Origin of the sequence: Corallococcus aberystwythensis, from assembly GCF_003612165.1 — a bacterium.
In the GTDB taxonomy this organism is placed as follows: domain Bacteria; phylum Myxococcota; class Myxococcia; order Myxococcales; family Myxococcaceae; genus Corallococcus; species Corallococcus aberystwythensis.
Window position 1 is genome coordinate 1 of sequence record NZ_RAWK01000050.1, and the last position, 43,600, is coordinate 43,600.

General features: G+C 71.2%; 37 protein-coding genes. 25 read left to right on the forward strand and 12 right to left on the reverse strand.

What is annotated here, in order from left to right; genetic code table 11:
* From D7W81_RS10475 to pcnB, 4 genes are all read left to right on the forward strand, one after another.
* On the forward strand, positions 1-399 hold a 399-nt coding region (locus D7W81_RS10475; RefSeq protein ID WP_147445424.1), incomplete at its 5' end, for an MFS transporter.
* Positions 400-409: 10 nt separating this feature from the next.
* On the forward strand, positions 410-1,444 hold the full coding sequence (gene plsX / locus D7W81_RS10480) for a phosphate acyltransferase PlsX (protein WP_120555235.1): 1,035 nt from the start codon (positions 410-412) through the stop codon (positions 1,442-1,444).
* Positions 1,441-2,487, forward strand: a complete 1,047-nt coding sequence (locus D7W81_RS10485; protein WP_120555206.1) for a phosphatase domain-containing protein — start codon at positions 1,441-1,443, stop codon at positions 2,485-2,487. Before plsX ends, D7W81_RS10485 begins: the two co-directional genes overlap by 4 nt.
* 381 nt (positions 2,488-2,868) lie before the next feature.
* Positions 2,869-4,602 (forward strand): polynucleotide adenylyltransferase PcnB, encoded by a 1,734-nt coding sequence (gene pcnB, locus D7W81_RS10490; protein WP_120555207.1) that lies wholly within the window; start codon positions 2,869-2,871, stop codon positions 4,600-4,602.
* A 67-nt stretch (positions 4,603-4,669) separates the two neighbouring features.
* Here pcnB and dinB read toward each other — a convergent pair whose 3' ends face one another.
* A complete protein-coding gene (gene dinB, locus D7W81_RS10495) occupies positions 4,670-5,875 on the reverse strand; it encodes a DNA polymerase IV (RefSeq protein WP_120555208.1) in 1,206 nt (401 codons plus the stop codon).
* A gap of 41 nt (positions 5,876-5,916) precedes the next feature.
* Between dinB and D7W81_RS10500 the strand changes: the two genes are divergently transcribed.
* Positions 5,917-6,330, forward strand: coding sequence for a secondary thiamine-phosphate synthase enzyme YjbQ (locus D7W81_RS10500; protein WP_120555209.1), 414 nt, complete (start codon positions 5,917-5,919; stop codon positions 6,328-6,330).
* Here D7W81_RS10500 and D7W81_RS10505 read toward each other — a convergent pair.
* A complete protein-coding gene (locus D7W81_RS10505) occupies positions 6,327-7,268 on the reverse strand; it encodes an RluA family pseudouridine synthase (RefSeq protein ID WP_120555210.1) in 942 nt (313 codons plus the stop codon). The two genes, D7W81_RS10500 and D7W81_RS10505, sit on opposite strands and share 4 nt — an antisense overlap.
* Entirely contained in the window at positions 7,265-8,383 is a 1,119-nt protein-coding gene (locus tag D7W81_RS10510; protein WP_120555211.1) for a serine/threonine-protein kinase, read from the reverse strand. The genes D7W81_RS10505 and D7W81_RS10510 overlap by 4 nt, the downstream gene beginning before the upstream one ends.
* A gap of 128 nt (positions 8,384-8,511) precedes the next feature.
* On the opposite strand from D7W81_RS10510, the gene D7W81_RS10515 reads away from it, so the two are divergent.
* Entirely contained in the window at positions 8,512-9,384 is an 873-nt protein-coding gene (locus D7W81_RS10515; RefSeq protein WP_120555212.1) for a serine/threonine-protein kinase, read from the forward strand.
* 67 nt (positions 9,385-9,451) lie between these two features.
* The gene (locus D7W81_RS10520; protein WP_120555213.1) at positions 9,452-11,329 is read left to right on the forward strand and encodes a serine/threonine-protein kinase; all 1,878 of its coding nucleotides are present in this window, start codon (positions 9,452-9,454) and stop codon (positions 11,327-11,329) included.
* A gap of 7 nt (positions 11,330-11,336) precedes the next feature.
* Here the strand turns inward: D7W81_RS10520 and D7W81_RS10525 are convergent, their stop codons facing one another.
* Together D7W81_RS10525 and D7W81_RS10530 are read right to left on the reverse strand one after the other, a co-directional pair.
* Positions 11,337-13,019, reverse strand: a complete 1,683-nt coding sequence (locus D7W81_RS10525; protein WP_147445425.1) for a putative metal-binding motif-containing protein — start codon at positions 13,017-13,019, stop codon at positions 11,337-11,339.
* Positions 13,016-13,840, reverse strand: a complete 825-nt coding sequence (locus D7W81_RS10530; protein WP_120555215.1) for a tetratricopeptide repeat protein — start codon at positions 13,838-13,840, stop codon at positions 13,016-13,018. The genes D7W81_RS10525 and D7W81_RS10530 overlap by 4 nt, the downstream gene beginning before the upstream one ends.
* A 138-nt stretch (positions 13,841-13,978) precedes the next feature.
* Between D7W81_RS10530 and uppS the strand changes: the two genes are divergently transcribed.
* The 10 genes from uppS to D7W81_RS10580 all read left to right on the forward strand — a co-directional run bounded on the left by uppS (position 13,979) and on the right by D7W81_RS10580 (position 24,059).
* A complete protein-coding gene (gene uppS, locus D7W81_RS10535; RefSeq protein ID WP_120555216.1) occupies positions 13,979-14,776 on the forward strand; it encodes a polyprenyl diphosphate synthase in 798 nt (265 codons plus the stop codon).
* Positions 14,773-15,600 (forward strand): phosphatidate cytidylyltransferase, encoded by an 828-nt coding sequence (locus tag D7W81_RS10540; protein ID WP_120555217.1) that lies wholly within the window; start codon positions 14,773-14,775, stop codon positions 15,598-15,600. Before uppS ends, D7W81_RS10540 begins: the two co-directional genes overlap by 4 nt.
* An 84-nt stretch (positions 15,601-15,684) precedes the next feature.
* Complete coding sequence (gene rseP / locus D7W81_RS10545) at positions 15,685-17,316, forward strand: RIP metalloprotease RseP (RefSeq protein ID WP_120555218.1); 1,632 nt, start codon at positions 15,685-15,687, stop codon at positions 17,314-17,316.
* A 10-nt stretch (positions 17,317-17,326) separates the two neighbouring features.
* Complete coding sequence (locus D7W81_RS10550; protein WP_120555236.1) at positions 17,327-17,806, forward strand: septal ring lytic transglycosylase RlpA family protein; 480 nt, start codon at positions 17,327-17,329, stop codon at positions 17,804-17,806.
* 22 nt (positions 17,807-17,828) lie between these two features.
* Positions 17,829-18,572, forward strand: coding sequence for a tRNA (adenosine(37)-N6)-threonylcarbamoyltransferase complex dimerization subunit type 1 TsaB (gene tsaB / locus D7W81_RS10555; protein WP_120555219.1), 744 nt, complete (start codon positions 17,829-17,831; stop codon positions 18,570-18,572).
* 67 nt (positions 18,573-18,639) lie between these two features.
* Positions 18,640-19,671: an aspartate-semialdehyde dehydrogenase gene (locus D7W81_RS10560; protein WP_120555220.1), complete on the forward strand. Its 1,032-nt coding sequence runs from the start codon at positions 18,640-18,642 to the stop codon at positions 19,669-19,671.
* A gap of 126 nt (positions 19,672-19,797) precedes the next feature.
* Positions 19,798-20,832, forward strand: coding sequence for an MXAN_2561 family MXYO-CTERM-anchored protein (locus tag D7W81_RS42965; RefSeq protein WP_208721254.1), 1,035 nt, complete (start codon positions 19,798-19,800; stop codon positions 20,830-20,832).
* Positions 20,829-21,548, forward strand: coding sequence for an MXAN_2562 family outer membrane beta-barrel protein (locus D7W81_RS10570; RefSeq protein ID WP_120555221.1), 720 nt, complete (start codon positions 20,829-20,831; stop codon positions 21,546-21,548). The genes D7W81_RS42965 and D7W81_RS10570 overlap by 4 nt, the downstream gene beginning before the upstream one ends.
* A gap of 11 nt (positions 21,549-21,559) precedes the next feature.
* Positions 21,560-23,368, forward strand: a complete 1,809-nt coding sequence (locus D7W81_RS10575; protein WP_120555222.1) for a PKD domain-containing protein — start codon at positions 21,560-21,562, stop codon at positions 23,366-23,368.
* A 25-nt stretch (positions 23,369-23,393) separates the two neighbouring features.
* Positions 23,394-24,059, forward strand: coding sequence for a molybdenum cofactor biosynthesis protein (locus D7W81_RS10580; protein ID WP_120555223.1), 666 nt, complete (start codon positions 23,394-23,396; stop codon positions 24,057-24,059).
* On the opposite strand, the gene D7W81_RS10585 is transcribed toward D7W81_RS10580, so the two are convergent.
* The 4 genes from D7W81_RS10585 to D7W81_RS10600 form a co-directional block, all read right to left on the reverse strand.
* The gene (locus D7W81_RS10585; RefSeq protein WP_120555237.1) at positions 24,060-24,740 is read right to left on the reverse strand and encodes a hypothetical protein; all 681 of its coding nucleotides are present in this window, start codon (positions 24,738-24,740) and stop codon (positions 24,060-24,062) included. It lies immediately after the preceding gene.
* 85 nt (positions 24,741-24,825) lie between these two features.
* On the reverse strand, positions 24,826-28,623 hold the full coding sequence (locus tag D7W81_RS10590) for an ATP-binding protein (RefSeq protein ID WP_120555224.1): 3,798 nt from the start codon (positions 28,621-28,623) through the stop codon (positions 24,826-24,828).
* 161 nt (positions 28,624-28,784) lie between these two features.
* Positions 28,785-30,056: a M50 family metallopeptidase gene (locus D7W81_RS10595; RefSeq protein ID WP_120555225.1), complete on the reverse strand. Its 1,272-nt coding sequence runs from the start codon at positions 30,054-30,056 to the stop codon at positions 28,785-28,787.
* Between the two features lie 19 nt (positions 30,057-30,075).
* Positions 30,076-30,498 carry an NUDIX domain-containing protein gene (locus D7W81_RS10600; RefSeq protein WP_120529920.1) on the reverse strand — a complete coding sequence of 141 codons (423 nt, stop codon included), beginning with the start codon at positions 30,496-30,498 and terminating at the stop codon, positions 30,076-30,078.
* 73 nt (positions 30,499-30,571) lie between these two features.
* On the opposite strand from D7W81_RS10600, the gene D7W81_RS10605 reads away from it, so the two are divergent.
* Together D7W81_RS10605 and acs are read left to right on the forward strand one after the other, a co-directional pair.
* Positions 30,572-31,054 carry a hypothetical protein gene (locus D7W81_RS10605; protein WP_244227120.1) on the forward strand — a complete coding sequence of 161 codons (483 nt, stop codon included), beginning with the start codon at positions 30,572-30,574 and terminating at the stop codon, positions 31,052-31,054.
* A gap of 63 nt (positions 31,055-31,117) precedes the next feature.
* Positions 31,118-33,070 carry an acetate--CoA ligase gene (gene acs, locus D7W81_RS10610; RefSeq protein WP_120555227.1) on the forward strand — a complete coding sequence of 651 codons (1,953 nt, stop codon included), beginning with the start codon at positions 31,118-31,120 and terminating at the stop codon, positions 33,068-33,070.
* A 16-nt stretch (positions 33,071-33,086) separates the two neighbouring features.
* Here the strand turns inward: acs and D7W81_RS42310 are convergent, their stop codons facing one another.
* Positions 33,087-33,242 carry a hypothetical protein gene (locus D7W81_RS42310; protein WP_158617143.1) on the reverse strand — a complete coding sequence of 52 codons (156 nt, stop codon included), beginning with the start codon at positions 33,240-33,242 and terminating at the stop codon, positions 33,087-33,089.
* 230 nt (positions 33,243-33,472) lie between these two features.
* On the opposite strand from D7W81_RS42310, the gene D7W81_RS10615 reads away from it, so the two are divergent.
* The 4 genes from D7W81_RS10615 to dusA all read left to right on the forward strand — a co-directional run bounded on the left by D7W81_RS10615 (position 33,473) and on the right by dusA (position 38,023).
* Positions 33,473-35,194, forward strand: coding sequence for a dipeptidase (locus tag D7W81_RS10615; protein ID WP_120555228.1), 1,722 nt, complete (start codon positions 33,473-33,475; stop codon positions 35,192-35,194).
* Positions 35,195-35,333: 139 nt separating this feature from the next.
* A complete protein-coding gene (locus D7W81_RS10620) occupies positions 35,334-36,308 on the forward strand; it encodes a squalene/phytoene synthase family protein (RefSeq protein WP_120555229.1) in 975 nt (324 codons plus the stop codon).
* Between the two features lie 84 nt (positions 36,309-36,392).
* Positions 36,393-36,929, forward strand: a complete 537-nt coding sequence (locus D7W81_RS10625; protein ID WP_120555230.1) for a hypothetical protein — start codon at positions 36,393-36,395, stop codon at positions 36,927-36,929.
* 92 nt (positions 36,930-37,021) lie between these two features.
* The gene (dusA, locus tag D7W81_RS10630) at positions 37,022-38,023 is read left to right on the forward strand and encodes a tRNA dihydrouridine(20/20a) synthase DusA (protein ID WP_120555231.1); all 1,002 of its coding nucleotides are present in this window, start codon (positions 37,022-37,024) and stop codon (positions 38,021-38,023) included.
* 1 nt (position 38,024) lies between these two features.
* Here dusA and D7W81_RS10635 read toward each other — a convergent pair whose 3' ends face one another.
* Entirely contained in the window at positions 38,025-39,083 is a 1,059-nt protein-coding gene (locus D7W81_RS10635; RefSeq protein ID WP_120555232.1) for a ribonuclease T2 family protein, read from the reverse strand.
* 173 nt (positions 39,084-39,256) lie between these two features.
* On the opposite strand from D7W81_RS10635, the gene D7W81_RS10640 reads away from it, so the two are divergent.
* Positions 39,257-39,658, forward strand: a complete 402-nt coding sequence (locus D7W81_RS10640; protein ID WP_120555233.1) for a cupin domain-containing protein — start codon at positions 39,257-39,259, stop codon at positions 39,656-39,658.
* A gap of 23 nt (positions 39,659-39,681) precedes the next feature.
* Here D7W81_RS10640 and D7W81_RS10645 read toward each other — a convergent pair whose 3' ends face one another.
* The gene (locus D7W81_RS10645) at positions 39,682-41,469 is read right to left on the reverse strand and encodes a hydroxysqualene dehydroxylase (RefSeq protein ID WP_158621542.1); all 1,788 of its coding nucleotides are present in this window, start codon (positions 41,467-41,469) and stop codon (positions 39,682-39,684) included.
* Between the two features lie 469 nt (positions 41,470-41,938).
* On the opposite strand from D7W81_RS10645, the gene D7W81_RS10650 reads away from it, so the two are divergent.
* Positions 41,939-43,600: chemotaxis protein CheA (locus D7W81_RS10650; RefSeq protein ID WP_167508045.1), on the forward strand; the 1,662-nt coding region annotated here is incomplete at its 3' end.

Genomic DNA, 43,600 nt, shown 5'->3' on the forward strand with positions numbered 1-43,600 from the left:
GCGCGGACCCCACCGCCAACAGGCCCATCACCGGGAAGAGCCACCCGTACGACGGCGGCGGGGCTGGCGCTCCTGCCCGTGGCGCCGTCGTACGGGTGGCTCTTCCCGGTGATGGGCCTGTTGGCGGTGGGGTCCGCGCTGGTGACGCCGTGCCTGTCCGCGCTGGTGTCCCTGCACGCGCCGGCCGAGCGGCAGGGGGCGGTGCTGGGGGCTTACCAGGCGTCCGGTTCCCTGGGACGCATCATCGGCCCCGCGCTGGGCGGGCTGCTCTTCACCCGGCTGGGCCCGACGGCCCCCTACGGGACGGGGGCGGTACTGGTGGCGCTGGGTGGACTTTTGGCACTGTCGCTGGTGACACAGGTGCGATTGTCCGGAGCGGGCGCGGAGCAAAGCTCATAGGATGGGGACCATGGTGGGCAAGCCGCAGCACATCACCATCGCGTTCGACGTGATGGGGAGCGATCACGGTCCGCTGGAGGTGGTGCGAGGCGCCGCCCAGCTCTCGCTGGAGTCTCCGCACATCCACGCGCTGCTCGTGGGGGACCGGCCGGTCATCGACGAGGCCCTGGCGAGCATCAAGCACAACGGGGAGCGCATCTCCGTGCACCACGCGGGCGACTTCGTGGGCATGGACGAGAAGCCCGGCGAGGCGCTGGCGCGCAAGCCCGAGTCCTCCGTGGCGGTGGCCGCCCGGCTGGTGGCGGAGGGTGAAGCGCATGCGCTCGTCTCCGCGGGCAACACGGGCGCGGGCGTGCTGGCGTGCAAGCGCCACTTCCAGCTGATTCCCGGCGTGCGCCGCGCGGCCCTGGCCACGGTGTACCCCACGCGGGGCGTGCGCGGCGCGAAGCAGGACCCCTTCAGCCTCATCCTCGACGTGGGCGCCACGGTGGAGGCCACCGCGGAGGACCTGGTGGCGTTCGCCGTCATGGGCAGCGCCTACGCGCGCATCATCTCCCGCAACGAGCGGCCCAAGGTGGCGCTGCTGTCGAATGGTGTCGAGCCGCAGAAGGGCCCGCCCCGCGTGGTGGAGGCGCACCAGCGGCTGTCGCAGATGTCGGGGCTCAACTTCACGGGCAACGTGGAGGGCATCGACATTCCGCGCGGCACGGTGGACGTCATCGTCACGGACGGCTTCGTGGGCAACGTGTGCCTGAAGATGCTGGAGGGCGTGCACGACACGGTGATGGAGCTGGCCCAGTACGCCTACAAGGAGAGCCTGCGCTGGCGCGCGGGCCTGGCCATGCTGTCCTCCGGCATCGAGCGGCTCAAGGACATCACCGACTGGGAGCAGTACGGCGGCGCGCCCATCCTCGGGTTCGACCGCATCTTCATCAAGGCGCACGGCCGCTCCAAGGCGCGCGCCATCGCGAACGCGGGCAAGGTGGCCGCGAAGGCGGTGGCGAACGAGCTGGGCACCGCCATCCAGGAGGGCCTGGCGAAGTGAGCCTGCCGGACCGCATCGACCCGCGTCCTCCTCGCCGCATCTACCGGTGGGACCTGGACAAGACGTACCTCCAGACGGACTTCGAGTCGTTGCGCGACCTGTTCCGCACCGCCTTCCAGAAGGCCCATGAGAAGGTCGCCATCCCGGGCGCGTCCGCCCTCATCCGCGAGCTGGCGGAGCAGGGGGACTCGCGGCTGTGCATCGTGTCCGGCAGCCCCAAGCAGATGCGCGCGGTGCTGGAGGAGAAGCTCAAGCTGGACGGCATCCAGTGGGACGAGTTCGTCCTCAAGGACAACGTCAGCAACCTGCTGCGCGGGCGCTTCAGGGCCCTGCGCGGACAGGTGGGCTACAAGCTGCCCGTCATCCTGGAGAGCCGCATCCACGCGCCGGTGGAGGCCGAAGAGGTCCTCTTCGGCGACGACGCGGAAGCGGACGCGTTCATCTACTCGCTCTACGCGGACCTCATCGCGGGCCGGGTGGACGAGCGCGTGCTGGCCCAGGTACTGGAGGCGGGCGGGGTGTACCCGGACGACGCCGCGCGGGTGCACGAGGCGTGGAAGAAGATCCCCATCGCGGACCCGGTGCGGCGCATCTTCATCCACCTGGACCGGCTGACGCCGCCCGCGCACTTCACGGCCTACGGCCCGCGCGTGGTGCCCATCTTCAACTACTTCCAGGCGGCGCTGGTGCTGCTGGCGGACGGCCACCTCACGGCGCCGCAGGTGCTTAAAATCGCCGTGGAGATGGTGCAGACGGCGGGGCACAACATCATCACGCTGTCGAACTCGTTCCAGGACCTCTTGCGGCGCGGACTGCCGCTGCAGCAGGCGGCCATCGCGCTGTCCCAGGCGATGGAGGGGCCCAACGCGCTGCTCAAGGCGATGCGCCCCGTGCCGGACATCCTGGCCGCGTTCAGCAAGCGCCTGGCCGCGCTGGGCACGCAGCCGCCCCCACCCCGGGTGCAGGCGGTGGACTACGTGTCGCTCATCTCCCACGCGCTGCCCCGGACCCACAAGGGTCGCTCCACGAAGCCGCCTCCCTGAGGCCTGGCTCTCCCCCCAGGCTCGGGTGCCTGCCCGCCTGCCCCAGGGCCCCTCCAGCGGCCGGGGCACGCGGGTTCTGGCCCGGGCCCGGGTGTTATCCAGTGGAAGCGCCGCGCCCCCGGGCACCCGGCGCACGGAGGGCGGGCAGGGGGCCACGCCGAACCCCCGCCGTCCCTGAAGAATGTCCTTAAGCACGGCCCCCATGGGTGGGAGGATGCGTGCTAGACGGCTGCCCTACCGAGGCGAATGACGCGAGACCCGACCCATCCCCCGCCCCCTGGCGGAACGCTGCCAGCCGCGCCCGGAGACGACGCGCGCGGAGAGGCCTCCTTCGAGGCGGCAGCGGCCGAGGCATCCGGGTCCGCGCACGAGGTACTTTCCATGTCTTCCCCCCTGGACCTGACAGGCCCCGAGGAGCGCACCGAGCGCACCGAGGCCCAGGCGCCCGCGGACTCCGCCGAGCGCCCCAGCGAGCACGAAACCCCTACCCGGGCCTCCCAGGCCCCCGACGAGCCCTCCGATTCCGTGGACGCGGGTGAGGACGACGGGTTCGACGACGATGACGACATCGAGGACGCCAGTCCCGAGGTCAGCGACGAAATCCTGCGCGCCACCGAGGCCCTGAAGGCCGCGGAGGCGGAGGACGCCCAGGCCGCCGCCGAGGCCGGTGACGAAGCCGAGGAGCCCGAGGCCGTCATCCTGGAGCCGGAGCCCGAGCCCGCCGCGAACGAGCCGGAGCTGCAGGCGCCCACCACCACGCGCACGGGCGAGCCGGCGGAAATCGACCCGGACGAGATGGATCCGGACGCGCTCAAGGTCGTGCTGCGGCTGCACCAGCACGGGCACCAGGCGTACCTGGTGGGCGGCTGCGTGCGCGACCTGCTCCTGGGCAAGAAGCCCAAGGACTTCGACGTGGCCACCAGCGCCCACCCGGGCGAGGTGCGCGCCATCTTCCGCAACTGCCGGCTCATCGGAAGGCGCTTCCGGCTGGCGCACGTCTACTTCAAGGGCGGGAAGATCGTGGAGGTGTCCACCTTCCGCGCGAACCCGACGGAGCTGGAGCCGGCGGCCGCCGCCGCGGCGGCGGGTGCGCCGGGCTCGGAAGACGGGCAGGGCGGCGAGGACCTGCTGATTACGCACGACAACGTCTTCGGCACCGCGCAGCAGGACGCGCGCCGCCGCGACTTCACCATCAACGGCCTGTTCTACGACGCGGCCGAAGGCCGGGTCATCGACTACGTGCGCGGCCGGCGCGACCTGGATGAGCGCTTCATCCGGACGATTGGCGACCCGGAAATCCGCATGCGCGAGGACCCGGTGCGCATCCTGCGCGCGGTGCGCTTCGCGGCGAAGCTGGACCTGGACATCGAGTCGCGCACGTACGCGGCGATGGAGGGCGCGGTGGAGGACCTGCCGCGCTGCGCCCCCGCGCGCCTCCTGGAAGAGACGTTCCGGCTCATCCGAGGCGGCGTGTCCGCCCCGGCGCTGAAGCTGCTGGCGGCGCTGGACGCGCTGAAGATCCTCCTGCCGCCCGTGGACGAGTACCTGCGCGAGCACGGCAAGGAAGGGGAGAAGACCTTCTACGCCTTCGCGCAGGCGCTGGATAAGCGCGTGTCTTCGGGCGAGGTGCTGGACGACGCCATCCTGCTGGCGGCGCTGCTGGTGCCCATCAGCCGTGCACAGCCGCCGGTGGAGGAGTCGCAGGACGAGGGCCGCGCGTCGGTGTCGCGCGTCATCGAGGACCTGCTCGCGGGCTTCGTGGAGTCCGCGCGGCTGCCGCGCCGCATCGCCGAGCGCTGCCGCATGCTGCTCCTGATGCAGCGCACGCTGACCGGGGAGCGCCGCCGCAAGACGGGCGCCTTCCGCCGCCACCCGCTCTTCAACGAGGCGCTGGCCGTCTTCACGATGACGGTGGAGGCCACGGGCGAGGGACGCGAGGCGCTGGAGGCCTGGCATTCCGGAGAGGTGCCGCCGCCGCGCGCCGGAGCCAGCAGCGGTGGAGACGCGGAAGGCCCCCGCCGCAAGCGCCGCCGCCGCCGCCGCCGTCGTGGCAACGGGAGCGGAGAGGGCGGCGGTTCGGGCGCCTCCTCCGGTTCCGACGCGGGCGAGGGGTAGTTTCCCCCAGCGCCTCGTGGTGCAGCCAAAGGGCTGGAGCGCTCAGGTGCTCCGGCCCTTGTCGTATTCAGCGCTTCGGCTTGTCCACCGGCTTCTCGGAGCGCGGGTCGTCGTTGTCCGACGCCTCCGCCCCCGCGATGTCCGCCATGGTGATGGCCTTGCTGCCGAAGCGCGCCGCGATGCGGTCCATGGCCTCGTTCAGCTTCGACGACTTCGGCGCCGCCGCCGGGAACAGGCCCAGCTGCGCCTCGTCCTCGTCCAGCTGCACGCTCACGCCCGTGAGCCGGAACGCCTTGCCCTCGTGCGCGCGCTCCAGGAGCTCCAGCGCCGCGCGGTAGATGACCTGCCCGTCGTCCGTCGCTTCGCGCAGCGTGGTGCGCCGGGTGATGAGCGTGAAGTCCGCGAACTTCAGCTTGAGCTGCACCACGCGCCCCTTCAGCGCCGCGCGCCGCAGCCGCCGGGCCACCCGCAGGGCCTGCGCGTGCACGTGCGGCTTGAGCACCTCCAGGCCCGTCAGGTCCTCCTCGAAGGTGTCCTCCGCGCCCACGCTCTTGGCCGCCCGGTCCGGCACCACGTCCCGCGCGTCGATGCCGTGCGACAGCTCCCACAGGTGCTTCGCGCTCGCCGCGCCGAAGCGCTCCTCCAGCCACGCCACGTCCCGCGTCGCCACGTCACCAATCGTGGTGAGCCCGGCGCGCTTCATCGCCTCTTCCGTCTTGGGCCCCACGCCCCACAGCCGCGACACCGGCAGCCCCGCCAGGAAGGCCACCGTCTCCTCCGGGCGCACCTCTCGCTGGCCGTTGGGCTTCGCCAGGTCGGAGGCAATCTTCGCCACGAACTTCGCCGTGGCGATGCCCGCGGACGCCGGCAGGTTCAACTCGTGGGCAATCTCCTTGCGGATCCGCTTCGCGATGTCCGCCGCCGCGCCGAACAGCCCCACCGACGCGGTGACGTCCAGGAACGCCTCGTCCAGGGACAGGGGTTCAATCAGCGGCGTGTACCGCTCGAAGATGGCGAACACGTGCTCGCTGGCCTCCGCGTACGCGGAGAAGCGGGGCTTCACCACGATGGCGTGCGGCGCCTGTTTCATCGCGCGCGCCATGGGCATCGCGCTGCGCACGCCGAAGGGGCGCACCTCGTAGGACGCGGCCACCACCACGCCTCGCTGTGCATGCCCGCCAACGATGACGGGCTTGCCCCGGAGGGACGGGTTGTCGCGCTGCTCGACGGACGCATAGAAGGCGTCCATGTCCACGTGGAGGATGGCTCGCATGGCGTGAGTCACTCTAGTGGCCCCCTCTGACAGTGCGAGCCATGAAGACCCTCACCGAATACCTGTGGTTCGAGACGAAGGCCCGGCGCGAGCTGGTGCGCCTCACGGACACCGTGGCCGCCCTGGTGAAGAAGAGCGGCATCCAGGAGGGCATGGTGCTGGTGTCCGCCATGCACATCACCGCGGGCATCTTCGTCAACGACGACGAGCCCGGCCTTCATGAGGACATCTGGGACTGGCTCCAGCACCTGGCGCCCTCCGGCCCCGACTACCGTCACCACCGCACCGGCGAGGACAACGGAGACGCGCATCTGAAGTCCATGCTCGTCCACCATCAGGTGTTGATTCCCGTCACCGCCGGCAAGCTCGACCTGGGCCCCTGGCAGCAGTGCTTCTACGCGGAGTTCGACGGCCAGCGCCGCAAGCGCGTCATCGTCAAGGTGATGGGCGACTAGCCGGCCACGGGCCACGGCAGGCCGTGCCGCGAAAGCTCCGCCACCAGGTCCGGCGGCAGCGGGCTCTCCACCTTCACGGGCTCCTTCGTCACCGGGTGCGGCACGGTGAGCGAGTAGGCGTGCAGGAAGAACCGCCCCAGCTCCGGCGCCTCGCGGCCTCCGTAGAGCGCGTCCCCCACGATGGGGGCGCCCACGCCCGCCAGGTGCGCGCGCACCTGGTGCAGCACGCCGGTGAGGATCTTCACCTCCACCAGGCTGTAGTCCCCGGACCGGGCCAGCACCCGGAAGTGGGACAGCGCCTCGCGCGCGTCCTCGGCGCCGTAGGGGGCGGGCTCCACGCGGTCCGGGTGGCGTGGGTGGTGGCGCAGCGGCACCTCCACCTCGCCCTCGTCCGCCAGCGGGCCCGTCACCAGGGCGACGTAGCGCTTGTCCACGGCGCGGTTGCTGAAGGCTTCACGCACCGCGGTCCAGGCCTCGCGCGTGCGGGCCGCCGCGACCACTCCGGACGTCTCCACGTCCAGCCGGTGGCACAGGCCGCCCTCGCGCGGGTCCTGGGACGCCTGCGCGACCTCCGGGTAGCGGGCCACCAGGGCGTTGGCCACCGTGCCCGTCTCACCGGGTTGCAGCGGGTGCGACGGCCGGCCGGCGGGCTTGTCCACGAAGAGCAGGGCGGCGTCCTCGTGCAGGACGACGAGCGGGAAGTCCGTGTCGGGCACGGCCTCGCGCGGGGCCTCCTCCACCGTCACGGTGACCTTCTGGCCTTCCGTGACGGTGAGCCCCTTCTTCGCGGGGCGGCCATCCACGCGCACCTGGCCCTCCTCGAAGAGGCGCTTCATGCGCGCGCGGGACAGGCCCAGGGCCTCACCCACGAACAGGTCCACCCGCTGGCCCGCCTTGGCGGCGTCCACGGTGAGGGTGTGCGTCGTCGTCGTGCTCACTCGGAGAGGGCCTCGTACACTTCCTCGGCCGTCTGGAACCGGTCGTCCGGCTCCTTGCGGATGAGGCGATGGGCCACCCGCGCCAGCTGCGGGTCGCCATGCAGGTTGAGCGCGAGCAGCGGCGGCGGTTCCGTCTCCAGCACCTGGCGCCACAGCTCGTGCGGCGTTTTCGCGTCGAACGGCGGACGCCCGCTCAGCAGCTCGTACAGGATGACGCCCAGGCTGTACAGGTCCGAGCGCCCATCCAGTGGCTCTCCCAGGATCTGCTCCGGGGCCATGTACCGGTAGGTGCCCACGAGCTTGCCGTCCGCGGTGATGCCCGCGTCGTCCGCGAGGAACTTGGCCAGGCCGAAGTCCATCAGCCGCACCTGCCGGTCGTCGTCCACCATGATGTTGGACGGCTTCAGGTCGCGGTGCACCAGCCCGTGGCCGTGGATGTACGCCAGTGCCTCGCACACCTGGAGCATGGCGTCCTTCAGCTTGCCCATGCGCTCCGGGCGGTTGAGGTCCGCCACCTTCGGCGCCGCGGGGCGCGAGGGCTGCGGCGCCGCGCGAGGGGCGGCCCGGCGCGGGTCCACCACGAGCATCCCGTCCGAATCCGAGTCGTCGTCGCCAGCGCCGTGGAAGCTGGCCAGGTCCTCGCTGGGCGCTTCCTCCGCGAAGGCGTTGAGGTCGAAGGTGCCGTCGTCCTCGACGTCGTCGTCCTCTTCCTCGTCCGGGCTGTCGACGCTGCCGAAGTCGTCGTCCTCGGTGCGGCGGATGGCGAGCGGGCCGCGCGAGGCAGGCGTGGGCGTGTGCAGGTCGTTGAAGCTGACGTCCAGGTAGTGGCGCAGCGTGAGCCCTTCGATGAGTTCCATGGCCAGGTACGGCTGGCCCGCGTGGACGCCGGCCTCGAAGACCTTCACCACGTTGGGGTGGGACAGGTCCGCCAGCGTCTCGAATTCGCGCGCGAGTCTCCGGGCCGCGCGGTCGTCCAGCGACGGGCCGCCCGTCGACAGGAGCTTCAGCGCGACCTCGTCGTTGCTGCGGCGGTCCAGGGCCCGATAGACGGTTCCGGCTCCGCCGCTGCCGAGCGTCTCCAGTACGCGGTAGGGACCAATGGCCTTGGGAGGCATGGGAGCGCGGATCCTACGGAGCACGTCACGTCAGGGTCAAACACGCAGACAGCGCTCGAGAGTCAGCGGACGCCCGGCCCCTAGGGGTGTTTCACTTTTCCAGTGAGGCGTGTGAAGTCTCACGGACCATGCAAATCGGGAAGTATCGGCTCATCCGGAAGCTTGTCGAGGGCGAGGTGGTGGAGACCTTCCTGGCGGAGGCGGCGGACTCCGGGCGCGCGTGGGAGGTCCAGCGCGTCCTTCCTGCAATCCGGGTGAGGGAGGAGCTCGTGGAGGCGTCCCTGGCCGACGCCGAGCGCGCTTCGCGTCTGGACCACCCGAACGTGCAGCGGGTCGTCGACTTCGGACATGTGGACGGGACCCTGTTCCGGGTGATGGAGCCCGGGGGTGGGCCCACGCTGCGCCAGCTCATCCAGGTGTCCACGGAGCAGGGGGCGCCGCTGCCGCCAGGCGTGTGCGCGGCCATCGTGGGCTTCGCCGCCAGGGGGCTGGCGTACGTGCACACGTCGTTGGAGTGGGTGCACGGCGACGTGAAGCCTGGGACCGTCCGGGTGTCCCGGGAGGGCGTCGTGAAGGTGGTGGACTTCGGCATCGCGAAGCTGAGAGTGCACGACCTCCGCACGCGGCTGACGCCGGTGGACGCCCTGGCGTACCGGCCGCCGGAGCAGTTCCAGGGGCAGGCCCCGGACGTGAGCGGTGACGTGTACGGGTTGGGGATGGTGCTCTACGAATTGCTCACGGGCTTGCGTCCCTTCGCCGCGACGGACCTCGTGGGCACCCTTGAGGCCATCCGTTCCGCTTCCTACGTGCCCGCGGTGGCGAGGAGGCCGGACCTGCCGGAGGCGATGCAGCGCATCCTGGAGCGGGCGCTCGCGAAGGACCCGGCGGAACGCTACCCGGATTGCCAATCGCTTCAGGCGGACCTGGAGCGCTTCACCCTGTCCCTGGGCGAACCGGTAGGCCTGGACGCGCTGGCCCGGTGGGTGGCACGGGTGGCGTGAGCGGGTGGACGCCCACGGTGGGGCGGGGATTTCCCTTTCCCGCGAACCATGGGAAAGCTCTGGGTCCATGCAATTGGGGAAGTACCAGCTGGTGCGGAAGATCGCCTCGGGGGGCATGGCGGAGGTGTTCCTCGCGAAGGCGGCGGGACCCCGGGGATTCGAGAAGACGCTGGTGCTCAAGCGCATCCTCCCGCACCTGGCGGAGGACGAGGCGTTCGTGGAGATGTTCCTGGGCGAGGCGCAGCTGGCCGCCCGGCTGGACCACCCGAACGTGGTGCAGATCTTCGACTTCGGCGAGGTGGACGGCAGCTACTTCCTGGCGATGGAGTTCATCGACGGGCCCACGCTGCGCCGGCTCATCAAGCGCTCCATGGAGCTCAAGCAGCCGTTGCCCCTGGGCGTGTGCGCGAAGATGGTGGCCGCCGCGGCGGAGGGCCTGGCGTTCGCGCACGAGCTGGCGGACCCGGAGACGGGGGCGCCGCTGGGGCTGGTGCACCGGGACATCTCTCCGGAGAACGTCCTGGTATCGAGGCAGGGCGCGGTGAAGGTGGTGGACTTCGGCATCGCGAAGGTGGCGGGGCAGGGGCACCGCACGGCGACCGGGGTGGTGAAGGGGAAGGTCGCGTACATGCCGCCGGAGCAGCTCCAGGCGAAAGGCATGGATGGGCGCGTGGACGTGTACGCGCTGGGAATCGTGCTCTACGAACTGCTCACCGGGAAGCGTCCGTTCGAGGCGACGACGGACGTGAGCATGATGCAGGCCATCCTCTTCGAACCGTTCGTGCCCGCGGTGCAGCGCAGGCCGGACCTGCCGGAGGCGATGCAGCGGATTTTGGAGAAGGCGCTCGCGAAGGACCGGGAGCAGCGCTACCCGGACTGCCGCGCGTTCCAGTCGGATCTGGAGCGCTTCGTGCTGTCACTGGGCGAACCGGTGGGCGCGTACCAGATTGCCCGGCTGGTGGCGCAGGTGATGGAAGGGGTGGAGGCGACGCCCATGGCGCCCACGCCCGCGAAGGGGCGGGAGACGGCGGAGTTGGTCAGGGCGGACAAGGGGACTCCCGCGAAGGAGCAGGGCAGGGGGCCGGTGACGACGCCCATGCCCGGCCGTGTGGTGGGCACGGCGTGGGAGCCGGTGTCCTCACGAGTGTCGATGGAGGCGCCCGCGGCGACGACATCGGGGAACGACGTGCCCTCGAGCCGGTTCGACGCGGCGACGGATCCCGCGACGCCGTCGGCGGGCAGCCTGTTGCCGGAGTCCCGGTCCGAGCGGTCCACCTGGTTCAAACCGGTGGATGTTTCGGAGTCCGGCAAGCCTGTCACGACACCGCGTGCCGGCCGGAGGATGGCGGCTGGTGCGGTGGCATTCGTGAGCCTGGCGGGGCTCGTGGGGGGACTGGCGCTCCTGGGCCGGGGTGAGAAGGTCCCTATTGCTCCGAGTGCGCCCACGCCGATGGTCCAGAACGACGCCGGACCCGGGAAGTCCCCGGAACGGGTGGTGGCGATACCGGTCGAGTCCGTCTCGGTGGACAGTGGCACGTCGGTCGTCGTGGCCCAGGTGACGCCCGATTCGGGGACCTCCGAGGAGACGCGCGATGCGGGGCAGGTGACGCAGGTGGTGGATCCTCCCGTGCCGCCGCCTCCACGCCCCTCGGTTGTCGTGAAGCCCGTGACGGCCAGCACGGGAACGTCGACGACCCGCCGCACGTCCCCCTCGGGTCGTCGAGAGTTGCCCAAGGGCAAGGTGGAGTTCCGCGTCCGTCCGTTCGGCACGGTGTACCTGGACGGCAAGAACCTGGGGCAGACGCCCTTCGCCGCCGTGGAGGCGACGGAGGGCTCGCATCAGGTGCGCGTCGTGAACAAGGACCTGGGCAAGGACGTCACGCGCGCCTTCGATGTGAAGGCGGGCCAGGACAACGTCTTCAAGCTCAACCTCGCGGCGGAGTGACGGCGCTTCAAAGTCCGAAGTGGAAGAGCGCGCCCTCGTCGCCCACGGCCCAGATGTCGGTGGGGGAGGTTCCGTCCATGGACCGCAGGGCCCGGCCGTTCGTTCCGACGAAATCCTGACGCCAGGCGGTCCCGCCGTCGGGCTGCAACCCATAGAAGTGGATCCGCCCCTGCTGGGACACCGAGTAGACGGCATTGCGTGAGAAGGAGATCACGCTGGTGAGGTCGTCCAGCGGCCCCGTCCCCGAAGGAGGGGCGGGCAGCGGATGCCAGCCGTTCGAATCCCGCTCCAGGGCCAGCCCGTTGTCCCCCACGGCGTGGGCCCGCTGGGCATCGAGGACGTGGACGTCGCGCAGGAAGCCTTGCCCCTGGAGCGCGCCCAGGCGCTCGGAGTGCCAGCCGCCCTGGGCCGGATCGTAGCGGAAGGCTCGCGGCACCCAGCCCGCGCCGCCATCCAATGCCTCCGCGCCCACGGCGACGAGCGTGTCCTCCGTGCCGTGGCTGTCGATGGCTTGCAGGTTCGCGGGCACCAGCGCCATCAACTCAGGCTCCGTGCTGAACGAGGGCCAGCGGTAGATTGCGCCCCGGCTCGTGACGCCATAGGCGATGGCGGGCCCTCCATCCCGGTTCGCCACGCCCGTGACGCCGGTGAAGCCGGGATGCTTCACGCTCGCGCTCGAGGCCAGGTAGCAGGGCTGTCCCGGCCGGCGCGCCATCATCCCGTAGTCGCGGTCCACCGAGAGGAGCTGTCCCGTGACGTCGGCCCACGCGGCTGGGAAGCCGAAGGCACCCCCGGTGCATTGGCCAAGCACGGGGACCACGGCTCCCCCGTCCAGGGTGAACATGTCCGGGTTCGAACCGCTGAGGAACCAGGCACCGCCCGAAGCGTACGCGGCCACGGCGGACAGGTCCTCGGTCCCGACACCCCCGACGCTGTTCCACGCGAGGCGACTGCAACCCGGACCGTTGTCCGCCAGGCCGTCACAGTCATTGTCCAGCCGGTCGCAGACTTCGGACAGGCCGTTCGCCACGTCGCGCGAGCTTTCGTCGCAGTCCTCGGAGGTCGTGACCGCGCCGGGGACGGGCGCGGTGCAGTGCACGCCCACGTCACGGCCCGCCTTGCCATCCAGGTCCTCGTCCACGAACCAGCGGAAGCCCTCGTGGCGCGCGGCATCCAAGTCGTTACAGTCCGTGCCTCGGGTCCCCACGTCGACATAGCCATCCCCGTCCCGGTCCAGGGCGCTGAACTCGACCTTCCGAAGCGGGAGCGTTCCCTTCTCGGCCGCGATGCCGCTGACGTGATCGGACACGTTGATCTCGTCACATGCGCGCTCGAAGGCCGTCGCGCTCAGGACCAGGTCCTCCCCCTGGGCCTCCGACAGGGTGATGCCCAGCCGGTTCGTCCAGTCCTGTCCCGAACCCGCGACGTCCTCGATGAGCAGGGAGCCCAGCGTCTGGTTCGCCGCATCGCGGACCGATACCCGGACACAGCCGGGACGGAAGCCCCCCGCCGTCAGCTCCACGGTCAGGCCCCGGTCGCAGGTGGCGCCGCCCTCCAGCCGGAGGCTCCGGTCGTGATCTCCAGGTCCGCCTTCGGCGCAGTAGCGCTCCACCAGGACCGACTCGGTATCAGGCACGGTGCAGCCCACGGCCATGCAGGCCGACAGCGCCGCCCACCTCCACGTCTTCACGGGGACTCCGTCGACGTGGTGGACCCGCCGCCCAGGAAGTACGTCACGACCGCGCCCGTGGCCGCCGCGACCGCCGTGCTGAAGAGGACGTTCGCCACGACCGCCTGGCCCCGCGCGTCGTCCAGGTGCCCGCTCACGTCCGCGGACAGGTCCGCTTCGCGCGCGGAGCTCACGTTGCCGCGCGACTGAAGCCCGAACACAGAACCCACGCCGCCCGCCACCACGCCCGTTCCCAGTAGCACCCAGGACACCGTCGGCACACGGCGCATCCCGCGCTCACGGGCATCCGCCTTCAGGTCCACGCCCGGAGCCGGCGCTGCGGCGACCGTGGGCGGGCTCAACGGGGCCGGCGTCTCCACCACCGGAGGCCGCACCGGCGCATCCGCCGGCTTCTCCGCCGCCGCGCGCTCCTTCCGCACCGCGCTCCGCACCGACTCGAAATCCCCCTCCACCTTCGGTGACACCTTCGCCGGCAGCTTCGCCTCCGGCGCCAGCACCAGACCCGCCCGGAACGAAGCCAGCGCCTCGTCGCGCCGTCCCATGTCCGCCAGGATGACGCCCTCGTAGATTGCGGCCTTGCTGCGCTCCTCATCGGAACGGGCCAGCCGCCGCGCCCGGGTCACCGCCGCCAGCGCCTGCTCGGACTCCAGGTCCTCATAGAGCCGGGCCGCCTCCGCCATCGCCGCGTCGAAGTACGTGCCCGTAGGCCGGGAGGCCGTCGTCCCCGCCGCCTGCCCGAAGGCCGGACCCACCCCGAACACGCAGAACCCGAGCAGCCCACCGAGCAACCGGAAGGAGGGCAGGGCACGATGAGTTTTCATGGAAGCCCACTTTAACCGGGCTCCTGTCCCCTCATGAACCGTTCACCCCCTTCAGACGACCGCCCACCCGTGGAGGGGGACCGAGGGGCCACGCGCCCGTGGACGCGACGCGGCGCCGCCGCTAGGGTGCGCGGCTCCATGGATCGCCCTCTTACCGTGTTGCCCACCTCCCTCGAGGTCCAGGTCAAGGCCCGGCCGCTCCCGCGCCACGTGGGCATCATCATGGACGGCAACGGTCGCTGGGCAGAGCTCCGCGGCCAGCCCCGCCTGGAAGGCCACCGCGAGGGCAGCGTCAGCGTCCGGGAAGTCACCCGCTGCGCCCGACGCATCGGCGTGCAGGCCCTCACGCTCTACGCCTTCTCCTCCCAGAACTGGGCCCGCCCGGCCGAAGAGGTCGCCGGGCTGATGGACCTGCTGCGCGAGTACCTGGAGTCCGAGCGCGCGGAGATCCTGGACAACGGCATCCGCCTCAACGCCATTGGCGAGGTGGACAAGCTGCCCCGCTACGTCCGCGAGCCCCTGGAGCGCCTCCGGGCCGACTCCGCCCACAACACGGGCATGGTGCTCACGCTGGCGCTGTCCTACGGAGGCCGCGAGGAGCTGCTTCGCGCCGCTCGCGACCTGGCCCAGGCCGCCGCCCGCGGCGAGCTGGACCCCGCGCACCTGGACGCCGAGGACCTGGAGTCCCGGCTGTGGACCGCCGGACTGCCGCCGGTGGACCTCATCGTCCGCACCAGCGGCGAGCAGCGCATCTCCAACTTCCTGCTCTGGCAACTGGCGTACGCCGAGCTGTGCTTCACCGACGCCCTGTGGCCTGACTTCCGCACCGAGGAGTTCCTGCGCTGCCTGTCTCAGTACCAGGGCCGCGAGAGGCGCTTCGGTCTGACGTCCGCCCAGGTCAACCGGGACGACACCCCCCAGCGGGCCAAGGCGTGAACGAGAAGAACAAGAACCTCCTCATCCGGGTCGTCACGGGCCTCACCCTCCTGCCGCTGGTGCTCCTGCTGCTGTTCCTGGGCGGGTACTACAGCGCCATCCTCCTGGGTGCCGCCGCGGCCGTGTGCGCCGGGGAGTACTACCTCATCACCCAGAAGCGCCTGGGCGCCGCCGCCTGGGTGGGCATGGCCTTCGCCTTCGTGATGCCGCTGCTCCCCCTGCGGGACGCCGCGCGCACGGGCGAGGCGGCCTTCTGGCTCACGTCCGTCTTCTTCTTCTTCGCGTGGATCTACAACCTGTTCCGGGGCGCGCTCGCGGAGGCCCCCACCCGGGCCGCGCACCTCGTCACGGGCTTCCTCTACGGCTCCATCGGCCTCACCGCGCTGTCCGCGCTGCGCCTCTTGCCGGAAGGGCACGCGTGGGTCATCTGCGCGCTGACCATCACCTGGGCCAACGACACGCTGGCGTACTTCGCGGGGCGCTTCCTCGGGAAGCACAAGCTCTACCCCGCGGTGAGCCCGAACAAGACGTGGGAGGGCTTCTTCGGCGGCATGGTCGGCTCCGTGCTGGGCATGTTCGTCGCCAAGCTCGGCTTCTTCCCCTTCCTCACCGTGTGGGACTGTGTGGTGCTGGGCATCGCCGGTGGCCTGTTGGGCCCCGTGGGTGACCTGTGCGAGTCCATGCTCAAGCGCGCCTACGGCGTGAAGGACTCCGGAAAGCTCATTCCCGGACACGGCGGCGTGCTGGATCGCATCGACGCGCTCATCTTCAACGCGCCGCTGGTGTTCGTCTATGTGCAGTTCGTGAGGCACCTGCTGCCGTAAGTGCCTGATTTCGCGCCTGCCCGCCCGCCTTGCGGCGTGCGTTGTGCGTTGTCCGTCCCGGGGGGCGCGATTACTCTTCCGCCCATGCTCCAGAACCTCGGGTTCTTCATCCTCCTGCTGGGCGTGCTCGTCACTGTGCATGAGCTTGGCCACTTCCTCGTGGCCAAGGCCTGTGGGGTGAAGGTCCTCAAGTTCTCCATCGGGTTCGGCCCCAAGATAATCGGCTTCACCAAGGGCGAGACGGAGTACCAGGTGGCGCTCCTGCCCCTGGGCGGCTTCGTGAAGATGGCCGGGGACCTGCCTCACGAGGAGCTCCCCCCGGAAGAGGCCGCGCGCGGCTTCCTGGCGCAGCCGCCCTGGAAGCGCGGGCTCATCGTCCTCGCGGGCCCGGCCTTCAACCTGCTGTTCCCCATCTTCGTCTACTTCTTCGTCTTCCTGGGCCCCCAGGAGACGCTGTCCACGCGCGTGGGCATGGTGTCGCCGGACATGGCCGCCGCCGCCGCGGGCATCCGCCCCGGAGACCGCATCCTGTCCGTGGAGGGCGAGCCGGTCCGCACCTTCGACGACATGCGCGAAGCGTTCGTCGGCAAGTTCAACCGCCCCGTCCCCATCACCCTGGAGCGCGACGGGCAGCAGCGCGTGGTGGAGGTGACGCCGGAGAAGAGCTCGGAGGTGTCCCCGGTGGACACCGTCGAGCGCGGGATGATTGGCGTGAGCCCCTACCCGCAGCCGCCGGTGGTGGGCGTGCCGGCGACGTCGCCTTCGGCCACCGCGGGCCTGAAGAGCTTTGACCGCGTGCTGTCCGTCAACGGCGTGCACGTGCAGGACGAGGCCGCCCTCTACCGGGAAGTGGCCAAGGTGCCGGAAGGCACTCCCATGAAGCTGAGCGTGGCGCGCCTGGCCCCCGTGGCCGTGGGCGGCGTCACCGGCCGGCTGCCGGAAGTGGTGGAGGTGTCCCTGCCGCGTCAGCCTGGCGAGGGCGCGGCGGCGCTGGGCGCGGAGGCCGCGGACCTCTACGTGGCGAGCGTGGCCGCCGGCAGCGTGGCGGAAGGGGCCGGCATCGTGCCGGGTGACCGCATCGTGGCCATCAACGGCACGCCGCTGAAGTCCTTCAACAAGCTGGCGACGGTGCTCAACGGCCTGCAGGCCCAGCCCTTCACGCTGACGTGGCGTGGAGCCCAGGGCGAGCGCACGCAGCAGCTGGCGCAGGCGCCGCTCAAGACGCGCGACGACTACGGCCAGACCACCGCCCCGCTGGTGTTCGGCGTGCGCCCGTGGAGCTTCAGCAGCGCGGACCTGCCGCCGGTGGAGAAGGTGACCATCGACCTGGGCCCGGCGCAGGCGTTCAAGGAAGCCGCGCTCATCGTCCCGAAGATTGTCGGGCAGATGGTGCAGGTGCTGGGCGGGCTGTTCGTGGGCAAGGTGTCGCCCAGCACGATTGGCGGCCCCATCATGATGTACCAGCTGGCCGCGAAGAGCGCCGAGCAGGGCCTGGACAGCTTCCTCAACCTGATGGCGATCATCTCCATCAACCTGGGCGTGATGAACCTCTTGCCCATCCCGGTGCTGGACGGCTTCCACCTGCTGTCCGCGGCGTGGGAGGGCATCCGCCGCCGCCCCATCCCCGTGCGCGTGCGCGAGGTGGCGAACATGGTGGGCCTGGCGCTGCTCATCCTGCTGATGCTCCTGGCCGTGACCAACGACGTGACCCGCTAACGAGGTGATGATGCACGGACGGACCGCGCTCCTGCTGCTGGGGATGGGATTGTTTGCTGGCTGCGCGTCTCGCGCGGCGAAGCCCCAGCCGCCGGAGACCTCTTCTGGGGGTGACGAGCCGAAGGTGACGCGCCGGGAGAAGATGCCGCGCAACTACCTGGGAGAGGGCATCGCGTCCTTCTACGGCCCCGGCCTCCACGGACGGCCCACCGCCAGCGGGGAGAAGTTCAACCAGAACGCCCTCACCGCCGCGCACCGCACGGAGCGCTTCGGCTCCTGCTTGAAGGTGATGAACATGGAGAACGGCCGCCAGGTGGAGGTGCGCGTCAACGACCGCGGCCCCTTCGTGGACGGCCGCATCATCGACGTGTCGAAGGCCGCGGCGAAGCAGCTGGGCATGCTGGACAAGGGCCTGGCGCGCGTGCGGCTGTTCCGGTGCGGCGACCGCGTGTCGCAGGTGCCGGTGGAGTTCTGGGCCGCTCCGGCCTGAGTGAAGTGAACCGAAAGAAGGGATGTCGCCTGTGTTGCTCGCGCTGGACACCTCCACGCTGACGCTGTCGCTCGCCCTGGTGGAACGCCAGGGGGAGGACGTGCGCGCGGTGGAGCACGTGGTGGTGCCACCGCCGGACAAGCAGAGCGAGGCGCTGCCCGGCGTCGTCGGGGACCTGCTCCAGCGTCACGGCCTGAAGCTCAAGGACCTGGAGGGGCTGGCGGTGGGCCTGGGCCCGGGGTCCTTCACCGGCCTGCGCATCGGCCTGGCCACGGTGAAGGCGCTGGCGTACGCCACGGGGCTCAAGGTGGCCGGCGCGTCCTCGCTGGCGGCGGTGGCGCTGGAGGGGCCGGAGGGCGTGCCGCTGTTCTGCCTCGCTGTCGCGCGCAAGGACGACCTGTACCTGGGCGCCTACCGCCGCGTGGGCCACACCGTGGAGGCGCTGGCGCCGGAGACGGCCATGTCTCCGGAGGAGGTGGCGCAGCGCATGGCCGCCGAACCGGAGGCCGTGGCGCTGGGCCCGGCGCTCGCGGACTACCGGCAGGCGCTGGAGAAGCACGGCGTCGCGCCGCACCGGCTCTTGTCCGGTCCGGCCTTCCCGTCCGCGGTGGAAGTCGGGCGGCTGGCCAGACTGCCGGAGGCGTACTCCCAGCAGGCGCTGTTCGCCCTGGAGCCGCACTACGTCCGCGCGTCCGAACCGGAGCGCAATCCGAAGTTCCCGCCGCTGCCGGGCCCCGTGCCCACGGCGCGGCTGAAGGAAGACTGAAGCCGAAGCCTCGAGCACGCTTCGTCGTGCTCGCGCGGGCGGAGGCGGTGACGTAAAGGAGCCCGTCATGAGAGAGAACCTTCGGATTGCCGTGGTGGGCGCCACGGGCGTGGTGGGCCGCGAGGTGCTGGCCAACCTGTACGCGCGCGATGTGCCGATGGAGCAGGTGCGGGCCTTCGGCTCGGAGCGCTCCAAGGGCCTGGAGGTGGAGTACGGCGAGGACACGCTGGAGGTGGAGCAGGCCTCGGCGGACGCCTTCCGGGGCATCCACGTCGTGCTGCTGGCCACGCCCGCGGAGGCCTCCCGCACGCTGGCCCCGGCCGCGCAGGCCGCGGGTGCGTGGGTGGTGGACGCAAGCTCCGCCTTCCGGAGCGACGGCAACGTGCCGCTCATCCTCCCGGGCTTCAACACGGAGGCCCTGGGGCCGGGCTTCAGCTTCAAGGGCCGCGTGGTGAGCCTGCCCGGCATCGTCACCAGCGCCACCGTGCACCTGGTGGAGCCGCTGCGCCGTGCGTTCGGCGTGGTGCGCGCGCAGGTGACGGCGCTGATGGGAGCCTCCAGCGGGGGCGTGCGCGGCATCTCCGAACTGGAGAAGCAGACCGCGGACCTGCTGTCCGGCCGCGAGCCGGAGCCGCAGGTCTTCCCGCACCGCGTGGGCTTCAACCTGGTGCCCCAGGTGGGCGGCTTCATGGTGAACAGCCCGTGGACGGAAGAGGAGGGCGGCTGGACGCTGGAGGCCGCGCGCCTGTTCTCCGCCCTGGGCGAGACGCCCGTCCTGGCCGGCACCGCCGTGCAGGTGCCCACCTTCCACGGCCATGGCCTCACGGTGAACGTGCAGCTGAAGAAGCCGGGCCCGGTGGAGCAGGTGCGGGCCGCCCTGAAGACGTCCCCGTCCCTCAAGGTGCTGGATGCCCCCGGCGAGCGCATCTACCCCATGCCCATGCTGGTGATGAGCGACCCGGCCGTCCACGTGGGCCGGGTGCGCGCCTTCCCCCAGGCCCCGGAGTGGGTGACGCTCTTCGCGTCGGTGGACAACGCCGGCCGGGCCGCCGCCCACCTGGTGGACGCGGGCCTCAAGCTGGCGGAACGCCCCGCCTGACAATTTGGCAAAGCCCCCGGGGGCCCCTTGCCTGTTTGGCGCGCGAACCCGGGGTTTTCCTTGGGAAACAGGCCGTCCGGACGGGGGTTGTGGGTGGCCCCGCCCTTGCTAGCCTCCCGCACATCCATGCGCCTCCCCTTCATTGGAGTCCTGCTCTTCGCGTCCACGGCCGTGGCCCAGACGGGGCCCACGGTGACGTTCGCGACCGCGGCCACCGGCTCGACGAACCTGACGGTCACCGTGCCCAAGAGTGAGTGCGACAACGCGCGCCGCTTCACCTGGCAGCGCGGTGGCGGCGCCATCTGCGGCGGCTCGCTCTTCATCTACGCGACCACGGGCACCTGCGGCTCGGAGCCCGCCGCCACCGACCTGCGGCTGGAGACCTTCACCAACTCCAGCACGACGACCAGCGGCACGGTGAACTTCAGCGTGGCGCAGCTGCTGGCCGCGCGGAACACCGGCACGGATGGGGGCACCGGGACCACGTGCGATACCCAGACGGGGGAGATCTCCTTCAACCTGTGCGCGTCCGCACGGCAGGTGGGCGGCCTCTATGGCACTGAATGCCAGACGGCCTACGCCAACGTCGGCACGCCGGCCTTCGTGCTGAAGTACGACCCGCAGCCGCCAGCGAAGCCCAGCATCGCCACCGTCATCGTCCGGGACTCGGCGCTGTCGGTGCAGGTGGATGGCGCGGAGGCGGACTCCACCGTCGCGGTGGAGGCGGCGGCGGTGGCCCTGGCGGATGGGGGCACGGGGACGGAGGATGCCGGCACGGACGTGGATGCGGGCACGGACCTGGATGCCGGCACGGACGACGGCGGGCTGGGGCTGGTGGGGGCGCTGGCGGTGGAGGGCACCGTGGGGCCCGTAACGCGCGTCACCAAGGCGGCCGGCGAAGGCAACGTCGTCGTCACCGGCCTCACGAATGGCGTGACGTACCGGCTCCAGGCGACCATCATCGACGCCGCGGGCAACGAGAGCGCGCAATCCGCCGCGGTGGAGGCGACGCCCGTGAAGAGCAATGGTTTGTTCGATGCCTATAAAGAAGCCCAAGGCCAGGAGCGCGGCGGGTGTGCCGCGGCCGGTGGCGGCATCGCGGGTGGCGCGGTGTTGGCCGCGCTGGGCATCTGGCTGTCGTCTCGGAGGAAGGTGTCATGAGCAGCAGGGCTGTGGGCCTGGGAGTCGCGGCGCTTCTCTTGGCGGTACCGGCGGTGGCGCAGGAGGTGACCATCCCCACGCGCTCTCCGCGCACCGGCGCGGTCATCTTCCGTGGGGGCGGCTACAAGCCGCGCATCGACACCGAGAAGGCCCTCAACGGCGCGACGCCGTACAAGGACACCTTCGGTGACGCATCGCTCCTGCTCGTCGAGCTGGAGATCCAGCGCTTCTTCTACCAGGGCATCGGCACGGCGGGCCTGGGCCTGTCCGCGGGTTATGGGGAGAAGTACGCCGACGCGAAGCTCGAGGACGGCTCGGCGGCGGCGGACAAGGCGGCGCTGAAGGTGCTGCCCATCCAGCTCAACGGCTTCTACAAGTTCGACTACGCCGCCTTCCGCTGGGGCATCCCGCTGGTGCCGTACGCCAAGCTGGGGCTCGTCTACTCCCCCTGGTGGATGACCAAGGGCAGCGAGACGGAAATCGTGGAGGGCAGCAAGGCCAGCGGTGGCAAGTGGGGCTGGGCGGGCACCGCCGGCGTGTCGTTCCTCCTGGACGTGCTGGAGCCGCGCTTCGCGCGCGACTTCGACTCCGACCTGGGCGTGAACCACTCGTACCTCTTCGCCGAGTACACCCATGCGGATGTGAACAACTTCGGCGGCAAGGGCCTGGTCCTGAGCAGCCGCCGCTGGATGTTCGGTCTGGCGTTGGACTACTAACCGAAAGGCCCATGGCCTCCCGTCCCCGCGCGCTCCCATCCCCGCTTCGGCTGTTCCTCCTGCTGGCCGCGGTGGGGCTGGGACTTTCCGGCTGCCGGGGCCTGAGGCCGGACCTGGGGCCGGAGCGCACGCTGGAGGCGGGGGTGCCGGAGACCTTCGGCTCCACCGCCCCGAAGGCGCCCACCCTCACCTGGGACTTCGGGGACGGCACACCGCCGCGCACGGCCCCGGGCGCAAGCCACGCCTGGGACAGCGCCGGCCGCTACACGGTGCGGGCGCTGGACGGGGACAAGGAGCTGGCCCGGGTGGTCCTCACCGTGGTGCCGCGCCCGGTGCTCCGCGCGGTGCCCCAGGACGCGCAGACGGTGCTGTGGGTGCCCCGCCTTCGCGGCAACGTGGAGGGGCTGGTGGACTTCTACGAGCGGCTGGTGGGCCGGGGCAACGCGCGCCAGACGCTGGGGGAGACGCCGCTCGTGCCGCTGCTCCTGCGCAGCCTGGCGGGAGGCCCATCGGAGGTGGACCCCGAGGAGGGCTTCGGCTTCTTCCTCCTGCCGGACTTCGACGGCGTGGTGGCGCTCTTGGGCGTGACGGACTCGCGGGCGGCGCTCGCGGCCGTGGCGCGCGAGCTGCGCGACGCCGGCCACCAGGTGCTGCCCCGCGAGGACGGCAGCGCGCGCGTGGATCCGGTGGACGGTGGCCGGTCCATGCTGCTGTTCGCGGACCGGGGCTACGTGTACCTCGCGGTGCCGGACTCGCCGGACGCCCCGGAGTCCGGGGAGACGGTGAAGGCGCTGGCGGTGGACGAGTCCCCGGACGTGGAGCGGGTGCGCCGCCGGGTGGAGACGCTGACCGGCCCGGGCCTCTCCGAGAACGCGCTCTTGGGCGAGTTGCGCGGCAAGGTGCGCGACGGCAGCGTGTTCCTCTTCTCCGCGCCGCCGGTGCCGGAGGCGGAGAAGGAGGACATGCCGGTGCGTGGCTTCTTCGGCGCGCTCGCGGTGCAGGCGGATCAGGCGGAGCTGGATGGCTTCCTGTCGTCGTCCCGGCCGCTGCTGGGCGGCACGCGGGGCCCGGCCTCCCAGCTGCTGGGGCGCGCGGCGGTGGGCCCGGTGGCGGCGGCGCAGCTGTCGGTGCCCCCGGAGGAGCTGGCGCGGCTGGTGTTCGGCTCGCCGGAGTCGCCCCGGCGGCAGCGGACGCTGGAGCGCTGGCGCAAGCAGGGGCTGGACGCGGAGCCGCTCTTGAAGGCGCTGCGCGGCGACGTGGCCATGCTCGTCTACTTCGACGCGGCGGCCTTCTTCCGGGCCTTCATCCGGGACCGGCGCCCCGCGCCCAAGGGCACGGTGGTGATGGAGGCGGGCCTCACGGCCGTGCAGCCCGTGCTCCAGCTCATCCAGAAGCAGCTGCAGGACAACGCGCTCGTCTTCCAGAAGGAGGCGCAGGGCAACACCACGCGCTTCCGCACGCGGCTCATGGAGCAGCCGGTGTCGCTCACGCTCACCCCGGAGCGCGCCACGCTGGAGGCGGGCGAGGTGCTCACCGGCCGCGAGACGGGCGACGTGGGCACGACGCTGCGCACGCGCTTCGGCGCGGAGGCGTTCGGCCCGGGCCACCTGTCGCTGATGGTGGACATGGGGCGGCTGCGGGCGGACCTCGCCGGCGTGCGCTCGGTGCCGGGCCTCGGGACGGGGGAGCTCATGGCGAGCCAGGTCCTCGTGACGGCGCTGCTGGAGCGGCTCACCCCGTTCGAGTACGGGTTCCTCGACTTCTCCCCCGTGGACGGCGGCGGGCGGCTCCAGGGCCGCGTCGTGCTGCGCGAACGCTAGGGACTCGCCAGGAGGCTTCAAGGCCATGTCCGTCACGGTGCTGTACTTCGCCGCGGCCCGCGAGCGCGCGGGCCTGTCGCGCGAATCGCTGGAGGTGCCCCCGGGGGCGCGTGTCTCGGACGTGCTCGCGCTGCTGGCCGCGAAGCACCCGCCGCTGGCGCCGCTGCTGCCGCACCTGCGCGTGGCGGTGCAGCAGCAGTTCGTGGGGCTGGACACGCCGGTGTCGCAGGACGCGGAGCTGGCGCTGATTCCGCCCGTGGCCGGCGGGGCGCCTCGGGGCCTCTTCTGCGTGGTGGCCCGGCCGCTCCAGCTCTCGGAGGTCGTGGACGCGGTGGCCTCCGAAGGGGCGGGCGGGCTGGTGACGTTCTCCGGCGCCGTGCGCGACCAGACGAAGGGCCGGCGCGTGCTGCGGCTGGAGTACGAGGCCTACGCGCCCATGGCGGAGGCGAAGCTCGCGGAGATTGGCGACGAGGTGGCCCGGACATGGCCGGGCACGCGGCTGGCCATCATGCACCGCGTGGGGACGCTCGTGCCGGGGGAGCTGGCCGTCGTCATCGCCGCGGCCTCCGCGCACCGCAAGGAGGCCTTCCGGGGCTGCGAGTACGCCATCGAGCGGCTCAAGCAGGACGTGCCCATCTGGAAGAAGGAGTTCTTCGAGGACGGCGAGGTCTGGGTGGGGCTGGGGCCCTGACTAGCGCACGCCAAAGCTCGCGGGGACGTTGACGCGCGCGCCGCCGTCCTGCTTCTGCGCGGCGCGCTCCGCCTCCGTCAGCGGCTTGAGCGGCTGGTCCAACCCCATCTCCTTGCGCCGCGCCTCCTCCTTCTCGTGGGCGACCTGCAGCGCTCTCGCGTTGTTCGCGGCGAGGCGCGCCGGGTCCGGCCCCATGGTGAGGAAGGCGACGGGCGCGCTCAGGAAGAGGATGGCCACGGTGATGAGCCAGGCCACGTCGCGCACGCGGAAGCGGCCCGCGCGCTCCTTCACCACCGACGGCTGCACCAGCAGCCGCAGCTCGCCCTCCATCAGGCGCAGCGTCATGCCCTCCCGCAGCTCCACCGCCGCGCGGCCGGGCGTGCCCGTCAGCTCCTCCGGGCCCACCGGCTGGAAGCTGTCGCCCTTGAGGCTCTTCTCCACGCGCGCCGACGGCGGCACGTGGATGCGCCAGCCCTTCGGCGTGCGCTCGGCCAGGAGGAAGGGCTCCTCCGGCAGCGTGAAGCCGTAGAGGGGCAGGGGGGCCGTCTCGTCGGGCGCGGCGTGCACCTGGGCCAGCTCAGGGCCGTAGCTCCAGGCCTCCGCCAGGGAGGTGCCCCAATACAGCTCGCAGAAGAGTCCACCGTCCGCCACGGGGGCGGAGGGCGCGGAAGGCGTGGCCATGTGGGGCCGGAGCATAAAGCCTTCACGGCCGCCCGGCCCGGCTTCGTGGGGCCTGACGTCCCCTGGACGACGGGCGGCCTGCTCCTCAGGCGCCCGTCAGGTCCTTGAGCAGCGTCTCCAGCGTCTCGAAGTGCAGCGGCTTCACCAGGTGCGCGTCGAAGCCGGCGGCCTTGCTGCGCTGGCGGTCGGACTCCTGGCCGTACCCCGTCACCGCCACCAGCTTCATGGGACGGGGCTCCTCCTGCTGGCGCAGCAGCCGGGCCAGCTCGTAGCCGTCCATCACCGGCAGGCCGATGTCCAGGAGCGCGATTTCGGGGCGGAACGCCTTCGCCGCCTCCAGGCCCGTGGGGCCGTCGTAGGCCACGCGCGTCGTGCACCCCAGGAACTCCAGGGACTCGGAGAGCACGTCCGCCGCGTCCCGGTTGTCATCCACGATGAGCACGCGCGCGCTCACGGAGGTGGGCTCCGGCGGCACCAGCGCGCCGGGCTGCGGCGTGGGCAGCGCGGCGGGGACCTCCGCCTCCAGCGCGGGCAGGCGCACGGTGAAGGTGCTGCCCAGGCCCCGGCCCTGGCTGTGCGCGCTGATGGTGCCCTCGTGCAGCGTCACCAGGCTGCGCGCGATGGCGAGCCCCAGCCCCAGTCCTCCCTGGGAGCGGTCCAGGGCCTGGTGCTCCTGCACGAAGAGGTCGAACACGCGGGGCAGGATGTCCGGCGCGATGCCCACGCCGGTGTCGCGCACGCTCACCACCAGCTCCTGGTCCTCGCGCGTGCCCGTGATGGCGAGGAAGCCGCCCGGCTCCGTGTACTTGGCGGCGTTGGTGAGCAGGTTGGCGAACACCTGCGCCAGGCGCGTGGGGTCGCCGTTCAGGTCCGAGCCGCGCTCGGGCAGCTCCACCTCCAGCGTGTGCTGGCGCTGATCAATGAGCGGGCTCACCTGCTCGATGGCCTTCGCCACCACGTCGGTGAGCGTGACGCGCTCGCGCTTGAGGGTCACCTTGCCCCGGGTGACGCGGCTGACGTCCAGCAGGTCATCCACCATGCGCACCAGGTGCGTCACCTGCCGCTCGATGAGCGTGCGCTCGCGCTCCGCGCCGGTGTCGCCGCGCAGGCGCATCAGCTGGAGCGCGGTGAGGATGGGGGCCAGGGGGTTGCGCAGCTCATGGCCGAGCATCGCGAGGAACTCGTCCTTCGCGCGGTTGGCGGACTCCGCCTCACGCCGCGCGGTGGCCAGCTCCGTCACCTCGAAGACCACGGCGATGATGCTGTCCACCTGGCCCTGCGCGTTGCTCATGGGCTGGTAGACGAAGTCGAAGAACATCTCCTGCGCGGCCTGCGGACCGTGCTGGAAGACGGCGCGCATCGAGCGGCCGATGTACGGCTCGCCCGTCGTGTAGACGCCGTCCAGCAGCTCGTAGAAGCCCTGGTAGGCCAGGTCCGGCATGGCCTCGCGGACGGGCTTGCCCACCACGTTCCGGTTCGCGATGAGCCGGAGGTAGTTCTGGTTGGCGAACTCGAAGACGTGCTCCGGGCCGCGCAGGATGGCGATGCCCACGGGCGCGTGCTGGAAGATGCGCGCCAGCCGCTCGCCGTGCGCGGCCTCCAGCTTGCGGATCCGGGAACGGGTGAGCTGCGCGGTGACGCGCGAGAGCAGGTCTCGCGTGGAGAAGGGCTTCACCAGGTAGTCATCCGCGCCCGCGGTCAGCCCCTCCTCCTGGGCCTCCTCCCCCGCGCGGGCGGACAGGAGGATGACGGGCACCGTGCGGGTGCGCTCGTCGGCGCGCAGGGCCTGGAGCAGCCCGAAGCCGTCCAGTCCGGGCATCATCACGTCGGACAGGATGAGGTCCGGAGGGCGCGCGAGCGCGGCCTGGAGCGCGGCCTCGCCGTCCGCCACCATCTCCACCGTCCAGTGGGCGCCGAGCAGCCGGCCCACGTACTCGCGCATGTCCGCGTTGTCGTCCGCGAGCAGCACGCGCCCGCGCTCCTCCAATCCCAGCGCGTCCACGCCGGCGGGCTCCGGAGGCCCGCTGTCCTCGTCGGGCGTGGAAGGCACCTCCTTGAGCCACCCCAGGGCGTCGCGCACGTAGGGGTCCGCGCTCGCGGGCAGCGAGCGCTGGCTCGGCATGGACGTCACGTGCTCCCGCGGCAGGTGCGCGAAGCCCGTGGGGATGCACACGGTGAAGGTGGTGCCGCGCTCCAGCTCGCTCTGGACCGTGAGCGTTCCGCCGTGCAGCCGCACCAGCTCGTGCACCAGCGCCAGGCCGATGCCGGACCCTTCGTGGGAGCGCGCGCGGGCGCCGTGCACGCGGTGGAAGCGCTCGAAGAGGCGCGGCAGCTCGTGCGCGGGGATGCCGGTGCCCGTGTCGGTGACGCGCAGCTCGATGTGCCCGTCCCGCAGGGCCTGCGCCACGGTGATGGTGCCGGTGAAGGTGAACTTCAGCGCGTTGGAGACGAGGTTGAGGACGATCTTCTCCCACATCTCGTGGTCCACCCAGGCCGGCTCCGGAAGGGGCGGGCAGTCCACGTCGAGCACCAGCCCCGCGCGCTCGATGGCGGAGCGGAAGGCGCTGGCGAGCCCGGCGGTGAGCGCGGCCAGGTCGGTGGGCTCGTAGGTGGCGCGCACGCGGCCGGCCTCGATGCGCGCGAAGTCCAGCAGCGTGTTGACCAGCTTGCGCAGGCGCACGCCGTTGCGGTGCACCGTCTCCAGCGCGTCGCCCTGGAGCGCGCGCTCGGGGCTGGCGAGCGCGTCCTCGGTGGGGCCCAGCAGCAGCGTGAGCGGCGTGCGCAGCTCGTGGCTGATGTTGCTGAAGAAGGCCGTCTTCGCGCGGTCGAGCGCGGCGAGGGCCTCCGCGCGCTGCCGCTCTTCTTGATAGGCGCGCGCGTTGGCGACCGTGGCGGCGACGTGCTCGGCGGTGGCCTGGAAGAAGGCGTGGTAGGGCGCGTCCAGCAGCCGCCGGGGGCTGACGCCGCCCACGAGGAAGCCGGACGGCCGCGACTGGCCGGGCCGCGTCAGGGGGCGCACCACGGCGAGCGCTGGCGGCGTGTTCCAGCGGCCTCCGGGCAGGGCGGAGAGGCGCGGGCCCAGGTCCTTCACGACGATGGCGCCACCGGTGCGCGCGGCCTCGGCGAAGGGCCAGTCGGTGCCGGACTCGGCGGAGAGGGATTGCTGCGTGGGCAGCGCGGCCAGGACGGTGTCGGACAGACGGGTGCCGCCCGCGAGGCGCGCGGTGACGCCGTCCGCGTCCAGCAGGTAGAGCAGGCTGAAGGGCAGGTCCAGGTCGTTGCCCTCGAGCACCTCCAGGCTGGCGTGGCACGCCTGCTCCGGGGACTTCGCATCCGCGGAGCGGGCCGCCAGGTCGCGCAGCATCCGCAGCTGCCGGTCGTGCTGCACCTCCTGCGTCGTCTCGCGCACGGTGACGAGCACGCCGCCCACGCCGCCCTCTTCGTCGGGGATGGGGCTGTACGAGAACGTGTGGAACGTCTCCTCGATGAACCCGCGGCTGGTGAGGAACAGCGCCAGGTTCTCGCTCCAGGTGGCGGGGCCTCCGTTCAGCACGCTCCGCGCCATGGGGCCGATGACGTCCCAGATGTCCGGCCAGATTCTTTCGCCCGGCGCGCCCATGGAGGCCGGGTGCTTGTGGCCGAGCACCGGCCGGTACGCGTCGTTGTAGATCTGGATCATCTCCGGGCCCCACCACATGAGCATGGGGAACCGGTTGTGGAGCACGACGCCCACCATCGTCTTCAGGCTGATGGGCCAGTCGCGTGAAGGACCCAGCGGCGTGCGGGACCAGTCCAGCGAACGCACCAGCTCACCCATCTCATCGCCGCCCGCGAAGTGACGCTCATCGGAAGAGGAGAGGGTCGGGGGCAGGGGCTGGGGCATGCAGGAGCTCTAGGTCGGTTCGAGGTGGAAACGGGTCCTGGCTTCTAGTGGCGCACACGCGGCCGTGCAATCAACGAGGTTGAACGCAACCATGCGGCACCTGCCATCCAGCAGGCGCTCGGTTCCAGGCTGGATGCCAGCAGGGCAGGCGGGCGGCCGTCTCAGGGAGGCGAGGGCGCCACGACGCGCGCGGCGCCCGCGTCCGGAGCCAGCAGGGGCACGGCGGTCCCGGACGTGCCCGCGTCCGGAGCGAGAGGCGCGGTGGCGGTCCCGGACGTGCCCGCGTCCGTGACCGGAGGTGCGGCAACGGCCACGGGAGCGCCCGCATCCGGAGCGACGGGGGCTACCGTCGCGAGGGGTTCGCCCGCCGGAGCCTTCGTCCCGATGTTTGGCGCCTCCTGCGACGGCAGCGCGCGGCGGATCTCCGCGCCCGCGGTGGCCAGGATGCCAATGGACAGGAAGAGGAACCCGGCCGTCTGCGCCACCGTCTCCACGCGCGGCGGGATGCGCCGGCCGCTCACCGCCTCGATGGCGAGCAGCAGCATCCGGCCTCCGTCCAGTCCCGGCACCGGCACCAGCGTCAGCATCGCCAGCGCCACGGAGGCCGCCACCAGCGCGCGCACCAGCGCATCCACCCCGGACGCGGTGGAAGACGCCACGTCGGAGGACTCCTGGCGCATCAGCGCGCCCGGCCCGGCGCGGCCCGCGGCATGGGGCCCGCGCACCATCGCCCCCAGCGTGGACAGCGCCTCGGACGCCACGCGTCCGGTGTGCACCAGCGACTGGGTGAAGGCCTCGCCGGGCGCGTGCGTGCGGAACACGTACTGCTGGCTCACGCCAATGCGCCCCGCGCCGCGCTCGTCCGCCCGGGGCCGCACCGTCACCGTGCGCGGCTCGCCGTGCCGGTCCACCGACAGCGCCAGCTGCCCGCCCACGCCGTCCGCCACGCGCGTGACGAAGTCCGACCAGCTCTCCAGCGGCTTGCCGTCCACGCCCACCAGCCGGTCTCCGGGAAGCAGCTGCGCCCGCGCCGCCTCGGAACCCGGCACCACCGTGCCCACCGTCAGCGGCACCACCACGTGCGTCCCGGACGAATACAGCGCGAACAACAACCCCAGCGCGACCGCGTAGTTCGCCAGCGGCCCCGCCAGGATGATGGCCATCCGCTTGAGGGGCCCCAGGTTTCCGAAGCCCGACGTGTCCTCCTCCGCGGAGCGGTGCGGGTTCATCCCCTGCAGGTTCGCGGACGCGCCCAGCGGCACCGCGCCCAGCACGAACTGCGTCCCGCCCAGCCGGAACGACAGCAGCGGCGGGCCGAAGCCCACGGTGAAGCGCGGCACCCGCACGCCCAACAGGCGCGCGGCCACCAGGTGCCCCAGCTCATGCACGATGAGCAGCGCCCCGAGCGCCAGGAGGACGAACAGGTAGTGCATCCGCGAAGGCCCGTACCGCCTACAGCTTGCGGCGCTTCCCGGTGCGCTTGTACGTCAGGTAGTCCGACAGGATGGTGCCGTGGTCGAAGCACAGGTCCTTGGGCAGCGCGTCCACGGTGAACGTCTTCGCCTCCGCCGCGTCGTCCGCGCCCACCGGCTCGCCCGTCGCCTTCGCGATGAACACCGTCGAAATCGTGTGCAGGCGCGGGTCCCGCTTCGGATCCGAGTAGCTGAAGAACTGCTCCTCCAGCGTCACGTCCAGGCCCGTCTCCTCCTTGGCCTCGCGGATGGCCGCCTTGTCCAGGGGCTCGCCCTCGTCCACGAAGCCGCCTGGCAGCGCCCAGCCCACGGGCGGGTTCGCGCGGCGGATGAGCACGATGCGCTCGCCGGACAGCTCGATGATGCAATCCACGGTGGGTTTGGGGTTGCGGTATTCAGGCATGGCGTCGCACTCTACCCAAAGCCCCCCGCCGAGCGCCCGTTCCGGATGCCTCCCGTGGGCGATGGTGCGTGCCGTGTCTACCCTGCGACGCCTGTGCCTCACCGCCCTCCTGGCCTCCACCCTGGCGGGCTGCCTGCCCTACAGCCAGAACGAGGGCGAGTACGAGCTCTTCCCCACGGAGACGCTGCGCGACGACTGCGGCCTGCTGGAGAAGTTCCAGGGCAACCTCCAGCTGAGCCTCCAGATCTCCGGCCGCGTGGTGCGCGCGGACTTCGGCGTGCAGAACATGCAGCTGCTCGGCTACTTCCTGGAGGACGGCGAGGCCTTCACCGCCGACGGCAGCGTGGCCAACGTCAGCACCGTCGTCGACGGGACGAATGAGTGCCTGCTCGACCAGGTCCGCGTGCACCTGGACGCGACCACCCGGTGCGCCACCGAGTTCAATGGGCAACTGCGCCTCACCTACGACGCCAACAACAACACCGCCTGCACCTGCGAGCTGTGGCTCCGCTTCGACGGCGTTCAGGGGAACACCCGCTGCGAAGGGAACCCTTGAGATAGCGCGGAGGGCTTCCTACAACAGGAGGGCTGTTCCCACGCTTCAGCTGGAGGAACGCCCATGGCAGACCCGCAGGAAATCGTCTCGGTCCTGACCGAGTCCCGCGTCTTCCCCCCGCCCAAGGAGTTCTCCGAGCGGGCCCACATCCGCGGCATGGAGGACTACCAGCGGCTGTGGGACGAGGCCGCGAAGGATCCGGACAGGTACTGGGGCGACCGCGCCCGCGAGGAGCTCTACTGGAAGGAGCCCTTCCAGACGGTGCTGGACTGGAAGCCGCCCCACGCGCGCTGGTTCGTCGAGGGGAAGACCAACCTCGCCTACAACTGCCTGGACCGGCACCTGCCGAAGCTGAAGGACAAGCCCGCCATCCTCTTCGAGGGCGAGCCGGGCGACCGCCGGAGCATCACCTACGGAGAGCTGTCCGGGCAGGTGAACCGGCTGGCCAACGGCCTCAAGTCGCTGGGCGTGAAGAAGGGCGACCGCGTGGGCATCTACCTGCCCATGGTGCCGGAGGCCGCCGTCGCGATGCTCGCGTGCGCGCGGCTGGGCGCGGTGCACTCCGTCGTCTTCGGCGGCTTCTCCTCGGAGGCGCTCCAGGACCGCATGAAGGACGTGGGCGCCAGGGTGCTGCTCACCGCGGACGGCGGCTGGCGCAAGGGCGCGGTGGTGCCGCTGATGAAGAACGTGGAGGCCGCGCTCCCGAACGTCCCCGGCCTCGAGAAGGTCGTCGTCCTCACGCGCACCGGTGACGGCAAGCTGCCGGAAGGTCCGAAGTTCGTCGCCTGGGACGCGCTGGTGAAGGGCCAGTCCGACGTGTGCGAACCGGAGTGGGTGGAGAGCGAACACCCGCTGTTCGTCCTCTACACGTCCGGCTCCACCGGGAAGCCCAAGGGCGTGCTGCACACCACGGCGGGCTACGCGATGAACGCGTCGCTCACCACGCGCTGGGTGTTCGACCTGCGCGACGACGACGTCTACTGGTGCACCGCGGACGTGGGCTGGGTGACGGGCCACACGTACGTCGTCTACGGCCCGCTGATGAACGGCGTCACCACCATCATCTACGAAGGCGCGCCCACGCAGCCGGGGCCGGACCGCTTCTGGGACATCATCGAGCGCTACAAGGCCACCATCCTCTACACCGCGCCCACCGCCATCCGCGCCTTCATGCGCCTGGGCGATGAGCCGGTGAAGAAGCACGACCTGTCCTCGCTGCGCCTCCTGGGCAGCGTGGGCGAGCCCATCAACCCCGAGGCGTGGATGTGGTACCGCGACGTCATCGGCGGGGGGCGCTGCCCCGTGGTGGACACGTGGTGGCAGACGGAGACGGGCTGCATCATGGTCTCACCGCTGCCCGGCGCCACGCCCACCAAGCCCGGCTCGGCCACCTTCCCGCTGCCCGGCATCCACGCCGAAATCCTGGACCGCGACGGCAAGCGCGTGCCCAAGGGGCAGGGCGGGCTGCTCTTCGTGACGAAGCCCTGGCCGTCCATGCTGCGCACCGTGTACGGGGACCCGGAGCGGTACGTGAGCACGTACTTCAGCGAGCTGCCCGGCATGTACTTCACCGGCGACGGCGCGCGCACGGACCCGGACGGCTACGTGTGGCTGATGGGGCGCGTGGACGACGTGGTGAACGTCGCGGGCCACCGCCTGGGCACCGCGGAGGTGGAGAGCGCGCTCGTGGCGCACCCGAAGGTGGCCGAGGCCGCGGTGGTGGGCCGCCCGGATGACCTGAAGGGCACGGCGCTGGTGGCCTTCGTGACGCTCAAGCAGGGGAACGCTCCCTCGGACGCACTCAAGAAGGAGCTGGCCGTGCACGTGGGCAAGGAGATTGGTGCCATCGCGCGGCCGGATGAGATCCGCTTCGCGGAAGGGCTGCCCAAGACGCGCTCGGGGAAGATCATGCGCCGGCTCTTGCGCGACGTGGCCGCGGGCAAGCAGTCCTCGCAGGACACCACCACGCTGGAGGACCTCAACGTGCTGGCGGCGCTGCGCCAGAACGACGAGTAGCCCTCACGGCCGTCCCTCAAGGGTCCTTCGCGTCCTTCTGGGGGCGGCCGTACTTGTCCTTCACCTGATCCCGGTCCGCCTTGCTCCACCAGATGCGGGAGCTCCACAGGGCGGGCCCCAGGACGACCGTGAGGACGAAGAACACCACCAGGCCCACCACGATCTCCGTCACGGCTTCCTCCAGCGGGAGCCTCCGGGGCTGGGACGGCCCCGGGGCGCGAAAAGCCAACCCTAGCGTCCCCGTCCGGGCGGTGCCATCCAGCGTGAGGGCCGGGAAGTAGCGGGGCGCTCGGTGTCCATCGGCTTCACGCATGGTGTCGTGCGGCAGGGGCCCGGGTGCCCGACGGTCGGGCAACCTGTCCGGGCGGGCAGCGGGCGGCGGTCCTGCTAGATTGCGCCGCCATGAACCGATTCCCTTCCATCCTCTTCACCGCGCTGCCGCTGACTGCGGTGCTGGTGGCCCCCGTCGTCGCGGACGCCTGCACCAGCATGCTGGTGACGAAGGGCGCCACGACGGACGGCTCCACGTTCATCACCTACGCGGCGGACGCGCACGAGCTGTACGGCGAGCTTTACTACACGCCCGCGCGCCGCCACGCGGCCGGCGCCATGCGCGACGTGATGGAGTGGGACACCGGCAAGTTCCTGGGCCGCATCAAGCAGCCGGCCGCCACGTACTCCGTGGTGGGCAACATGAACGAGCACCAGCTCTCCATCAGCGAGTCCACGTTCACGGGCCGCAAGGAGCTGGAGGGGCCCGCGGGCATCATCGACTACGGCTCGCTCATCTACATCGCGCTGGAGCGCGCGAAGTCCGCGCGCGAGGCCATCCAGGTGATGACGGACCTGGTCGCCGAGTACGGCTATGCCTCCACCGGTGAGACGTTCTCCATCGCCGACCCGAAGGAGGCGTGGCTCCTGGAGATGATTGGCAAGGGTGAGGGCCAGAAGGGCGCGGTGTGGGTGGCCCGGAAGCTGCCGGACGGCGCCATCTCCGCGCACGCCAACCAGTCGCGCATCCGCCAGTTCCCGCTCAACGACAGCGCCACCACGCTGTACGCGCCGGACGTCATCTCCTTCGCGCGCGCGAAGGGCTGGTACAAGGGCGCGGACAAGGACTTCAGCTTCGCGGACACGTACCACCCGCTGGACTTCGGCGGGCAGCGCTTCAGCGAGGCGCGCGTGTGGAGCATCTTCCGCCGCGCGGCCCCGTCCCTGAAGCTGGGCGTGGAGTACGCGGACGGCGCGGACACCACGAAGCGGCTGCCCCTGTGGGTGAAGCCGGACAAGAAGGTGTCCGTGCAGGACGCCATGGCGCTCATGCGCGACCACTTCGAGGGCACGCCGCTGGACATGTCCAAGGACGTGGGCGCGGGGCCCTACGCGGTGCCCTACCGCTGGCGCCCCATGACGTGGGACGTGGACGGCAAGAGCTACGTGCACGAGCGCGCCATCTCCACGCAGCAGACGGGCTTCTCCTTCGTCGCGCAGATGCGCTCGTCGCTGCCGGACGCCATTGGCGGCGTGCTCTGGTTCGGCGTGGATGACACCTTCACCACCGTCTACACGCCCATGTACGCGGGCATCCGGCAGGTGCCGAAGAACTTCGCGCAGGGCGTGGCCAGCCGCGGCGAGTTCTCCTGGGACTCGTCCTTCTGGGTCTTCAACTGGGTGTCGAACCAGGCCTACGGGCGCTGGAGCGACATGATTGTCGACGTGCAGAAGGCGCAGGGGGACCTGGAGGGCCAGTTCCTGGCGGATCAGGCCAACGTGGAGAGCATCGCGCAGGTGCTCTACAAGCGGACGCCGGAGCAGGCCCGCCAGTACCTCACCGAGTATTCCCTGCAGCAGGGCGACAAGGTCCACGCGCGCTGGCGCAAGCTGGGCGAGCAGATGCTGGTGAAGTACATCGACGGCAACGTGCGCGACGCCACCGGCAAGGTGGGCCACCCGCGCTACCCGGACGCGTGGTACCGCCGCATCGCGGCCGACAACGGCAAGATGCTGGAGTCGCGTGAGAAGCCGGAGCCGAAGCCCGTGGCCGCGCCGGTCCCCGCCGCCCCGGCCCAGCCCGCGGCCCCCGCGCAGCCCGCGGCGAAGCCGACGGTCGCTCCGGCGCCCTGAAGCCCCTGGAAGACCCGTCGCGCGGGTGTCCGTTGTGGGACCCGCGCGCCGGGCGCGCATGTTCTCGCGTGTGTCGGTGGGTGGCTTGTGGCAGTGAGGGCCCGGGCGGAAGGACTCGCCCGTTCCGGAGGACGGTTCCTTGAGTGACGCCCCCACCGCGACGGTCCCCCTGCCGTTCCGGGATGAAGAGCTGGCGGACTTCCTTGAGCGGACCAGCCGCACGTTCGCGCTGGCCATCCCGCTGCTCGAAGAGCCCCTGCGCCGGGAGGTGGGCCTCGGCTACCTCCTCCTGCGCGTCGCCGACACGCTGGAGGACGCCGCCCCCTGGACGCGCGACGAGCGGCGCCAGGCGCTGGCCGCCTTTGAAACCCTGCTCGAGGAGCCCCCGGGCGCGGACGCGGAGGCCCTGTCGCGCGAGTGGCTGACGCGTCCTCCCAGCGAGAACGCGGGCTACCTGGACCTCCTCGCGAGCACCCCCACGCTGCTGGCCAGCCTGGACGCGCTGCGCCCGGAGGCCGGCGCCATCCTCCGCCACTTCGTGCGCAAGACGGTGCAGGGCATGGGGCAGGTGCTGGCGGGCGCCTCCGAAGGGGGTCTGCTGCGGCTGGAGTCGCTCCAGGCCCTGCGTGACTATTGCTACATCGTGGCGGGACTGGTGGGCGAGCTGCTCACGGAGCTGTTCGTCCTGGATCCGCGCCTCGCGCCGTACGCGCCGAACCTGCGCTCCCTGGCCCCGCTGTTCGGCGAGGGGCTGCAGCTGGTCAACATCCTCAAGGACGCGCGGCAGGACCGGAAGGAAGGCCGCGTGTGGCTGCCGGACGGGGTCCAGCTCCAGGACGTGGAGCGGCTGGCGGGTGAGGACCTGGTCGCGGCCGCGCGCTACGTGCGGGCCCTGCACCTGGCCGGGGCGCCCCGGGACGTGCTCGCCTTCACCACGCTGCCGCTGCTGCTGGCCCAGGCCACGCTGGAGCTGCTGGTGCGCGACGGCGCGGGCGCCAAGGTGTCGCGCGCGGTGGTGTCCGCCCAGCTGAACACCCTCCTGGCCGCGCTCGACCGGGGCATGCTCCCGGAGGCCGTGGAGGCGCTCGCCGGGCCCGTGCCGGGAGGCCCCTGAAAAGCGTTGGCTGGGAAGCAACTCCTGGGCACTGACGCCGGATAATTCCGGTGCAGGTGTTCCCCCTCTGGAGTCGTGTCCCCCATGAACTGCGCCCGCTCGGCCCCGGCGGTCATCGTCTACTTCCCCGCGCGTTCTGAGGCGGCGCCCCTGCGGGTACACCGCCGCGCGGCGCGGCTGGAGCGGCAGGCCCAGGGGGGAGGCCTGCCGTTCGCCGCCACGCGTCAGCGCGGGCTGTGGACGTTCCATACGCCGGCGGGGCCGGAGCGGTGGCTGCCCGGCCGGGTGCGCGGACAGGACCGGATGCATGCGTTCCTGGTGGAGGTGCTGGGCTTCGGCGCGCACATCCAGGCGTATGACGTGGCGGCGGACACGCGCAGCGACTCGCTGCCCGGGCACCCGGACTTCGCGAAGAACTTCGACCTGTTCCTCCACCACTACGCGGGGGCGCTGCTCAAGCACGCGGCGCCGGAGGTGGCCTTCGGCCGCGCGCTGGGGCAGGTGGTGATGCTCAACGGCCAGCAGTGGGCCGGGCTGGGCTTCACGCTGACGGACGCCGGCCAGCGGCTGGTGGACGCGTGGCTCGCGGAGCAGGGCGTGGTGCTCAGCGCTCCCGCTTGAGCCCTTGTCCGGTGCACGCCAGCCCGCCTGCCTTCGGAGGGGGCCTCGGGAGACCCTGGGCGGACGGCGGGAGTCCGGATATGGGTAGGGCGATGACTGCCCTGGCCTACCCCATGCCGCTGTGTGTCGCGCCGATGATGGACTGGACGGACCGGCACTGCCGGTACTTCTTCCGGCTCATCTCCCGCCACACGCTGCTCTACACGGAGATGGTGACCACGGGCGCGGTGCTCCACGGCAAGCGCGACCGCCTGCTGGGCTTCACGCCCGCCGAGCACCCGGTGGCCCTCCAACTGGGCGGCTCCGAGCCCGCGGACCTGGCCGCCTCCGCGCGCATTGGCGAGGAGTGGGGCTACGACGAGATCAACCTCAACGTGGGCTGCCCCAGTGACCGCGTGCAGTCCGGCCGCTTTGGCGCGTGCCTGATGGCGGAGCCGGACCTCGTCGCCCGCGGTGTCGCCGCCATGCGCGAAGCGGTGCGCATCCCCGTGACGGTGAAGTCGCGCATCGCCATCGACGACCTGGAGGAGTGGCCCACGCTGGAGGACTTCGTGCGGCGCGTCTCCGCGGCGGGCTGCACGCGCTTCATCGTGCACGCGCGCAAGGCATGGCTGCAGGGCCTGTCCCCCAAGGAGAACCGGGACGTGCCCCCCCTGCGCTACGACCTGGTGCACCGGCTCAAGGCGGAGTTCCCGCACCTGGACATCAGCCTCAACGGCGGCATCAAGACGCTGGACGCGGCGGCGGAGCACCTGGGCCGCGTGGACGGCGTGATGATGGGCCGCGCGCCCTACGAATCCCCCTACCTCCTGGCGGACGCGGACCGGCGCTTCTTCGGAAGCACGCAGGCCCCGCTCACGCGGCACGAGGTGGTGGACGCGATGCTGCCGTACATCGAAACGCAGCTGAGCCAGGGGGCGCCGCTGGGCGCCATCACCCGGCACATGCTGGGCCTCTTCCAGGGACTGCCCGGCGCGCGCGCCTGGCGCCGGCACCTGAGCGAGAACGCCCACAAGGACGGCGCGGATCCGGAGCTCGTGCGCGTGGCCGCCGCGAAGGTGCCTCGCGACGCGGGCCTCCAGGCCGTGGCCTGATTCAGCGCTTTGGCACGGTGGTGCAGCACCCGGAGCGCGCGCAGCGGACCCAGCCCTGGTCCTGGCAGAGCTGATCATTCGTGCACGCGGGGCCCTGGCCCGGCTGCCCGCAGGTGGAGGACGGTCCGCCGCCCGGGTCGAAGGGCTTCGCGGCTTGAATCTTCACGGTGGGGCAGCGGGGCTGCGAGCCATTGCCCACGCAGCTGTTGGTCCCGCCGCTCTTCACGTTCCCCGGACACGTCATGCGCGCGGCGGGGCGCCGCTGATCATCCACGGAGAAGCAGACGCCCACCTCCGTGAGGTTGCAGCCTGAATCGCAAGCGAACGCCACGCTGTCACCCTGGCCGAACGAGGCGCGCAGCTCCTCCAGCGCCACGCTGCCGCCGACGTTGTCCGTGATCGCGGCCGGCGTCCCCTGGTCGCCCGGCAATGACAGCAGCGCGTCGATGTTGCTCTGGAAATAGGTCCTCGCATCCATCCCCGTGCAGCTGCCGTGCTTGGGCCATTCATGGTTCGCGAGGAAGAAGTTGTCCGTGACGAAGCCCGGGCCGTAGGTGCCCATGGCGGGTGGAATCGTGGCGGGGTCCGGGAAGCACCGCGAGGGGGCGTTGCTGCCCTGACATTCGCAGAGCCCGCCACAGTATGCCGGGTAGGTGCATTTGTTCTCCTGCGCCTCCGCGTCGGTGAACTGCGGCCACAGCCCGTGGATCGTCAGGTGCGTCCCGCCGAAGGTGCCCTCCAGGTGTTCGCACTCCTCCTTGTCCGGATGGGTCCGGCAGAAGGTGGGCGCCCAGGTCAGCGCGAGCAGGTACGCGCCAAAGCGTGGCGTGGCGCACGCGCCCCCTTCCTTCGCGGTCGCGTCGGCCTTGAAGCAATTGCAGGCGGTGGCCTGGGCCCGTCCGAACTCGAACTCGATGGCTTCCGGCTTCGCCAGGTGGAGCGGCCGGGCGGTGGCGGTGGGCGGCGTGGGAGGCGGCGCGGGAGGCGGCTCGGAATGCGTGCGGCATCCCTGCGCGACAACGAGACACGCCCACAGGGCAAGGCGCGACGGAAGGCGCATGGCTCGACTCCCCCTTGGTACCAGGTCGACTGCGGCACGAAGGTACGGAGGTGGGGACGGGCGCTACACCCCGTGCTCCAGTCCACCGCCGTGTCCGGGCCCGGACCCTTTCCTCCAGCGCGCGCGGCCCCCAGTTTTCCTCTTGGGACCCATTCACCCGGAGGAGTCACACCATGGCACGCGCCATCATCAAGAAGGCCAACGAGGCGGACGAGCGCCGGCCCTTCATTTCGCACGGAGAGGCCACCATCCTGAACCTGGGAGCACTCAGCATTGGCCGGGGCCACTTCGAGCCCGGCTGGCAATGGTCGCAGCACGTGAAGCCCATCGCGGGCACGGAGAGCTGCGAGGTGGTCCACACCCTCAGCGTCCTGTCCGGGCGGATGCACATCCAGATGGAGGACGGTCAGGAGCTGGACCTGGAGCCGGGCGACGTCGCCTTCGTTCCGTCAGGCCATGACGCCTGGGTCGTGGGCGATGAGCCCTGCCGCGTCGTCGACTTCACCGGCGCGGAGGACTACGCCGTGGCCAGGGGCGGCAAGCAGGAGGAACCCACGCAGCCGTCCCTCCAATAGCCCCCGCGAGCAGGCGAGGCGCTTCAGCGGACGCCCAGCCGCGCCAGCAGCGTGTCGACCATGCCGGTGACGCGGAATTGATCCAACCAGTCATCCACGTCGGTGATGCCCGTGACGGCCGCGTACCGGCGCAGCACGTCCGCTGCCTGGAGCGCGGTGTGCAGGCCGAGCAACTCGAACAGGTGCGGGCGTCCGCGCTGATACAGCGCCGTGTCCAGGCGCTTCCAGGGCTCCAGCCACGCGGGCTCCTCCAGGGGCCAGATGGCCGCGCGGCCCGCCTGTGAATGCGTCCGGTCGAGGATGGCATTGGCGGCGCGGCGGCCCGCCTCGCACGCTCCCTCCATGGAGGCCAGGTCCGTGTGCGTGCGGACGAAATCCCCCGCGAGGCAGAGGTTGGGAATGGCGCTCGCGGCCTCCGGACGCACCTCCCAGGAGCCGGGCGGATGGACCAGCAGGCCGGACGAGTTGAGCGGCGGCAGCCCCTTGGCGTAGTCCAGGTCCGAGTCCAGGTGGAAGGAGTGCAGCAGCTCGTCCGTCAGCACCTGCTCCTCCGCGTCCCTGCCGTTGAGCGCGGCCTTGAGCTGTCCCCAGACCTCCGTCTTGATCTCCTCCGGCGTGCAGTCCTTCGCGCGCTTCGGAACGAACGTGCCGGGCGTGTTCCAATCCGAGATGTCGATGGACAACAGCCCGCCCACCTGTCCGTCCCCGAACTGGCGCCGGAACAGGCCCAGCTCGCGCCAGAACTGCGGCTGCGAGATGGACGTCAGTGCCCACGGCGAGTCCGGATAGAAGGTGTGGCCGCGCACCAGCGGCACGTCCTCGTAGAGGAAGAACTGGATGCCCACCATCCAGGACACCAGCTCCTCCACGTTGGCCGCGCGCAGCCGCGCCAGCGCCGGGTCCAACGCGGCCAGCTCCGGCGTGATGAGGGCATGCGCCGCTTCCAGGGGCACCGCGAGCACGTAGTGGTCGGCCGCGCGGAACTCGCTGTTGGCGAAGCGGATGCCGGAGATGCGGCCGCTCGCGACGTCGAAGCCGGTGCAGCGGGTGCCCGCGTGGAACTGGACGCCCAGGCCGCGCAGGTGGGCGACCCAGGGGTCCAGCCACATCTGGCTGGTGGGGCCGCCCATCGTCCGGTCGTTGTTCACCCCGCTCTGCGCGAAGTCGAGGATGAGCTGCATGGAGATGGCGCCAATCGTTCGCGCGGATCCCCGCTTCGGGTCCATGGCGACCATCGTGCGCGGCACGGCCCGCAGCTGCCGCTGGAACTTCGGCGAGTACAGGTCGCCCTGCGCGAAGTCCCACCACGACAGCTGCTCGTACTGGCCAAACCGGCGCGCTTCGCTGGATGAGAGGAATTGAAGGATCTTGAGGCTGTGGAGGCTGCTGTCGGCCTGGTCGATGTCCAGCTTCTGGAAGAACAGCTCCAGCGCTTCCAGCACGTCGTACGGCTTGTCCAGCCGGCGGCGGGAGAAGCGGTACCACGTGTCCTCGTCGATGAGCGCGATGGCGCTCTCCGTGGTGGCCCGGAGGTGAGAATCCACGGTGGGGGTGGCCACACCGGGAACCGCGGGCGTCCGCTGCATCATGTCGATGACGTGGCGGTAGAAGCGCGGGTAGAAGCGGAAGCCGTGCTCGCCCGGCAGATCGCGCCGCCCGTCCGTCCCCGTACCGGCCACGGGCTGCGAGCGCGCCTTCCCGCCCCAGGTCGTCCGCGTGTCGAAGACGTGGACCTCGAAGCCACGCTCCACCAGTTCGTGCGCGGCCGTCAGACCCGCGACTCCGCCTCCCACCACGATGACGCTGGGCATGCAGTTCCTCCGGCCGTCGGCTGTGTACTCAAGCGAGCGTCGCGCATGAGCCGGCGAGTCCGCATCACCCCGGAGTGCGAGTGAGTGTCTTGGACAAACGTACGAGACGCACTGTGTTGGGTGTGGATGGAATTGAAACATGTAACTCGGGACAGGCGAGAGATGTCTCCATCTGTCGATGTCTGTCATCCAACCCGGGACGTCCTGCTCTGACTCCGAGCGCCGCCTGCCCGCTGATTCCAACTGAGCGTGAAATCAGCGGTGAGGTTGTTTCCTTTTGTTTAATTGGATACTGTTGATTTCTCGATTGATTCCTCGCCTGGGGGTCGGCCCACCTTCATGGCAATGCCTTGCATCTTGAGGAAGGGGGGCGCGTGTCGCTGTTCCTGAAGGACCCTCCAGCTGTCCCCATGCGTGCGCGGATGGCCCTTCGCTCCCGGAGCGGAAGGTGACGACAGGCCCGGGGGACATGTCGTCGGAAACCACCGCGGAATGGCAGAAGGTGCTGGCCGTCTTCGCGGACGAGGCGGAGGGGCTGGTCTCCTCCATGGAAGAGAACCTCATCGCGCTCGAGGTCTCTCCGGCGGAAGGGCTGCTCCAGGACATCCTGCGCGGGGCCCACACGCTGAAGGGCGCGGCGGGGTCGCTCGGCTTCCAGGCCGTGACGGACTACACGCACGGCGTCGAGGACCTCCTCCAGGCCCTGCTCGACGGGCGCCTTGCCCCGGACGAAACGCGGGTGTCGCTGCTGCTCGGCGCGATGGACCACCTTCGCGAACTGTCCCGGGCGTCGCTCGCGGGCGTGGACTCGCTGGGCGCGGTGCACCAGGCCCACCTCGTCCGGCTGCGCGAGGGCATCGTCGCGGGGGCCCCCACGGCGGCGCCGTCCCTCCCCATCGCCCTGCCGCGCCTGCCGGAGCCGCGCAGCTCGGGGCGGGGCCGCGCGCGCATGGACCTGGAGCGCCTGGACCGCATCGTCACGCTCACCGCGGAGCTGTCCGTGGCGCGCGGCCGGATGGCGCAATTCCTGTCCCGCGCGGAGGAGTCCGGGGCCCACTGGGAGGACGCGCTCAACCAGCAGCGGGAGATGGACCCGCTCTTCGAGGCGCTCCAGGAAGAGGTGATGAAGGTGCGGATGGTCCCGGTGGGACCGCTGTTCCGTCAGCACCTGCGCACCGTGCGCGACCTGGCCCGCTCCCAGCAGAAGCTGGCCCAATTGGAGCTGGAGGGCGAGGACGCCACGCTGGACACCGCGGTGCTGGACGCGCTGCGCGACCCGCTGCTCCACCTGCTGCGCAACGCGCTGGACCACGGCATTGAAACGCCGGACCAGCGGCGGGCCGCGGGCAAGGACCCCCGGGGCCGCCTGCGGCTCAAGGCCTACCATGACGCCGGCAGCGTGGTGGTGGAGCTGTCCGACGACGGCCGGGGCATCCAGCGCGAGCGCGTCCGCGAGCGCGCGCGGCAGCGGGGGCTGGTCGCGGCGCCCGAGCGGCTGCGCGATGACGAGCTGTTGCGCCTCATCTTCGAGCCCGGCTTCTCCACTGCCACCGAGGTGACGGAGCTGTCCGGCCGCGGCGTGGGCATGGACGTGGTGCGCCGGGACATCGAGGCCCTGCGCGGCTCCGTGTCCATCCAGAGCCAGGAGGGGCAGGGCACCACGCTGACGCTGCGGCTGCCGCTCACGCTCGCCGTCATCCAGGGCTTCGCCATGGGCGTGGGGGACCAGGTGTACGTCGTCCCCATCGAGGGCGTGCAGGAGTGCATGGAGGTCCCCGCCGGCGAGCGCACGTCGGAGGCGGCGGGAGTGCTGTCCCTGCGCGGCCAGCCGCTGCCGTACCTGCGGCTTCGCCAGGTGTTCTGCCTGGGCGGCGGCATGCCGGCCCGGGAGAACGTGGTCGTCCTCAGGCACCCGGATGGCGTCATCGGGCTGGCGGTGGATGAGCTCCAGGGCGAGGGCCAGCGGGTCATCCGGCCCCTGGGGCGCCTCTTCCAGAACATCCCCGGCATCTCCGGCTCCACCATCCTGGGGGACGGCCGGGTGGGGCTGCTGCTGGACACGCCCACGCTGGTGCGCAGGGCCATCCTCCACGCCTCCGAAGTCGCGGTCAGTCCTCCCGCTCCCCTGGAA

What these genes read in the sequence shown, in the direction of transcription:
- plsX (WP_120555235.1), top strand. Translation starts at nt 410, where the DNA reads ATGGTGGGCAAGCCGCAGCACATCACCATCGCGTTCGACGTGATGGGG.
- pcnB (WP_120555207.1), top strand. Translation starts at nt 2,869, where the DNA reads ATGTCTTCCCCCCTGGACCTGACAGGCCCCGAGGAGCGCACCGAGCGC.
- dinB (WP_120555208.1), bottom strand. Translation starts at nt 5,875, where the DNA reads ATGCGAGCCATCCTCCACGTGGACATGGACGCCTTCTATGCGTCCGTC.
- D7W81_RS10500 (WP_120555209.1), top strand. Translation starts at nt 5,917, where the DNA reads ATGAAGACCCTCACCGAATACCTGTGGTTCGAGACGAAGGCCCGGCGC.
- D7W81_RS10510 (WP_120555211.1), bottom strand. Translation starts at nt 8,383, where the DNA reads ATGCCTCCCAAGGCCATTGGTCCCTACCGCGTACTGGAGACGCTCGGC.
- D7W81_RS10515 (WP_120555212.1), top strand. Translation starts at nt 8,512, where the DNA reads ATGCAAATCGGGAAGTATCGGCTCATCCGGAAGCTTGTCGAGGGCGAG.
- D7W81_RS10520 (WP_120555213.1), top strand. Translation starts at nt 9,452, where the DNA reads ATGCAATTGGGGAAGTACCAGCTGGTGCGGAAGATCGCCTCGGGGGGC.
- D7W81_RS10530 (WP_120555215.1), bottom strand. Translation starts at nt 13,840, where the DNA reads ATGAAAACTCATCGTGCCCTGCCCTCCTTCCGGTTGCTCGGTGGGCTG.
- uppS (WP_120555216.1), top strand. Translation starts at nt 13,979, where the DNA reads ATGGATCGCCCTCTTACCGTGTTGCCCACCTCCCTCGAGGTCCAGGTC.
- rseP (WP_120555218.1), top strand. Translation starts at nt 15,685, where the DNA reads ATGCTCCAGAACCTCGGGTTCTTCATCCTCCTGCTGGGCGTGCTCGTC.
- D7W81_RS10550 (WP_120555236.1), top strand. Translation starts at nt 17,327, where the DNA reads ATGCACGGACGGACCGCGCTCCTGCTGCTGGGGATGGGATTGTTTGCT.
- tsaB (WP_120555219.1), top strand. Translation starts at nt 17,829, where the DNA reads ATGTCGCCTGTGTTGCTCGCGCTGGACACCTCCACGCTGACGCTGTCG.
- D7W81_RS10560 (WP_120555220.1), top strand. Translation starts at nt 18,640, where the DNA reads ATGAGAGAGAACCTTCGGATTGCCGTGGTGGGCGCCACGGGCGTGGTG.
- D7W81_RS42965 (WP_208721254.1), top strand. Translation starts at nt 19,798, where the DNA reads ATGCGCCTCCCCTTCATTGGAGTCCTGCTCTTCGCGTCCACGGCCGTG.
- D7W81_RS10570 (WP_120555221.1), top strand. Translation starts at nt 20,829, where the DNA reads ATGAGCAGCAGGGCTGTGGGCCTGGGAGTCGCGGCGCTTCTCTTGGCG.
- D7W81_RS10575 (WP_120555222.1), top strand. Translation starts at nt 21,560, where the DNA reads ATGGCCTCCCGTCCCCGCGCGCTCCCATCCCCGCTTCGGCTGTTCCTC.
- D7W81_RS10580 (WP_120555223.1), top strand. Translation starts at nt 23,394, where the DNA reads ATGTCCGTCACGGTGCTGTACTTCGCCGCGGCCCGCGAGCGCGCGGGC.
- D7W81_RS10585 (WP_120555237.1), bottom strand. Translation starts at nt 24,740, where the DNA reads ATGGCCACGCCTTCCGCGCCCTCCGCCCCCGTGGCGGACGGTGGACTC.
- D7W81_RS10590 (WP_120555224.1), bottom strand. Translation starts at nt 28,623, where the DNA reads ATGCCCCAGCCCCTGCCCCCGACCCTCTCCTCTTCCGATGAGCGTCAC.
- D7W81_RS10595 (WP_120555225.1), bottom strand. Translation starts at nt 30,056, where the DNA reads ATGCACTACCTGTTCGTCCTCCTGGCGCTCGGGGCGCTGCTCATCGTG.
- D7W81_RS10600 (WP_120529920.1), bottom strand. Translation starts at nt 30,498, where the DNA reads ATGCCTGAATACCGCAACCCCAAACCCACCGTGGATTGCATCATCGAG.
- acs (WP_120555227.1), top strand. Translation starts at nt 31,118, where the DNA reads ATGGCAGACCCGCAGGAAATCGTCTCGGTCCTGACCGAGTCCCGCGTC.
- D7W81_RS10615 (WP_120555228.1), top strand. Translation starts at nt 33,473, where the DNA reads ATGAACCGATTCCCTTCCATCCTCTTCACCGCGCTGCCGCTGACTGCG.
- D7W81_RS10625 (WP_120555230.1), top strand. Translation starts at nt 36,393, where the DNA reads ATGAACTGCGCCCGCTCGGCCCCGGCGGTCATCGTCTACTTCCCCGCG.
- dusA (WP_120555231.1), top strand. Translation starts at nt 37,022, where the DNA reads ATGACTGCCCTGGCCTACCCCATGCCGCTGTGTGTCGCGCCGATGATG.
- D7W81_RS10635 (WP_120555232.1), bottom strand. Translation starts at nt 39,083, where the DNA reads ATGCGCCTTCCGTCGCGCCTTGCCCTGTGGGCGTGTCTCGTTGTCGCG.
- D7W81_RS10640 (WP_120555233.1), top strand. Translation starts at nt 39,257, where the DNA reads ATGGCACGCGCCATCATCAAGAAGGCCAACGAGGCGGACGAGCGCCGG.
- D7W81_RS10645 (WP_158621542.1), bottom strand. Translation starts at nt 41,469, where the DNA reads ATGCCCAGCGTCATCGTGGTGGGAGGCGGAGTCGCGGGTCTGACGGCC.